This window comes from Streptomyces niveus (genome assembly GCF_001723055.1).
GTDB classification, from domain to species: Bacteria; Actinomycetota; Actinomycetes; order Streptomycetales; family Streptomycetaceae; genus Streptomyces; species Streptomyces niveus.
Genome location: NZ_MDCR01000042.1, coordinates 56,081 through 97,550, shown reverse-complemented (window position 1 = coordinate 97,550; position 41,470 = coordinate 56,081). Strand labels below are relative to the sequence as shown.

At 69.0% G+C, this 41,470-nt stretch carries 36 protein-coding genes (1 of these 36 only partly in view); 28 read left to right on the top strand and 8 right to left on the bottom strand.

Features of this window, described 5'->3' with window-relative positions; genetic code table 11:
- Positions 1 to 201 precede the first annotated feature (201 nt).
- Positions 202 to 948 (top strand): SDR family oxidoreductase, encoded by a 747-nt coding sequence (locus BHU15_RS07040; RefSeq protein ID WP_069626373.1) that lies wholly within the window; start codon positions 202 to 204, stop codon positions 946 to 948.
- A 955-nt stretch (positions 949 to 1,903) separates the two neighbouring features.
- Positions 1,904 to 2,797 (top strand): S1 family peptidase, encoded by an 894-nt coding sequence (locus BHU15_RS07035; protein WP_069626372.1) that lies wholly within the window; start codon positions 1,904 to 1,906, stop codon positions 2,795 to 2,797.
- Between the two features lie 125 nt (positions 2,798 to 2,922).
- Here BHU15_RS07035 and BHU15_RS40010 read toward each other — a convergent pair whose 3' ends face one another.
- The gene (locus BHU15_RS40010) at positions 2,923 to 4,497 is read right to left on the bottom strand and encodes a hypothetical protein (protein ID WP_069626371.1); all 1,575 of its coding nucleotides are present in this window, start codon (positions 4,495 to 4,497) and stop codon (positions 2,923 to 2,925) included.
- Positions 4,494 to 5,186, bottom strand: a complete 693-nt coding sequence (locus BHU15_RS07025; RefSeq protein WP_255293045.1) for an ABC transporter ATP-binding protein — start codon at positions 5,184 to 5,186, stop codon at positions 4,494 to 4,496. Before BHU15_RS07025 ends, BHU15_RS40010 begins: the two co-directional genes overlap by 4 nt.
- A gap of 58 nt (positions 5,187 to 5,244) precedes the next feature.
- On the opposite strand from BHU15_RS07025, the gene BHU15_RS07020 reads away from it, so the two are divergent.
- Both BHU15_RS07020 and BHU15_RS07015 read left to right on the top strand, forming a co-directional pair.
- On the top strand, positions 5,245 to 5,640 hold the full coding sequence (locus BHU15_RS07020; RefSeq protein ID WP_069626369.1) for a GNAT family N-acetyltransferase: 396 nt from the start codon (positions 5,245 to 5,247) through the stop codon (positions 5,638 to 5,640).
- A 134-nt stretch (positions 5,641 to 5,774) separates the two neighbouring features.
- A complete protein-coding gene (locus tag BHU15_RS07015; RefSeq protein ID WP_079127963.1) occupies positions 5,775 to 9,284 on the top strand; it encodes an NB-ARC domain-containing protein in 3,510 nt (1,169 codons plus the stop codon).
- Between the two features lie 27 nt (positions 9,285 to 9,311).
- Here the strand turns inward: BHU15_RS07015 and BHU15_RS07010 are convergent, their stop codons facing one another.
- Positions 9,312 to 9,854 (bottom strand): DUF1707 SHOCT-like domain-containing protein, encoded by a 543-nt coding sequence (locus BHU15_RS07010; RefSeq protein WP_069626368.1) that lies wholly within the window; start codon positions 9,852 to 9,854, stop codon positions 9,312 to 9,314.
- Positions 9,855 to 10,124: 270 nt separating this feature from the next.
- Between BHU15_RS07010 and kdpF the strand changes: the two genes are divergently transcribed.
- The 5 genes from kdpF (at position 10,125) to BHU15_RS06990 (ending at position 16,728) form a co-directional block, all read left to right on the top strand.
- Positions 10,125 to 10,214 carry a K(+)-transporting ATPase subunit F gene (gene kdpF, locus BHU15_RS38095; protein WP_023537980.1) on the top strand — a complete coding sequence of 30 codons (90 nt, stop codon included), beginning with the start codon at positions 10,125 to 10,127 and terminating at the stop codon, positions 10,212 to 10,214.
- 7 nt (positions 10,215 to 10,221) lie between these two features.
- The gene (gene kdpA, locus BHU15_RS07005; protein ID WP_069626367.1) at positions 10,222 to 11,886 is read left to right on the top strand and encodes a potassium-transporting ATPase subunit KdpA; all 1,665 of its coding nucleotides are present in this window, start codon (positions 10,222 to 10,224) and stop codon (positions 11,884 to 11,886) included.
- Positions 11,883 to 14,027: a potassium-transporting ATPase subunit KdpB gene (kdpB, locus tag BHU15_RS07000; protein ID WP_069626366.1), complete on the top strand. Its 2,145-nt coding sequence runs from the start codon at positions 11,883 to 11,885 to the stop codon at positions 14,025 to 14,027. Before kdpA ends, kdpB begins: the two co-directional genes overlap by 4 nt.
- Positions 14,028 to 14,032: 5 nt before the next feature.
- Positions 14,033 to 14,698, top strand: coding sequence for a potassium-transporting ATPase subunit C (locus BHU15_RS06995; protein WP_069626365.1), 666 nt, complete (start codon positions 14,033 to 14,035; stop codon positions 14,696 to 14,698).
- Between the two features lie 209 nt (positions 14,699 to 14,907).
- Positions 14,908 to 16,728, top strand: a complete 1,821-nt coding sequence (locus BHU15_RS06990) for a right-handed parallel beta-helix repeat-containing protein (protein ID WP_069626364.1) — start codon at positions 14,908 to 14,910, stop codon at positions 16,726 to 16,728.
- A gap of 53 nt (positions 16,729 to 16,781) precedes the next feature.
- Here BHU15_RS06990 and BHU15_RS06985 read toward each other — a convergent pair whose 3' ends face one another.
- Positions 16,782 to 18,086: a sensor histidine kinase gene (locus BHU15_RS06985; protein WP_255293044.1), complete on the bottom strand. Its 1,305-nt coding sequence runs from the start codon at positions 18,084 to 18,086 to the stop codon at positions 16,782 to 16,784.
- On the bottom strand, positions 18,077 to 18,739 hold the full coding sequence (locus BHU15_RS06980) for a response regulator transcription factor (protein WP_069626383.1): 663 nt from the start codon (positions 18,737 to 18,739) through the stop codon (positions 18,077 to 18,079). The genes BHU15_RS06985 and BHU15_RS06980 overlap by 10 nt, the downstream gene beginning before the upstream one ends.
- 129 nt (positions 18,740 to 18,868) lie before the next feature.
- Between BHU15_RS06980 and BHU15_RS06975 the strand changes: the two genes are divergently transcribed.
- The 9 genes from BHU15_RS06975 to BHU15_RS06935 all read left to right on the top strand — a co-directional run bounded on the left by BHU15_RS06975 (position 18,869) and on the right by BHU15_RS06935 (position 28,183).
- Complete coding sequence (locus tag BHU15_RS06975) at positions 18,869 to 20,119, top strand: ABC transporter permease (protein ID WP_069626363.1); 1,251 nt, start codon at positions 18,869 to 18,871, stop codon at positions 20,117 to 20,119.
- Positions 20,120 to 20,134: 15 nt separating this feature from the next.
- On the top strand, positions 20,135 to 21,523 hold the full coding sequence (locus tag BHU15_RS06970; RefSeq protein WP_069626362.1) for an ABC transporter permease: 1,389 nt from the start codon (positions 20,135 to 20,137) through the stop codon (positions 21,521 to 21,523).
- Positions 21,520 to 22,215: an ABC transporter ATP-binding protein gene (locus tag BHU15_RS06965; RefSeq protein WP_069626361.1), complete on the top strand. Its 696-nt coding sequence runs from the start codon at positions 21,520 to 21,522 to the stop codon at positions 22,213 to 22,215. Before BHU15_RS06970 ends, BHU15_RS06965 begins: the two co-directional genes overlap by 4 nt.
- Positions 22,216 to 22,309: 94 nt before the next feature.
- Entirely contained in the window at positions 22,310 to 22,606 is a 297-nt protein-coding gene (locus BHU15_RS06960; protein ID WP_069626360.1) for a caspase family protein, read from the top strand.
- The gene (locus BHU15_RS06955) at positions 22,593 to 23,165 is read left to right on the top strand and encodes a hypothetical protein (protein WP_069626359.1); all 573 of its coding nucleotides are present in this window, start codon (positions 22,593 to 22,595) and stop codon (positions 23,163 to 23,165) included. Before BHU15_RS06960 ends, BHU15_RS06955 begins: the two co-directional genes overlap by 14 nt.
- A gap of 505 nt (positions 23,166 to 23,670) precedes the next feature.
- Positions 23,671 to 24,459, top strand: coding sequence for an NUDIX hydrolase (locus BHU15_RS38090; protein WP_107422799.1), 789 nt, complete (start codon positions 23,671 to 23,673; stop codon positions 24,457 to 24,459).
- Complete coding sequence (locus BHU15_RS06945) at positions 24,416 to 25,579, top strand: 5'-methylthioadenosine/S-adenosylhomocysteine nucleosidase family protein (protein ID WP_069626358.1); 1,164 nt, start codon at positions 24,416 to 24,418, stop codon at positions 25,577 to 25,579. The genes BHU15_RS38090 and BHU15_RS06945 overlap by 44 nt, the downstream gene beginning before the upstream one ends.
- The gene (locus BHU15_RS06940) at positions 25,576 to 27,555 is read left to right on the top strand and encodes a hypothetical protein (RefSeq protein WP_171908327.1); all 1,980 of its coding nucleotides are present in this window, start codon (positions 25,576 to 25,578) and stop codon (positions 27,553 to 27,555) included. The genes BHU15_RS06945 and BHU15_RS06940 overlap by 4 nt, the downstream gene beginning before the upstream one ends.
- A gap of 88 nt (positions 27,556 to 27,643) precedes the next feature.
- Positions 27,644 to 28,183 (top strand): hypothetical protein, encoded by a 540-nt coding sequence (locus BHU15_RS06935; RefSeq protein WP_069626357.1) that lies wholly within the window; start codon positions 27,644 to 27,646, stop codon positions 28,181 to 28,183.
- Between the two features lie 135 nt (positions 28,184 to 28,318).
- On the opposite strand, the gene BHU15_RS06930 is transcribed toward BHU15_RS06935, so the two are convergent.
- Positions 28,319 to 28,909 (bottom strand): hypothetical protein, encoded by a 591-nt coding sequence (locus BHU15_RS06930; RefSeq protein WP_079127962.1) that lies wholly within the window; start codon positions 28,907 to 28,909, stop codon positions 28,319 to 28,321.
- A 272-nt stretch (positions 28,910 to 29,181) separates the two neighbouring features.
- On the opposite strand from BHU15_RS06930, the gene hemL reads away from it, so the two are divergent.
- From hemL to ccsB, 7 genes are all read left to right on the top strand, one after another.
- Positions 29,182 to 30,504 carry a glutamate-1-semialdehyde 2,1-aminomutase gene (gene hemL / locus BHU15_RS06925; RefSeq protein WP_171908326.1) on the top strand — a complete coding sequence of 441 codons (1,323 nt, stop codon included), beginning with the start codon at positions 29,182 to 29,184 and terminating at the stop codon, positions 30,502 to 30,504.
- The gene (locus tag BHU15_RS06920) at positions 30,501 to 31,178 is read left to right on the top strand and encodes a histidine phosphatase family protein (protein WP_069626356.1); all 678 of its coding nucleotides are present in this window, start codon (positions 30,501 to 30,503) and stop codon (positions 31,176 to 31,178) included. Before hemL ends, BHU15_RS06920 begins: the two co-directional genes overlap by 4 nt.
- Positions 31,179 to 31,337: 159 nt before the next feature.
- A complete protein-coding gene (locus BHU15_RS06915; protein ID WP_069626355.1) occupies positions 31,338 to 32,585 on the top strand; it encodes a polysaccharide deacetylase family protein in 1,248 nt (415 codons plus the stop codon).
- A 78-nt stretch (positions 32,586 to 32,663) separates the two neighbouring features.
- A complete protein-coding gene (locus BHU15_RS06910; protein ID WP_031230091.1) occupies positions 32,664 to 33,293 on the top strand; it encodes a TlpA family protein disulfide reductase in 630 nt (209 codons plus the stop codon).
- Between the two features lie 43 nt (positions 33,294 to 33,336).
- Entirely contained in the window at positions 33,337 to 34,074 is a 738-nt protein-coding gene (locus BHU15_RS06905) for a cytochrome c biogenesis CcdA family protein (RefSeq protein ID WP_031230089.1), read from the top strand.
- A 4-nt stretch (positions 34,075 to 34,078) separates the two neighbouring features.
- Entirely contained in the window at positions 34,079 to 35,875 is a 1,797-nt protein-coding gene (resB, locus tag BHU15_RS06900) for a cytochrome c biogenesis protein ResB (RefSeq protein ID WP_079127960.1), read from the top strand.
- On the top strand, positions 35,872 to 36,969 hold the full coding sequence (gene ccsB, locus BHU15_RS06895; protein WP_069626354.1) for a c-type cytochrome biogenesis protein CcsB: 1,098 nt from the start codon (positions 35,872 to 35,874) through the stop codon (positions 36,967 to 36,969). Before resB ends, ccsB begins: the two co-directional genes overlap by 4 nt.
- A gap of 73 nt (positions 36,970 to 37,042) precedes the next feature.
- Here ccsB and BHU15_RS06890 read toward each other — a convergent pair whose 3' ends face one another.
- Positions 37,043 to 37,510 (bottom strand): PLD nuclease N-terminal domain-containing protein, encoded by a 468-nt coding sequence (locus tag BHU15_RS06890; RefSeq protein WP_069626353.1) that lies wholly within the window; start codon positions 37,508 to 37,510, stop codon positions 37,043 to 37,045.
- A gap of 87 nt (positions 37,511 to 37,597) precedes the next feature.
- Here BHU15_RS06890 and BHU15_RS06885 point away from each other — a divergent pair, with 87 nt between their 5' ends.
- Both BHU15_RS06885 and mqnP read left to right on the top strand, forming a co-directional pair.
- A complete protein-coding gene (locus BHU15_RS06885) occupies positions 37,598 to 39,055 on the top strand; it encodes a menaquinone biosynthesis decarboxylase (RefSeq protein WP_069626352.1) in 1,458 nt (485 codons plus the stop codon).
- 26 nt (positions 39,056 to 39,081) lie between these two features.
- Complete coding sequence (gene mqnP, locus BHU15_RS06880; RefSeq protein ID WP_069626378.1) at positions 39,082 to 40,008, top strand: menaquinone biosynthesis prenyltransferase MqnP; 927 nt, start codon at positions 39,082 to 39,084, stop codon at positions 40,006 to 40,008.
- A gap of 27 nt (positions 40,009 to 40,035) precedes the next feature.
- Here mqnP and BHU15_RS06875 read toward each other — a convergent pair whose 3' ends face one another.
- Positions 40,036 to 40,641 carry a rhomboid family intramembrane serine protease gene (locus tag BHU15_RS06875; protein ID WP_069626351.1) on the bottom strand — a complete coding sequence of 202 codons (606 nt, stop codon included), beginning with the start codon at positions 40,639 to 40,641 and terminating at the stop codon, positions 40,036 to 40,038.
- Positions 40,642 to 40,734: 93 nt separating this feature from the next.
- Here BHU15_RS06875 and BHU15_RS06870 point away from each other — a divergent pair, with 93 nt between their 5' ends.
- On the top strand, positions 40,735 to 41,470 hold the 5' portion of the coding sequence (locus BHU15_RS06870) for a UbiX family flavin prenyltransferase (RefSeq protein ID WP_069626350.1). Its footprint extends 23 nt past the window's final position; 736 of the gene's 759 nt are visible here — the first part of the coding sequence; the start codon lies at positions 40,735 to 40,737; its stop codon lies beyond the right edge, outside the window.

Below are 41,470 nucleotides of genomic sequence, written 5' to 3'. Positions count from 1 at the left end.
AGCCGCCGGGCCCGGCGGCTCAGCGGCGGGGCGGGGAACGGGGTTCCCGGTGGTGAGGGACAGCCGTGCGCGGTACTTTCGACAGGTAGAACACTCTGCGGCCACGCGCGGTGGCGATCGCCGAGCCGGCGCACCGGCGGGACGGCGCGGCCCTCCCGCTCCGCCACCTCGCTGCCCCCGACCGGATCATGGGAGGCGCTGATGACGGGCGGAAAGCCGGACCCACACCAGGACTTGGCCGACCAGACCGTCGTGGTGATAGGCGCGAGTTCCGGGATCGGGCTCGAAACCGCCCGTCAAGTGCGGGCGGCCGGGGGCCAGGTCGTCATGGTCGGGCGGGATCCACAGCGACTGGAGCGAGCGGCGGCGGAGATACAGCCGCTGAGCACCGCGTCGCTCGACGCGACCGACACCGACCGACTCCAGCGGTTCTTCGCCGACCTGCCCGCCCCGGTCGACCACGTCATATCGACGGCCGGCGGCCCGTCGTACGCGCCTCTGGCCGACATGGACCTGGAACAGACCGGCCGGCACTTCGGCGACCGCCTCGCCATGACGCTCGGCACGGCCAAGTACAGCCGGGGCAAGGTCCGGGACGCGGGAACACTGCTGTTCATCGGCGGCACCGGCGCCCGGCGACCGGGCAAGGGCGGGACCGTCGCATCGGCCCTGACGGCGGCGCTCCCGGCCCTCACCGCGAGTCTGGCGCTCGAACTGGCGCCGGTCCGGGTGAACCTCATCGCCGCCGGGTTCGTCGACACCCCGCTGTCGGCCGCGCTTCTGGGCGATCAGCTCGAAGCGCGGCGTGCGGAACTCCGCGCCTCGCTCCCCATCGGTCGGGTCGTCGGCCCGCAGGACGTCGCCGCTCTCGCTCTGCACATCATGCGCAACGAAGCGCTGACGGGCGCGACGTACGACATCGACGGTGGCCAGCAGCTGGTGGCCTGACCTCACTCGACGGTGAAACGTGCCGCCTTCGGGTCGAGCGTCGTGGAGCCGTCGTCGGCGCGGACGAGACCGGCGAGCGCTCCCCCGCGTACGCGAGAGCGAACGCCCCCGCGCCCCCGGTGCGTCGATGTCGGCGTGGCAAGGCGGCACCGAGCATGAGTACCGGCGCTCAAGTCGGCTGAGCAGAGGCGGCTGTTGGGAGCCGACGCCTATGGCCGGTCCCGGGCCTCACATATGTTCACTTTGCTACGGCAACCATCGTGGACGTTAGGGCACACCCGCTTCGTGCGCACCCGGCCCGCGCGTGCGTGGAGCAGCCGGTGGCGCACGGAACGGACCGGCGGCCCTACGGCTGCACATCCGGATGACCCTCCGCAAGAGCGCGCCTCCGGACGTATTCAGGTCTGAAAGCGGAAGGATCGCGGCGGCGGAGTTCAAGATTCGGCCATGCGGAACGCTCAGGAAAGTCCCTCGAAAGCCGAGTGAATGCCGCAGTAGAGGCCAGTTGCACCGTCCGACCCAGATGCCTCATCGGGCGCCATACACATCAGCCGTAACGAGGTGCCAAACGGTCGGCAAACCGCGTGTGTTCGTCATGTAACCCGTTGCAATCAAATGCAAAGAGACTGCAAACAGGCTCAAACCCACTGCCCGTCACGGGCGTTTCCGGCACGGACCCACCGCACCCCGTAGTGCGCCCACGCTTTGCAGTAAAGCCGGAAAGACACCGGCGCGCGCCCCGGCGCGCGGTCGGGCGCGGGCCGTCCGACCCGCCGGGGCGGCTCTCCGCCCGGGGACCGGAACTCGTCCTTGCGTCCGGAGCCGTAGCCGTCAACCATTCGATCGCGCAGATTGACAGGTCCACGCCCAGCAACCACTGGTCGGGGACCCGTACGCACCGACTGCCCGCCCTACCGGACGGGCTGTCCATCCCCCACTACCACCGGAGGATCTCGTGATCTTCAAGCGCCTCTCCCCGCTCAACGGCACGCCCAGACGGGCGCGGCTCGTCGCCGTGGCGTCCGGTCTGGTGACCGCCGTCGCGCTCGCGGCCCCCTCGGCCATCGCCGCCCCGGCCCCCGAGGTCAAGGCGAACGCCACGCAGCTCGCCGACGCCAGCGCCGCCGTGCTCGAAGCGGACGTGGCCGGCACCGCCTGGTACACCGACGCCAGCACGGGCAAGATCGTCGTGACCATCGACAGCACCGTGTCGAAGGCCGAACTGGCCGAGGTCAAGAGCGCGTTGGCGGACTCCAAGGCCGAGCTGACGGTCAACCGCACCAACGGGAAGTTCAGCCCGCTGATCGCCGGCGGCGAGGCCATCACCACCGGCGGCAGCCGCTGTTCGCTCGGCTTCAACGTGTCCGTCGGCGGCGTGGCCCACGCGCTGACCGCCGGTCACTGCACCAACATCAGCAGCAGCTGGTCCATAGGCACCCGGACCGGGACGAGCTTCCCGACCAACGACTACGGCATCATCCGCCACTCGAACCCGAGTGCGGCCGACGGTCGTGTCTACCTGTACAACGGTACGTACCGGGACATCACGTCCGCGGGCAACGCGTTCGTGGGCCAGTCCGTGCAGCGCAGCGGCAGCACCACCGGGCTGCGCGGCGGTTCGGTCACCGGCCTCAACGCCACGGTCAACTACGGTGCCAGCGGCATCGTGTACGGCATGATCCAGACCAACGTCTGCGCCGAGCCGGGCGACAGCGGTGGCTCGCTCTTCTCCGGCAACACCGCGCTGGGCCTCACCTCCGGCGGCAGCGGCAACTGCTCCTCCGGTGGCACCACGTTCTACCAGCCCGTCACGGAGGCCCTGAGCGTCTACGGCGCCACGGTTCTCTAGTACGCGCCACGCACCCCTCTCCCCGGCCCTTCGGGACACCCGTGGAGTGACGCACCACCGGCGGACCGCGCTTCGGCGCGGTCCGCCGTCGTCGTCGTCGCGCGTACGCGCGTGGCGCCCCGGTGCTACGCGCGGCGAAGGCGGGTGAGCAGTCCCCTGTGCGCCCACCCCGTCCGGCGCAGGCCCGTCCAGACGCAGCAGGCCGCGACGCCGACCGCGAGTGCGGTCGCGACGAGCGGCGAGGAGACGGCGTTCATCACGGCGACACCGATCACCACGGCGACGAGCCCGTCGAACTGCCAGGCCACGACACGCAGTCCGGAGAGATCGCCGAGCGGCGTGATGATCGGGAGGAGCAGTTCGAGCGGCAGATGCAGCTTCATCTCGCGCAGGAATCTGGCACCGAGTACGAGCACCACCGAGCCCGCCACAAGGAGAACCGCGTGCACCGGGGGCGCGCCGTGCTCCGGCCACCGGGTCACGGTCGCGAGGCCACCGCCCAGGCACACTCCCACCGTCACGGCGACGACCGGCCAGGCCAGCGCGCGGGCGAGTGTCCCGCCCCACCACTCGCCGAACAGCGGCGCCATGGTCAGCTCGTCGCGCAGCCCGCGCCAGGTCTCGCCCACCCAACCGGAGCCCAGATACACGCAGATCGCCCCGGCCGTCCACCACACGGACGCCACGCCGCCGCTCTCCCGTCCGGCCACCCCGTGGGCCAGCGCGGCACCGCCGACCAGCAGCAGCGCCACGGCGGCGCTCGCGCGACCGGGCGTCCGGAGCGCGCGGACGGCCCCCTGGGCGAGATATCCGCGCAGGCGCCCGTCCGGGCGGATCAGCGCGGAGGTCAGACCGCGCGGCTCCGGCCGGTACAGGTCGAGCGCGTGGTGGAGCGTGCCCGTCCACGCGTACGCCTGGGCCTGGGAGGCGCGGGCCGACTCGCGGGCGAGCCTGGCGAGGTCGACGTCACGGATCGAGCGGAAGGCCGCCCGTCCGACGACCGCAGCGGTGGTGGCCAGTACGGCGCCCACGAGCCACAGTCCGAGCCCGGCCGCCGCACCGTCCGGGGCCGAGCGGCTCACGGCGGTCACGGCGAGTGCCACGGCGCCCGCCGCCGAGGCGAGCACGAGATTGTCGCGTACCGCGCGGACCTGACCCCACAGCCAGGCGACCGGGGCGAGGGCGCTGATCCCGGCCATGACCGCCAAGCCCCGCAGCGCGGTGCCGAGTTGACCGAACAGGTCGGTCGCGAGGTACGCCGCCGCGCACGCCGCCAGCAGCGTGACCGTGCCCGCGTACACCAGTCGGCGCCGGGCGATGCCGCCGAGGTAGCGCGCCGGGGAGAGGTCCGTGGACATGAACACGTGCAGCAGGAAGGGCTGGATCACCAGCGGTCCCCAGAAACGGCCCGCGAGTTGGGCACCCCAGCACGCCGCCACCGCGAGCGCGCAGACCGCCGGCGTCGCCCCGGTGAGGGACCCCACGGATATGAGCGCCGGGGACGTGCTCCGGGCGTGGACCATCGGGACCAGGTAGAAGACGCCGAACAACGCGACGAGATAGAGGGGGTACGCGTGGCCACGTACCGTGGCGCGGTCGCCGCGGCGGGCGTAGCGCTGCCGTACGGCGTGGACGCGCGTCCGGGCGTCGGTGTCGCTCCCGCTGTCGCGGTCGGGGAAGGCGGTGGTGTGCGTGGTCATCCCAGCTCCACGCGGCCGTCGCGCAGGTTGACCAGCGCGGCCTCGTGGGTGGCGACCAGGAACGCCGTGCCCTCCTCCTTCGCCCGCTCGGTGAGCAGCGCGGCCACCAGCCCGACCCGGTCGGAGTCCAGATGCCGCTCGGGCTCGTCGAGCAGTACGACATCGGCGGGGCGCACCAACGTCAGGGCGAGGCTGAAGAGTTGGAGCTGACCGGACGAGACCTGGTGGGGAAACCGTTCACCCAGCGAGGACAGTCCCAACCGCTCGATGAGCTGTCCGGCCCGTTCGGCGGTCTCCGGGGCGTTGCCGTACCAGGACGCGGCGACCAGGGTCACCTGCTCGCGCAGCGTCATGTCCCGGGCGAACGGGATGGTGTCGACCAGCGAGGCCACGGACCTCCGGTGCGAGGGCTTCGCCAGGTCGGCGGCTTCGCCCCGTACCGAGCACGTACCGGCCGTCAGCCTGCGGCTGCCCAGGAAGGCGCGCAGGAGTGTCGTCTTGCCCGAACCGTTGCCGCCGGTGACACACCAGAACTCGCCCGGCCGCACAGCGAACGTCGTGGGTGCGAGCAGCGTGGTGTCGCCGAGCGTGACGGTGGCCCCGTCCGCCGCGATCACCGGAACTCCGGTCACTTCTCCTCCCGGACCACCGGCGTCGCCGGGGACCGCCTGCGCGTGCGGTAATCCCATGTCGGCAACGGTACCCGCGGTCGGTTCGAGGGCCGCGAGGGGTGGTTAGGCTCGCGGCATGACGATCACGTACGAATGGCGGGGGGACTTCGAGAACGCGGCCGTCAACGCGCTGCACGCCGAGGGTTTCGGCCATCGGACACCCGACATCGACTGGCTGGCGCGGGTGCGCCGGCACAGTCTCGGCTGGGTCTGCGCGTGGCGTGGGAGCCGGCTCGTCGGATTCGTGAACGTGGCGTGGGACGGGGGCGTTCACGCGTTCGTCCTGGACACCGTGGTCAGCGGTGATCTGCGGCGGGCGGGGATCGGCGCCCAACTCGTCGCCACGGCCGCCGGAGAGGCCCGCGCGGCGGGGTGCGAGTGGTTGCACGTCGACTTCGACGACGACCTGCGGGCGTTCTACTTCGACGCCTGCGGGTTCAGACCGACGAGCGCCGGTCTCATCGCGCTCTGACCACTCCGAGCGCTCTTACCCCGTCGCGCCCCGAGCGGGCAACTCGCCGCCGGGCGCCCGTTGTCGCCGATAGTGTCGGGGCCGGTCGGACCACGGGGTACACGGGAGTACGGGTGCGAGGACGCGTCACATGCATGGTGCTGCTGGCCGGTGCCGGTGTCGCACTGGCCGTGCTGGGAGCGCTGGCGGCCAACGCCGCGACGTCGGACGCCCGTTGGCCCGGCGTCCTGGATCTGTTGCGGCGCAACTCCTGGGAATCGGTGGGCGGTACGGCCCTGCTGGCGGTCCTGGTCGCCGCCGCCGTGGCCGTACGGCAGGAGAAACCCGCCGCCGGGGCAGGTGACCCGCCGCCGCCCGAGCCGCAACCGGTCGCCGACTGGGTGGTCGACCGGGGACAGGGGGACGACGTCGTCGCGGCGGTGTGCGGCAGCGGCGGGGCCGTCGGGATCACCACCTCGCTGTCCGGCGCGGGCGGCTTCGGGAAGACGACGCTGGCCGGGGTCGTGTGCGCCAACCCCCGGGTACGGCGGCGGTTCCGGGGCCGGGTGTACACCGTCACCATCGGCCGGGACGTACGCGGCCGGGCCGCGATCGCGGCGAAGGTGGCCGAGGCCACCCGCTTCATCACCGGGAACACCGAGGAGTTCGACGACCCCGCTCTCGCCGGCGCCCATCTGGGCCGGCTGCTGAACCAGCGCCCGCGCACGCTGCTGGTCCTGGACGACGTGTGGGAGAGCGAGCAGCTCGCCCCGTTCCTGCGCGGCGGGAAGCGCTGCGTACGGCTGGTCACGACCCGTATCCCCTCGCTGCTGCCGCCCGGCGCCCGGTCGATCCCGGTCGACGAGATGTCGCCCGACCAGGCGCGGGCCGTCCTGACCTGGGAACTGCCGCCCCTGCCGGACGACATCACGGAGGCTCTGCTGCGGGCGACCGGCCGGTGGGCCCTGCTGCTGCGCCTGGCGAACCGGCTCATCGCGGAGCAGGTGTCCACCGGCGCCGACGTCACCACCGCCGCCACCGACATGCTGCGGGAGCTGTCCGCGCGCGGGCCCGCGGTCGTGGACCGTACGCCGGGCGCCCTCGACCTGGACGATCCCGAACGCCGTAACCGGGCGGTGCGGGCGACGGTCGAGGCGGCCACCACGCTGCTGCCTCCGGGAGGCGCCGAACGCTTCGCGGAGCTGGCGGTGTTCGCGGAGGACGAGGCGGTGCCGCTGTCCCTCGTCGCGCGGTTGTGGCGCGTGACCGGCGGTCTCACCGAGGCGCGGTCCCGCGCCCTGTGCGCGGACCTGGAACGGCTGTCGCTGCTGTCGCTGTCCGCCGAGAGCGAGGGCCGGATCACCCTGCACGACGTGATCCGCGACTACCTGGCCGGTGAGCTGGGCGAGGCGGCGCTGGACACCGTCCATGCCCGGCTGGTCGACGCCGTCGCCGACGACCTGCCCGCCGCAGGGCCGCTGGCCACCGGCGCACCGGATCCGGGCAGGGCGTGGTGGGAACTGCGGGAGGGCTATCTGCTGGATCATCTGATCGAGCATCTGCTGGCGGCAGGGCGGGCCGAGTTCGCCGAAGCCGTGGCGAGTGATCTGCGCTGGGTGGAGACGCGGCTGGCGCAGCGCGGTCCCACCGCCCCCTGGAGCGATCTCACCCGGATCGGCAGCCCCACCGCCGCCGCACGCGCCCACACCATCGCGCAGGCCGCGCATCTGCTCACCCCCACCGAGCCCGCGCGGGCGCTGACGTCGGTCCTGCACAGCCGCCTCGAAGGTCTCCCGCTCTGGGCCGGCCAGGTGGCCGCGCGGCAGCAACCGCCGCCCCCGGAGCCGGTGTTGGTCAACGCGTGGCCGCCGCCGGACCTCCCGGTGCCCGCGCTCCTGCGTACGCTCACCGGATTCACCGGCCCGGTGGGCCAGTTGGAGATCGCGCCGAACGGCACCTGGCTCGCCACCACCGAGGGGACCGCCGAGGTACGGATCTGGGACCCCGCCACCGGCATCTGCACCACCACGCTCACAAGGCCGAGGGGCCGGCGGAATCCGGTGGAGTCGATGGCCATCGCCCCTGACAGCACATGGATCGCCACCGCCAACGGCACGGACAAGGTACGTGTCTGGGACCCCGTCGGCGGGACCGCCACCGGCAAGATCGTCACCCCCAACGTCGATGACATGGCGCAGTCGGTGAGGTCGCTGGCGATCTCGCCTGACGGCACCGAGGTCGCCCTCGCCAGCGACAGGCAGACGAGCGTCTGGAACCCCGCGGGCGGACCCGCCATCAGCTCGTTCACGAACGGCGACACCCGCGGTGTGTGGCGGGTCACGAGGGCGAACGACGGGACGTGGCTCACCTTCATGAGCTACGGCAGGAAGGTGCGCATCACCTGCCAGGACGAAGCCGTGTGCACCGCGGCTCTCGACGATCCGCCGGGGCGGGTGGAGTTGGTGACGGTCGCACCGAACGGCGCCTGGATCGCCATCGCGTGCGACGACGGCACCGTACGCCTCTGGAACCGCCGCACGAAGAACTTCACCGCCACCCTCACCGGGCACACCGACACGATCCGGTCGGTGACCATCTCGGAGAACAGCACCTGGATCGCCACCGCCGGCGACGACGGAACAGCGCGGATCTGGAACCCCGACAGCGGCACGTGCACCGCCGTGCTCACCGGCCACACCGGTCCGGTGCGGTCGGTGGCGTTCTCCCGGAGCGCGACCTGGGTCGCCACCGCCGGCGACGACCAGACCGTACGCGTCTGGAACCGGACCACCGGCTGCTGCGACGCCGTACTCACCGGCCACGCCGGGCGGGTGGAGTCGGTGACGTTCGCGGCGGACGGCACGTGGCTGGCCAGCACCAGCGACGACAGGACGGTACGGATCTGGAACCGTACCGGCGGCGGACCCGAGGTCGCCCCGAACTCCCCCGTCCGGCATATGGAGTTGGTGACGGTCTCCGCCGACGGCGGCTGGATCGCCACCCGGGGCGAGGAGCGCGCCCTGCGGATCCACGACCGGGCCAGCGGTGCGAGCACGACGATCCCGGCGGCCGAGACCGACGGGGAGGAACCGGTGGCGATCGCGCCGGACGGCACCTGGCTGGCCACCGCCGGCGCCGAGGGGACGGTACGGATCTGGGACCGGGCGAGCGGTACGAGCACCGGCACCTTCACCGGGCACACCGGCGGGGCGCGGTCGGTGACGGTGTCACCGGACGGCACCTGGCTCGCGACGACCGACGCGCAGGGCACGCTGCGTACCTGGGACCGGGCGAGCGGCGCGTGCACGCTCACCGTGGCCGCGTGCGACGCGGGACCGGTGGCTGTCGCGTCCGACGGCAGCTGGCTCGCCACCACCGGTCAGGACATGACGGTACGCGTCTGGGACCGGGCCGGCGGGGCGTGTACGTCGGTCCTCACCGCCCACGCCGACGGAGCGACGTCGGTCTCCGTCGCCCCCGACGGCGCCCGGCTCGCCACCACCGACGCGCAGGGGACGCTGCGGATCTGGGACCGTGCCACGGAGCGGGTGGCCACCCTGATGCGCGTCGACGGACCCTTGCACTCGTGTCTGTGGGGGCCCGACGGCCGCGTCGTCGCGGCGGCCGGGGAACGGGGGCTGTACCTGTTCGCACTGCGTGTGTGAACAGGACGCCCGGAGACCGGTGGCGCCTCAGCGGCCCGCGTGGCGGATCTTCAGCCGGCCGAAGCCCATGGTCCCGGAGATCCGGATCGTCGGGCCGCCGGGGCGGGAGCGCCGCGGGGGCTTGTAATGCGTGTCCTTCCACCCCGTCTGGAGACCGTCGAAGTCGACGACCGCGTCGCGCGGCACGGTGATCTTGGCCCGGCCGGTGCCGAGTTGCAGCTCGATGTCGACCACCGAGTCCTCGATGACCGCCCGGGACAGGTCCAGACTCACCTTGCCGAACGCGGACTCGACCTTCAGATTCCGGGGCACCCGCCATGCGCCGTGCCGCTTGATCCGGCCGCCCTGCGCGGCGATCGTGGACGTGGTGGGCTCCTTCTCCGCAGGGAGCGAGGCCAGTAGCGGGGCGAGTTCGCCGTGTGTCCTGGCGACGAGCGCGGTGTGCAGGCGTGCGTCCATCTCCTCGTGGGAGAGGTGCCCTTCGGCGTACGCCTCCTGGAGGCGCCGCACGACCGTGTCGCGGTCGTCTTCGCTGATCTGTCGCTGCGGGTTCTCGGGCAGAGGGGTCACGGCCTCACTCTAAGGGCGACGGCGCCGTCCCCGACGGGCCCTGACAACCCCGCCGGTGACGGCGGCTGTATGGAAAGCGTCAAGGCGGCACCCGCGCGCGTAAGGGAAGCGTCAGCGAGACGCACATTCGCCCGAACACAGGTTTTCCTCTAGGGGTCGTTGTTTTTCGGATCTCTTTCAGGAGTGCGCGGTGGCCGATGTGGTCTTCGTCGTGGTCACGATCGCGTTGTTCGCGTTGGTGGCTTTTGTTGCCAGGGGGGTGGCGAAGCTGTGACCGTGGAGAATGTTGTCGGTCTTGTTGTCGCTGTCGCTCTGCTGGGCTATCTGGTCCTCGCCCTTGTGTTCCCGGAGAGGTTCTGAAGCCCTGATGAGCCCCGTCCTTGCCGGTGTGCTGCAGTTCCTCGCGCTGATGGTGGCGCTGGCTCTGGCATACCGCCCTCTCGGCGATTACATGGCCGGTGTGTATTCCTCTCCGAAGCATTTGCGTGTGGAGAAGTGGATCTACCGTGCTGTGGGTGCCAATCCCGCCACCGAGATGCGCTGGCCCGCCTATCTGCGCGGTGTTCTGGGCTTCTCGCTGGTGAGTGTTCTCTTCCTTTACCTGCTGCAACGGGTCCAGGGCAGCCTGCCGGGCTCGCTGGGTTTCGCGTCGATCGATCCGGACCAGGCGTTCAACACCGCGGCGTCGTTCGTGTCGAACACCAACTGGCAGTCGTACTACGGCGAGCAGGCCATGGGCCATGTCGTGCAGACCGGTGGTCTGGCGGTGCAGAACTTCCTGTCGGCCGCGGTGGGCATGGCGGTCGCGGTGGCCCTCGTGCGGGGCTTCGCCCGTACGCGTACCGGTGAACTGGGCAACTTCTGGGCCGACCTGGTGCGCGGCACGGTGCGGATTCTGCTGCCGATCGCCCTGGTCGGGGCGGTGCTGCTGGTGGCGTGCGGAGCGATTCAGAACTTCGCCGGGATCCATGAGGTGGGCCGGTTCATGGGCGGCTCGCAGCAGTGGAACGGCGGGGCGGTGGCGTCGCAGGAGGCCATCAAGGAGCTGGGGACCAACGGCGGCGGTTACTTCAACGCCAACTCCGCGCACCCCTTCGAGAACCCCAACGGGCTGTCGAACCTGCTGGAGATCTTCCTGATCCTGCTGATTCCGCTGTCGTTGACGCGGACGTTCGGGCGGATGGTGGGAAGTGTGCGGCAGGGGTACGCGATCCTGGCGACGATGACCGTGATCTGGGTGGTGTTCACCGGCCTGATGATGTGGACCGAATTCCACCACGGGGCGCCGGCGTACGACATCGCCGGCGGTGCGCTGGAGGGCAAGGAGACCCGTTTCGGGATCGGCGCCTCCTCCATTTTCTCGGTGGCGACGACGTTGACGTCGACGGGTGCGGTGAACTCGTTCCTGTCGTCGTACACGGGTTTCGGCGGCGGAATCGCAATGCTGGGTATGCAGTTGGGCGAGATCGCGCCCGGCGGGGTCGGGTCGGGGCTGTACGGGATTCTCGTCATGGCGGTGATCGCGGTGTTCCTGGCGGGGCTGATGGTCGGCCGGACCCCCGAATATCTGGGGAAGAAGATCGGCACCCGGCAGATCAAGTTCGCCGCGTGCTACATCCTCATCACCCCCGCTCTGGTGTTGTGCTTCACCGCCGTCGCAATGGCTTTGCCCACTCCCGTCAATTCGCTGACGAACAGTGGGGCGCATGGTTTCTCGGAGATTCTGTACGCGTATACGTCGGGTGCGAACAACAACGGTTCGGCGTTCGCCGGGCTGAACGCGGACACGCAGTGGTTCAACACCTCGATCGGTGTCGCGATGCTGCTGGGGCGTTTCCTGCCGATGGTGTTCGTGCTGGCACTGGCCGGGTCGCTCGCCGAGCAGAAGCCGGTACCGGCGACCGCGGGCACGTTGCGTACGGACAAGCCGCTGTTCAGCGGGCTCCTCGTCGGCACGATCATGATCGTCGCCGGTCTGACCTACTTCCCCGCACTCGCGCTGGGACCGCTCGCCGAAGGACTCGCGTCATGACCAGACCCACCAACCTCGACAAGGCCGCCAAGTCCAGCGGCTCGAAGTCCCCCGAGACCCCGACCCTGGCCCCGCACAGCGATGTGCCCACCCGCCACCAGCCCGACGGGCGTGTCGGGGGCGGTCTGTTCGACCCGAAGCAGCTGGTCAAGTCACTTCCCGATGCGATCAGGAAGCTTGATCCGCGGGTGATGGTGAAGTCGCCGGTGATGTTCGTGGTCGAGATCGGGTCGGTGTTCACCACGGTGCTGGCGATCACGAAGCCGGGTGAGTGGTTCGGGTGGGCGATCGCCGGATGGCTGTGGCTGACGACCATCTTCGCGAACCTCGCGGAAGCGGTGGCCGAGGGTCGCGGCAAGGCCCAGGCCGACACCCTGCGCAAGGCGAAGACCGACTCGGTCGCACGGCGCCTGACCGGGTCCGCGGAGGAGCGGGTGGCGGGAACGGCGCTGCGTATCGGTGACCTTGTGGTGTGCGAGGCGGGGGATGTCATCCCGGGTGACGGTGATGTGGTTGAGGGTGTCGCCTCGGTGGACGAGTCGGCGATCACCGGTGAATCGGCCCCGGTGATCCGGGAGTCGGGCGGGGATCGCAGCGCGGTGACCGGCGGGACGAAGGTGCTGTCGGACCGGATCGTCGTCAAGATCACGACGAAGCCGGGTGAGACGTTCATCGACCGCATGATCGCGCTGGTCGAGGGCGCGGCGCGGCAGAAGACCCCCAACGAGATCGCGCTGAACATTCTTCTCGCGTCGCTCACGATCGTGTTCCTGCTGGCCGTCGTCACTCTCCAGCCGTTCGCGATCTACGCCGGCGCCCAGCAGTCCATGATCGTCCTGACCGCGCTCCTGGTGTGTCTGATCCCCACCACCATCGGCGCGCTCCTGTCCGCGATCGGCATCGCGGGCATGGACCGCCTCGTCCAGCGCAACGTTCTCGCGATGTCGGGGCGTGCGGTGGAGGCGGCGGGAGACGTGTCGACGCTGCTGCTGGACAAGACCGGCACCATCACCCTCGGCAACCGGCAGGCGGCCGAGTTCGTACCGGTGAAGGGGGTCATGGAGGCCGAACTGGCGGATGCCGCGCAGCTTTCGTCGCTCGCCGACGAGACACCAGAGGGCCGGTCCATCGTCGTACTCGCCAAGGAGAAGTACGGCCTGCGGGAGCGCCACCAGGGCGAGCTGGCGCACGCCGAGTGGATCGTCTTCACGGCGCAGACCCGGATGTCGGGTGTGGATGTGGACGCGCGCAAGATCCGTAAGGGCGCGACCGGTTCGGTCAGCAACTGGGTCACCGAACGCGGTGGTCAGGTGGCCGCCGACGCCGACACGACCGCCAGTGAGATCTCTCAGGCAGGCGGCACTCCCCTGCTGGTCGCTGTGGAGGATGAGCGCGGGGCGCGGGTTCTGGGTGTGATCCATCTGAAGGATGTGGTGAAGGAGGGGATGCGGGAGCGGTTCGGGGAACTGCGCCGGATGGGCATCAAGACGGTGATGATCACGGGTGACAACCCGCTGACGGCGCGTGCCATCGCGCAGGAGGCCGGGGTCGACGACTTCCTCGCCGAGGCCACCCCCGAGGACAAGATGGCGTTGATCCGGCGGGAGCAGGCGGGCGGGAAACTCGTCGCGATGACCGGCGACGGCACCAACGACGCCCCCGCGCTGGCCCAGGCCGATGTGGGTGTGGCGATGAACACCGGCACCTCGGCCGCGAAAGAGGCCGGGAACATGGTCGACCTGGACTCCAACCCGACGAAACTCATCGAGATCGTCGAGATCGGGAAGCAACTCCTCATCACCCGCGGTGCGCTGACGACGTTCTCCATCGCCAACGACGTCGCGAAGTACTTCGCGATCATCCCCGCCATGTTCGCCGTCGTCTATCCGGGCCTGGACACGCTCAACATCATGCGCCTGTCCTCACCCGAGTCCGCGATCCTGTCCGCCGTCGTCTTCAACGCCCTGATCATCATCGCCCTCGTGCCCCTCGCCCTGCGCGGAGTGCGCTACCGGCCCATGAGCGCCGACCGGATGCTCCGCCGCAACCTCGGCGTCTACGGCCTCGGCGGCCTCATCGCCCCCTTCGCCGGCATCAAAGCCATCGACCTCCTCATCTCCCTCATCCCCGGGATCGGCTGAACCCCATGAACACCACCCTCCGCGGCACCACCCGCCTCCTCGGCGCCGCACTGCGCACCCTCCTCGTCCTGACCCTCGTCTGCGGCGTGCTCTATCCCCTCACCGTCATGGGCATCGGACAGGCCCTCTTCCCTCACCAGGCCAACGGCTCCGAGATCACCTCCCACGGCAAGAGCGTGGGCTCCTCCCTCATCGGCCAGCGCTACGACCTCCCCCTGAAGAAGGGGCAGGAGACCCCCGAGCCCGACCTCAAGTGGTTCCAGCCCCGCCCCTCCAACGGACTCGGCACCAACACCGTCAACACCCAGTACAAACTCCTCCTCTCCGGCGCCACCAACAGGGCAGGCGACAACGAGGAACTGATCCAATGGGTCAAGGACGCCAAGGCCGCCGTCATCAAGGACAACTCCGTCGACGGCTACCACGTCAAACCCTCCGACGTACCCCCCGACGCCGTCACCTCCTCCGGCTCCGGCCTCGACCCCGCCATCTCCCCCCAGTACGCCCACATCCAGACCCACCGCATCGCCAAACTCAACAACCTCCCCGTCGCGAAGGTCCAGAACCTCGTCGACCAGCACACCGACAACCGCATCCTCGGCTTCATCGGCGAACCACGCGTCAACGTCCTCGAACTCAACATCGCCCTCAAGGCACTCGAAGGAGCTTGAGGGTATGTAGCGGGTCCGCGCGGTGAAGCCGGGCGTCCGGAATGGTCTCCATGCCGCGAATTGGGTAATGGAAAAACCTCACCGAATCGGACTCGTGGAAATTAATTTAATTGACAGAGAATTTCCCGGAGTTGGCACGCCTATTGCGCAATCGCGGGTCGCCGTCGGACCATGGCGGTACTTGCCATGAATTCGCCAAGGGGTGACCTGTGTTCCGAAGAGGCTTCTCCGTCCTCTGTGGCAGCGCGCTGCTCGCCGTCTGCGCGCTGTCCGTCCCTCCCCAAGAAGAGATTCGCGCCGAGGCCGTCGCCGCACGCGCGGACGCGAACGCCGTCGCAGCCGCCGCCGGTGCCACCACACCCTTCGTCACGCTCGAAGCCGAGGCCGGGCAGCGCGGCGGCGGTGCCACCGTACGATCCATCAGCCCCGGCGCGACCGCGCCGACCAAGGCCACCCTGGAGACCGAGGCGTCGGGCTACGCGCTGGTCGAGCTGAAGAGCAACGGCGACTCGGTGACGCTCCCGAACAGCACCGGCAAGAACGCCAACACGCTGGTCGTCCGCGCCTCGATTCCCGACGCGCCGGGCGGTGGCGGCATCACCGCCACGCTCAATCTGTACGTGAACAACGTCTTCCGCCAGGCCATCACGCTCGACTCCCGCCAGGCCTGGAACTACCGCGGCGCGACCACCAACCCCGACGATCCCAACGCCGGCGGACAGGCCTACCGCTTCTACAACGAATTCCCCGTCTGGGTCACCGGCGCCCCCATCGCCGCCGGCAGCACCATCAAACTCCAGAAGGACGCCGGCAACACGGCGGCCGTTTACGACATCGATTCCGTGGATCTGGAGAATGTCGCTCCCGCGCTGACTCAGCCCGCGAACTCGATCTCCGTCGTGAGCAACGGCGCTGACCCGAAGTTTGTGAAGGATTCGACGGTCGCCATCCAGAACACGGTGAATACCGCCCGGGCCGAGAAGAAGTCGGTGTGGATCCCGCCGGGCAAGTATCTGACCAACAGCCTGGTGTCCAAGCCGCTGGACTTCACCGGTGTGAAGGTGCAGGGCGCCGGTATGTGGCATTCCACCATCTATCGCAAGGTTCCGCTGCCGGCCAACTCCTGGCGTTCGCAGATCCTGGTGGGCTCGGGCACCACGCTGACGGATCTCCAGATCGACGCGAACGCGATCTGGCGGGGCATCGGTGGCACCGGCGGTTCGGACTACGGAATCAACGCCAGCGGCGCCGGAGGCTGGCTGGTCGACCGGCTCTGGACGCGGCACATCGACGCCAACTGGCTGTCGGGGAGCAACGGCGTACTCCAGAACAGCCGGACCGCGGACAGCTACGGCGACGGCTACAACATCAACAACGGCAACACCCCGCATCCGGACAAGCTCGGCCTCAACATCACCGTCCGGAACAACTTCGCCCGCAACACCGGTGACGATTCCTACGCCACGTACGCGGACGCCGGTGCCAACGGGAACAACGGCCAGGTCAGCGGCGCGAAGATTCTGAACAACACCGCGATCGCGCCCTGGTGGGCCAACGGCATCCGAATCGCCGGCGGGCGCAACGTCGAGGTGAAGAACAACCTGGTGAACAGCGTGTCCTCGAACAGCGCCCTGGAGATCAGCGTGTTCGGTGACTCGGGCCACCCCCTGGAGTCGGCCACGGTCAGCGGGAACGTCCTGCTCGGCGGCGGCGGTTGGAACGGCACCCGGCACGGGGTCCACATCGGCTCCCCGGCCGCCACCTCACAGTTCCCCGACGCGTACACGAACGTCACCATGAGCGACAACGTCATGCGCGGAGCCCTCCGCGCGGGGCTCCAGATCGACAAGTCGCGCGTCAAGGTGACCCTGACGAACAACACGATCGACCGGCCGGCGAAGCAGGGGATCTGGATCCCGGCGGGAGTCACCGGCACGGGGGCCTTCACCGGGAACACGGTGCAGAATCTGCTCCCGGGGCAGGTCGCGATCCAGAACGACTCGTCGGCCACCTTCAAGATCACCGGCTGAGCACCTGAGCCGAGTACCCGAGGCGCGGCGCCTGTACCGGTCCGAGGTCCGGTTCAGGCGTCGCCGAAGGTGACGGAGACGGTGAGCCCTCCGTCGTCACCCGGCCGGGCGGCGATGCGCCCGCCGTGCGCCGTGGTGATGGACCTGGCGATGGAGAGGCCGAGTCCGTGGCCGGTGGCGCCGGTACGGTCCTCGCCGAGGCGGCGGAAGGGTTCGAAGAGATCGGCGACCTGGTCCGGCCGCACGGGCTTGCCGGTGTTCGTGACCGTCAGCGTACGGTCGGCGAGGCTCAGCGACACGGCTCCGCCGGGCCGGTTGTACTGGACGGCGTTGTGCAGCAGGTTCGTCAACAGGTGCCGTAGCAGCACCGGGTCGCCCTCCACCGGCAGCGGCCGGTCGGCGCTCAGCGTGATGGACACGCCCCGCTCCCTCGCCAACGGCTGTGTTCCGCCGACCAACTGCCCCGCCACCTCTGTCAGTTCGACCCGTTCGGTCGTCACCATGCCGCTGTCGCTGCGGGCGAGCAGGAGCAGGGAGGTGACCAGCTTCTCCGCGTCGCGATTGACCGTGAGGAGGTCGTCGCGTACGTCGGCCAGACCGGCGGGGAGCGGGTCGGCCAGTCCGACTTCGAGGCTCGCGCGCTGAGCGGCCAGCGGGGTGCGCAGTTCGTGCGAGGCGTTGGCGACGAAGCGGCGCTGGCTCTCGAAGGACTTCTCCAGGCGGTCGAGCATGGTGTCGAAGGTGTCGGCGAGCCGGTGGAGTTCGTCGTCGGGGCCGGTGAGGGCGAGCCGTTCGTGCAGATTCTGCTCGCTGATCCGGCGGGCGGCGTCCGTCACGGCGACGACCGGACGCAGGGCGCGGCTGGCGAGCCACCAGCCCATGACGGCGGCGAGCAGGGCGATCAGGAGCAGACCGATCCCGGACCAGAGAAGCATCTGGTCCAGCGCCGCTTCCTGGACGGCGCTGACGGTCCGGTCGACCAGGCGGACGGCGATGCTGTCGCCGGCGGCGTACGGCGAGGGGAACGCCGAGCCCGTCGGGCCGCCGGCCGGGCCTCCGGTCGGGCCGCCCGTCGGGTCGGTGGGGGAGGCCGGGCTGGACGTACCGTACGGGCCCACGCCGGTCCACCCGCCGGTCCCGGCCCCGGTCCCGGCCCCGGCCCCGCGAGTGATCTCGCTGTCCCGCACCTGCTGCGTGGTGCCGTAGCGGGCCAGCACCACCACGAAAGCCAGCAGCGCCACCCCGGACAGCAGGAAGAGACCGGCGAAGGCGCCCGCCAGCCTGACGCGGAAAGGCAGTCCACGCAGGGCCGTTACCGGGTGCGCGAGGGCGGGCACGAGAGCCCGGGTCAGCGCCACAGGCGGTACCCCTCACCGGTGTCCGCGACGACGGCGTCCGGGGCGCCGAGTTTGCCGCGCAGCCGGCTGATGGTGGCGCGTACCGCGCTGGTGCGCGGGTCCAGGTGCTCGTCCCAGACGGAACGCACCAGCTCCCCGTGGGGGACCGCGTCGCCGCCCGCCTCGATCAGCCTCTGGAGTACGGCGAACTCCTTGGGCGTCAGGTCGACCTCTCTGCCGTCGACCCGCACCTCGCGCCGGTCCCGGTCCAGACAGATGCCCCCGTGCCGGATGACGAGCGGCGGCGGCTTGGGCGCGCGGCGGCTCAACGCCCGTACACGCGCCACGAGTTCGGCGAAGTCGAAGGGCTTGGCGAGATAGTCGTCGGCGCCCAGGTGCTCCAGCCCGTAGACCCTGTCCTCGATCCCGCCGGCCGCCGTCAGCATCAGGATGCGCGGCGGGTCGACCAGTTCGCGGAGCCTGCGGCAGACCTCGTCGCCGCTCAGCACCGGCAGGTCGCGGTCGAGGATCAGGACGTCGTAGTCGGTGAGCAGGCACATCCGCTCGGCCTCGTCGCCGGACGCGGCGAGGTCGACCGCCATCGACTGCCTGCGCAGCCCGGTCGCGACGGTCCGCGCCAGTATGCGGTGGTCCTCGGCTACCAGAACTCTCATGAACCGCAGCAAAGCACGCGCCGGTTCGCAGCGGCATAAACATCCCACGGGCCGTCCCCGCGGCCTCTTCTTATGCCGCGGTAACGGGGCTTATCCCGCTGCGCGGCCCGCCTTGCTGTTCTTCTCGCCATGAACTTCGTCAAGCGTGCGGCCCTCAGCCTGGTGGCCAGAAGAGCCAAGACCGCCCTCCTGCTGGGGATCTTCCTGGTCATCTGCACGCTGCTGCTCGGCGGGTTCCTGCTCCAGGGCGCGACGAGCAGACAGGAGGCGGAGGCGCAGCGCCGTATCGGGGTCGACGTCACCGTACGCGGCGACAGACTGACCCTGGCCACGGCCGCCGCGCTGGGCTCGTCCCCGCTGGTGGAGCGGTACAACCCGCTGCTGCGCGGGGCGGCGAAGCCGTCGGGCCTCACGCCGCTGACCTCCGACGTACCGAAGCCGGACGACGCGACGGAGGGTGACGCGACGGAGGACGAAGGCCAGGACGGGCTGATGCTGAACGGCATCCGGGATTCGGAGATGCTGCTCGACTTCGCCTCGGGCCGCAGCCGGATCGTCGCCGGACGCGCACTCACCGAGAAGGACGCCGGGCGCAGGGTCGTACTCCTTGAGCAACGCCTCGCCGACAAGAACGAGTTGAAGGCCGGCGACACCGTCGGGCTGCGCTCGTCGGACGGCCGGCGCACGGAGACGTTCGAGATCATCGGCCTCTACGAGGACCCGCGCCCGGACCCGTCCCAGTGGGTGGCCCCCAGCGAGCTGGTCGCCAACCAGGTGTACGCCCCCGCCCCGGCCGTGTCCGCGCTGGGTTTCGGTACGAAGCCCACTACGGCCGTCTTCAAGATCGGCTCCCCGGAGCGGGCCGAGCGCCTGCACGCCGAGGCCGCCCGGGTGCTGGGCGGCGACGGCTTCCGGTTCGACGTCAACGACAAGGCGTTCCGGGACCAGGTGCTGCCGCTGCGGCGGGTCGGCGCGTTCGCGGGCTCCCTGCTCTGGCTGATCGCGCTGTCCGGCGCGGTGATCCTCGGGCTGATCGTGCTGCTGACGATCAAGGAGCGGCGCGACGAGCTGGGGATGCTGCTGGCGCTCGGCGAGAAGAAGTGGAAGCTCGTCGCCCAGCACACCGTCGAGGTGACCGCCCTCCTGCTGCCCGCGCTCGCGCTCGCGGCCCTGGGCGCCCAGTCCTTCGCCGCGGAGGCGGGCGAGACGCTGCTGGCCCGCGAGGAGCACACCGCGTCCCTGCCGGAGATGCGGATGGAGGCGGCCGATCTCGGCAGGGTCGCCGGGATCGGACTCGGCATCTCGCTGGTGGCCACGGTCGTCCCCGGCGTCGGGATCCTGCGCCTGCACCCCCGCTCCATCCTCACCCACACCGAGTAGAAGAGACCCACCGCCATGAACTTCACCAAACGCGCGGCCCTGAGCCTCTGGTCCCGCAAGGGCAGGACCCTGATCATGCTCGGCACCTTCCTCGTCATCTCCGCCATGGTGCTCGGCGGTGTCCTCATCAAGTCCGCCACCGCCCAGGCCACGGACGCCGCCCAACGCGAGCTCGGCGCCGAAGTCACCCTCGCGATGGACCTCGACGCCGACCAGGGCGCGTCGCCCTCCCTCCAGGCCCCGATGATCAGCTCGGACGCCGTGGACAGGATCGGCGCGTCCGAGCTGGTGGAGAAGTACAACTACAAGTCCTTCGACGGCACCAGACTGCTCGGCGGCCCCGAGATCGTCAGCGACCAGCCGCTGTTCCCCGACGCGCCGCCCAACTACACCCTGGCCCTCGGCGTCCTCGACTCCACCCTCATGCCCGAATTCGACGACGGCTCCTGGAAGTTGCTGTCCGGCGAGCCGATCACCGCCGCCGACAAGGGCCGCGACAGCCTCCTCGTCGAGGAACGCCTGGCGAAGAAGAACAACTTCAAGGTCGGCGACAGGATCACGCTCGCCGAGAACGATCCGAAGGGTACGAGGAAGGCCGAGTTCACCCTCAAGGGCATCTACCGCGACCCCTCCGACGAACCGGATCCCGAATACATGCAGTTCCCCGGCGACCGGATGATCGTCCCGGCCGACGCGCTGGGCAGGCTCAACTCCGGTGGCCAGGAGGGCCCTACGCAGTTGCAGGGCGCCACCTTCCAGCTCAAGGACCCCGCCACGCTCGACGCGTTCCAGGCCCACGCCCGTAAAGCGGCCGGCGACGCGCTGACGGGATTCAAACTCGGCATGAACGACAAGGCCGTCAAGCAGATGACCGGCCCCCTGGAGAGCATCACCTCGTCCGCGACCGCGGCGATGTGGCTGGTCGGCGGCGCCGGGGCCCTCGTCTTGGGCCTGCTCGCGACCCTCGCGGTCAAGCAACGCCGTACGGAGTTCGGTGTCCTCCTGGCACTGGGCGAGAAGAAGTGGAAGCTCGTCGCCCAACAGGCCGTGGAGACGGTCGTGATCGCCGCCCTCGCCATCGGCCTCAGCTCCCTCTTCGCCCAGAGCCTCACCCAGCTGGCGGGCGACACGCTGCTCCGCGACGAGGCCGCCGCCGCCCAGCGGAAGATCAACGCCTGGCAGCCACCGCCCCCCGGCTCCACGGGAGTTCAGGAGGGCATCGACCCGGACGACGAGCCGGTCGAGGGCGCCGACCCGATCGACAAGATCACCGTACGGCTGGACCCGGCGGACCTCGCGACCGTCGCCGGCATCGGCCTGGGCATCGGCCTGCTGGCCACGGCGATTCCGGCCGCCTCCGCCCTGCGCCTCAACCCCCGCACCATCCTCACGAAGGGCAAGTGACCGCCGTGACCGAGACCCCCGTACTCCAACTGTCCGCGCTCAGCCACACCTACCAGGGCCGGCGCCGCCGCACGACTGTGCTCCGCCAGATCGACCTGTCCTTCGAACGGGGCACGTTCTACACGATCCTGGGCCCCTCAGGCAGCGGCAAGACCACCCTCCTCAGCCTGGCGAGCGGCCTGGACACCCCCACCGGGGGCACGATCCGCTTCGACGGCCAGGACCTCACCCGACTCGGCCTGGGCCGCTACCGCAACAAGCACGCGGCCACGGTCTTCCAGCAGTACAACCTGCTCACGTACATGTCGGCGCTGCGCAACGTCACCACGGCCATGGAAATCACCGGCACCAAACCCCCCACCGGCCGCCGCAGGACCCGCGCCCTGGAACTCCTCGCCCAGGTCGGCCTCGACACGGACATGGCCCACCGCAACGTACTCAGACTCTCCGGCGGCCAGCAGCAACGCGTCGCCATCGCCCGCGCACTGGCCTGCGACGTCGACATCCTCTTCGCCGACGAGCCGACGGGAAACCTCGACGAGGACACGGCGGACGGCATCATCGACATCTTCCGCCGCCTGGCCCACGACCAGAACAAGTGCGTCATCGTGGTGACCCACAGCCAAACCCTGGCGGCCGGCTCGGACCGCACCCTGACGCTGCGCAAGGGCAAGGTCAGCTCCAAGAGCTGACCGGCTTACGGCACCGGGTTGTTGACCCGCGCGGGCGCCGTCTTCTCGCTACAGTCGTCGCAGATTCGGTGACACCGAGCAGTGGGGCGGTTGAGTGAGTCGGCGGTACTTCATAGCGCTCGGGAGCGGTCGGTACCGCCACCTGCCCGAGGAAGAACAACTGCCCTGCGTCTCCTCGGACGTCCGCGCGACCGCCGCCCTCTTCGCCTCCTTCGGGTACGAGTTGGTGCTGCCGGGGCTCGGCGAGTACGACGGGGCCGAGCAGATCCGCCAGAAGCTCTCGCACTGGTCCGAGGACACCGCTCTGACCAGTGATGACGTGGTGGTCGTCTACTTCGCCGGACACGGCTCCGTGGCCGAACGCGACCGGCCCGCTGGTGGCGCGCGATAACGTCTCCACGCCCTCGGGCGACCTCTTCCGCCCGGAGGGTCATCGCGGGCTCGGCGAACCGGAGTTGGACGCCTCAGACGTACAGGACGGTCTGGAGCGTGAACTGCTGCTCCAGTGGTGGGAATCCGCGGCCAACGCCAAGACGCGCGTCCCGGGCCCGGCCGCCCAGGCCCGACTGCGTATGCCTCTTCTGGTGCAGCTAGCCCTGAACACGCTCAGCCACTCGTCGTTCTTCGCCGGGCTCAGCGAACGCATGATGATCTCCAGCGTCCGGCAGGTACGCCGCTACTTCACCGAGCCTTCCGTCCGGACGGCCGTCCAGGAGCGGATCGCCCGGTGTGTCACTCCCCGGACCCAGGTGACCGTGGCCCACTCGCTCGGGACGGTCGCCGCGTACGAGACGCTGCACGCCCTCCCCGACTGCCCGGATCTGACACTGGTGACACTGGGCTCCCCGTTGGCCGTCCGCAACCTCGTCTTCGACCGCATGTTGCCCAGGCCCACCGACGGTTCTCGCCCGCCGCCCGACCCCGGTCGAGCGCTGGACCAACGTCGCTGATGTGGGTGATGTGGTCGCTCTGGCCAAGGAGTTGGCACCGTTGTTCGGAGACGGCGTCCGAGATGTTCGGGTCCACAACGGTGCTCGTGCGCACGACGTACGCCCGTACCTCACGGCTCGTGAGACCGGCCGGGCCGTCGCCGATGCACTGCGCCAAGATGCTGTCGAGGGCGACTGACGTTCAGGGGAGCATGCCTCGGCGCACCATGCCGCTACGACTCACGGCCACACCCGGCAATGCGCCTGATGCCCCCGCGCCTCGTGCAACCTACGGCTGAAGCCCGCCCACCCGTGCGGTGATTGGGACCGGCAGGGGCACTGACCTGAGTGAACTCGTCTCCGTAGTTCTCACGGATCAGCGCCGTTTCCCAGGCTCACGTGCCATGGATGTGCGGCCGACTACCGCTTCCACGCGACCGCTCGGAGCGCCTTCGAGATGCAGCATCAGCGGCCACCACTCTGCCATTCTTGTCGAAGTGACAGAATCTGAAGTACCTTAAACAGCATGCAAGTTGATGTGTGGTCACCCCCTCCCGTGCTTCTGACGGTCGATCTTGTGATCCTGACGCTGCGTGAGGGGCGAATGTGTGTCCTGCTCGTGGAGCGGGGCGAAGATCCTTTCCAGGGGATGTCGGCTCTGCCCGGCGGATTCCTCAATCACGCTGGTGAGGAGATCCTGGACGCCGCCCATCGTGAGTTGAGTGAGGAAACCGCGCTGGCTGCCGGACGGGTGCATCTTGAGCAGTTGGCCGTTTATGGGGACGCCGGCCGTGATCCACGGGGACGAGTCGTTTCTGTGGCCCACTTGGCGATCGCGCCGGGACTCCCCGAACCGGTTGCGGGAACGGATGCCACGGATGCCGCGTGGGTTCCCGCGGAAGCCGCCCTGTCCGGTGAGGTGGAACTGGCCTTCGATCACCGCCGGATCGTGACGGACGGAATCGAGCGCGCTCGTACCAAACTCGAATTCACTTCTCTGGCCACGGCGTTCTGTGGAGACGTCTTCACCATTACCGAATTGCAGCAGGTTTACGAGGCGGTTTGGGGCACCGAACTCGACACCCGTAATTTCTACCGGAAAGTCCAGGCCGTAAAGGGATTCATCATCCCCGCCGGCTCGGGGCGTAGAACCACGGGAGGGCGGCCCGCGCGGCTGTACCGGGCAGGGCCGAAGACGGTGTTGTACCCACCACTGATCCGACCGGTGGCCCCCCCCCACGGAACAGGACACAAGAGAAGAAGGGGAATAGATGTCGAAAGACCTGGTGGTGATTCTCACCGCCCTCAATCTTGAGTACCAGGCCGTACGTCGGAAACTGGCCGCTCCACGGGTGCATCGTCATGAGCGTGGGACGCGGTTCGAGGTAGGAACCGTGCAGGGCACCGCATGTCGTGTCGCACTCGGTCTGACGAACAAGGGGAACCATTCCGCCGCAGTGATCGCTGAGCGCGCGATACAGGAGTTCTCGCCGGTGGCCGTGTTGTTCGTCGGTGTCGCCGGTGCCTTGTGGGAGAGCGCCAGGCTGGGCGACGTGGTGATGGCGACCCATGTGTACGCCTACCACGGCGGGACCAGTGAGGACGACGGGCTCAAGGCCCGTCCCCGGGTGTGGGAGGCGGCGCACGGTATCAGCCAGCTCGGCTCGCATCTGGCTCGCATGAACGACTGGGCCGACGACATGCCCGGTCATGGGCGCGCGCCGCAGGTGCGCTTCGGCGCGATCGCCGCCGGCGAGGTCGTACAGAACTCGAAGATCTCGGCCGAGGCGCAGTGGATCCGGCAGCACTACAACGACGCACTCGCGATCGAGATGGAGGCCGCCGGCGTGGCACAGGCCGGTCACCTCAACGGGGCGCCGGTGGCCATCGTCCGGGGAATCAGCGACCGGGCGGACGGTACGAAGAGCAGCGCGAAGGACCGTAACTGGCAACCAAGGGCCGCGGCGAACGCGGCGGCATTCGCCACACGGCTGGCCGTGGAACTGGTCGGAGAACAGGAGCAGATCGCAATGTCCCGGGCAGGCAGGGCCCATGCGGCCGACACACCTGAAGAGCACGTCAGCAACACCGCCCATAACAGCACCGTTGGCATCATGGCCGGCTCGGTCAAGGGGAGCAGTGTCTACATGAACGTGGACCCGAAGGTGACCAGTCCGGCGGACCTGGTCGCCGAATTGGACGGTTTCCGTGAGCACCTGAAGCGTCACCACGCCAAGGGCGTTCTCGACGACGACACCTACCGAGAGGCACTGGCCGAGCTGGGCTTTGCCCACCGGGCGGCAAGGGAGAACACTCCGGAATCGTCCAAGACGGCGACCATGGCACTCAAGAGGTTACGCGGTCTGGTCGCAGAGTTTCCCGAGCTGGTGGCCACGCTGGCACCACTGGTTGTTGCGGCGGGTGACTTGTCATGAACGACGGCAGCGGTTTCACGCACAATTCGGCCGCGTACTCCACCGTCGGAATCCAGGCCGAGACCGTACACAACTCCACCGTCAACATTCATGCGGATGCATCACCTCAGGAAAAGTACAAGGTCGGTGTGCGGTACCTGGAGGATGGTGTCCCCAGCCGTGCTCGCGACATGATCAGTGATGCGATCGCCCACGGACACGACGGCGCAGAGGTCCGATTCCACTGGGTGCTCTCCATGCTCAGTGCACGCGCCTACCACGACCTCAGCACCGAAGAACTCCAGCGGCTGCACCATGCCTCCGGGCTCACAGGGACCTACGCCGAGGGAGAGTGGAAAGACGCTCTGCGTGTCGCTTTCGAACTGCTGGCGATGCTCAGCACCACGGACGGCGAAACGGGACGTGTACTGGAGCGGTTGCTTGCCCTGTCACCTAGCAAGCGTGACGCGATCCTCCACCACCTCGACCTCGTACTCACCGGAGGGCTGAAGGACAGCCTGTGGGCCGAGAACCGCGAGCGGGCCGAGGCAGTTCGCTTCGGCAACGACCGGGTCCAACGGGTCTGGGCCTATTTCGAACCCGACCCCATCGGGCCCCGGGCCCTGGCACCCCGTCCGAGCACCGCTGCTGCCGCCCGGGCATTCCTCCCGCTCCGAGTCGGCCTGTTCGTCGTCGTCACCGCATTCCTCTGGACCTTGGCGCTGGTCGCGGATCCGGCTGCGGCAGTCATCGAGTTACTGGTGGCGCTCGGTGCCGGCCTGACGGCGGCTTACTTCGGCCGCGGATGGTGGTACCAGGAACATTGGCTGAAGGCCAAGAATCGTGAGTCCCACATCCCGCACACGCGCGATCCCGCCTCTACCGGGGACGGGTTCACCAACCGAGTCCGTCATTCATTCGACCACTACTTCGGTACCCGTGTACCCCACGGATTCGCGCCGCACGAATGGTTCGGTTATACCGTCCAGATCCGCAACGCCCTCGTCGCCGAGATCGCACTTCTCTACCGAGAGAGCCGAATCAGTGTGGACCGGGTCAACTGGCTGATCCGCTATCTCGCTGAGGATGCCCGAGACCGCCAAAACAAAGGCACGCTGTTCGATCACCGAGACCAGAACCAGACGTCGGCGGTGGCGAAGGCGCTGTGCGTGGCCGCTCTCATCACTCTCGCTATCACGACCCTGACCCTGCAGGGAACAGTGGCTTCAGGTGTCGGCCCGTGGCAGATGGTGGTGGCCATGCTGGCCGTAGCCGGTGCGGCCTGGTCCGGACACGCGGCTGCGTCCTCGTGGCTGGAGGCCTGGGGTGAAGAGCGTCGACTGGCCGAGGAAACCCAGGAATATCAAGAGCAGCTGACCGCGCGGCAGGTCGCGTACCAGAACTGGAAGTCGTTCCTGGACAGCACGCGACCCAGTGAGCTGGAAATGGAGACCTGGCTCACCTGCGACAAGACGCTGTTCGTCGACGAAGCACTCCGCCACTACCAGCTCACTTGGCGCGACCTGATCACCCATACCATCCTGATGACGCCCGCACGCCCCTACAAGCGAGGGCGTGTGAAGGGCGGTCCTTGGCGGTACTCGCGCTACAGCTTCCGTCTCTTCCTGGTCACACAGGATGGCGTTCGTGAGATCAGCTCGGAGTTCGATTTCACCGATGCAAAACGTGGGGACGAGCAGCGAAGCAACTACCGGTTCGACGCGTTGTCCTCTGTACAGGTCACGGAACGCGCCCATGTCGGCTATGACTTGGAGCTCATCCTCACCAACGGGCCGGCCAGGAACATTCGTGTCAAAGACGCCGACACCCATCAACTGGCGCCGGATGAGAACGCCCAGGAGATTGCCGAAATCAACCTGAATTCGGCTGGTTTCATCCACACCTTCCGACTCCTGGAAGGCATCGCGGCGGACGGAAAGGGATGGATCGAACGAAACGATCCGAACAATCTGCCGTCCTTCCGGGCTGACGACTGAGTCTTCCGCGCCTTCAGGGCAGGCAAGGCCCGGAGTGCCGGAGCCCTGCCTGCCCACTCATCAGCCCCGCTGGGACCCGAGCTTAGGAATGGCCGTGGCCGCCACAGAAGACGTCACCGAGAGCAGACTGCTGCTGGCCGAGTACGACCGAATCAAGGAGGAGCAGAGAACCCGCATAGGATTCCGTGACAACTTGATCTACTTCACGCTCGCCGCGTCCACCGCGGTCCTGGCGATCACCGTCCAGAGTAGGCAGGCTCAACTACTGCTCGCCGTCCCCGCGATCTGCTTGGTCCTGGGCTGGACCTACCTGGTCAACGACCAGAAGATCACGGCGGTCGGCCGCTACATCCGCGACCGGCTGGGACCACGGCTGACCGAGCTGAGCGGCGCCCACGGCGTCGTGTTCGGTTGGGAGATCTACCACCGCGGCGATCCGGGCCGTACCACACGCAAGCGACTACAGACCGCTGTGGATCTGTTCACGTACTTGGCCTTGCCGATGGTGTGTATGACCGCATTCTGGTGCTCTTCCGCCGTCCAGCCTCTACTCGCGATCTTCTCCCTCGCGCAGACATTTGCCCTGGCCGTACTGGGCTGGCAGTTCGTGCGTTATGCGGAGCGGTAGTGCTGCTCCGCCGCTGGTGAGCGAGCGTCGAGGTTTCGGGCGTCGCTTGGGCCCCTGGCCGCCTGACACCCCGCCTTCGGCACGAAGAAGGCGGGGTCCGGCAATGCTGCTCGTAGAGCACCGAACCTCAGCGGCTCACGGCCACACCAAGCAGTACGGCTGATGCCCCGCCTCGTGCAGCCGGTGGCTGAAGTCCTGCCACTCGTGGAGTAGTTGGTACACGTTGAACGCGTCCCGCGGGCCGCCCCGGTCCGGGACCGTCGACCAGATGAAGGCCGCCGCTCCCACCGATTCCTCGCCGATGCCGCGCAGCGGGTCCACCACCGTCATCGGGAGTTTGACCACCGCGTAGTCCGGGTGCAGCACGACCAGTTCGAGTGGCGGGACCTTGTTGAGGGGCATGCCCTGGATGCCCGTGAGGACCATCGCGGCTATCGTCTCGGGCTTGATCTTGGTGAACATGCCGCCCATGCCCAGCTCGTCGCCGCCCAGTTCCTCCGGGCGCATCGAGATGGGGACGCGGGCCGCCGTCGCGCCGTCCGGGGCACCGAAGTACTTGTACGTCACCCCCACGCGACCGCTCCCGCCGCCCGGAGGCCGGCTGTCGTTTCGGCTGGGGGGAGGCTGTGCGCGGGCCTCTCGCTCGCGGCGCCGGTGTTTCCCCCGCCGGGCAGGGTCGGGCCCGAGGTCATCGGTCCCCTCGCCCAGTCCGCCACCGCGATGCATATCTCCACCCGACCACTCGCAGCCCCGGCCGCGCAACCCGATCATCGTGACAGTGACCTCCCCCACGAACGACCGGTGAAACACCTGTCGGCGGATACTTCGAAGGCTCTGACACCATGGATTGCGTGAGCTTCCCCTATGACGCCCCAGTTTCGCAGACGCGGGGGCGTTGACGCCCTTATGTAATACGAGGAGACCGCGCGCCCCGCTCATCGGTGGCCGAGATCCTTCGTCCCCGGCCACCCGACCCCGAATCGCAGATCAGGACCAAAGTGTCGTATTCATACGAAGCCCCCGTTTCGCAGGCGCTTTTCGACCGTGCGTCGGTCGTGACGCCCGGCGGCGTGAATTCTCCCGTCCGTGCCTTCCGCGCCGTGGGCGGTACGCCCCGGTTCATGGTGTCCGGTGACGGTCCGTACCTCACCGACGCCGACGGGCGCGAGTACGTCGACCTCGTGTGTTCCTGGGGGCCCATGATCCTCGGGCACTCGCGGCCCGAGGTCATCGAGGCCGTCCAGGCCGCCGTCGCCCGCGGGACGTCCTTCGGGACGCCCGGTGAGGGCGAGGTCGCGCTGGCCGAGGAGATCGTCGGCCGCGTCGCGCCCGTCGAGCAGGTGCGGCTCGTGTCGTCAGGCACCGAGGCCACCATGTCCGCGATCCGGCTGGCCCGCGGGTTCACCGGGCGCGCGAAGATCGTGAAGTTCGCCGGGTGCTACCACGGGCACGTCGACGCGCTGCTGGCCGCCGCCGGGTCCGGTGTCGCCACGTTCGGGCTGCCCGACACGCCCGGGGTGACCGGCGCGCAGGCCGGGGACACCGTCGTACTGCCGTACAACGACCTTCAGGCCGTACGGGACGCCTTCGCCGCGCACTCCGGCGAGATCGCCTGCGTGATCACCGAGGCGTCGCCCGGCAACATGGGCGTCGTGCCGCCGCGTGAGGGGTTCAACGCCGGGCTCAAGGAGCTGTGCGCGGCGAACGGCGCGCTGTACATCTCCGACGAGGTGATGACCGGATTCCGTACGTCGAAGGCCGGCTGGTACGGCATCGACGGCGTCGCGCCCGACCTGATGACCTTCGGCAAGGTCATGGGCGGCGGCTTCCCCGCCGCGGCCTTCGGCGGTCGCGCCGACGTCATGGCGCACCTCGCGCCCGCCGGACCCGTCTACCAGGCCGGCACGCTCTCCGGTAACCCCGTCGCCACCGCCGCCGGGCTCGCGCAGCTGCGGCTGCTCGACGACGCGGCGTACGCGAAGGTCGACGCCGTGTCGGCCGAGATCCGCGGGCTGGTCGGCGACGCCCTCGGTAAGGAGGGTGTCGCGCACCGGGTGCAGACGGCCGGCAACATGTTCTCCGTCTTCTTCACCTCCGACGAGGTGCGCGACTACGAGGACGCCAAGCGGCAGGAAGCGTTCCGCTTCACCGCGTTCTTCCACTCCATGCTCGCCGACGGCGTCTATCTGCCGCCGTCCGCCTTCGAGTCCTGGTTCGTCTCCACCGCCCACGACGACCGCGCGATCGAGCGCGTCGCCGCCGCCCTCCCGGCCGCCGCCCGCGCGGCGGCGGAAGCGACCGGGGAGGGTGTGCGCGCATGAGTGCCGAGACCACCGTCGTCCACGTCGTACGGCACGGGGAAGTGCACAACCCCGACGGAGTCCTCTACGGGCGCCGCGACGGCTACCACCTCTCCGAACTCGGCCGGAAGATGGCCGACCGCGTCGCCGAGCACCTGGCCGACCACGACATCACCCACGTCGTCGCCTCCCCGCTGGAGCGCGCGCAGGAGACCGCGATCCCCGTCGCGAAGTCCCACGCTCTGACCCTGCACACCGACGACCGTCTCATCGAGGCGGCGAACGTCTTCGAGGGCAAGACCTTCGGCGTCGGCGACGGCGCGCTGCGCTCGCCCGCCAACTGGCGCTATCTCACCAACCCGTTCCGGCCCTCCTGGGGCGAGGCGTACGTCGACCAGGTCGCCCGCATGGAGGCGGCCCTGGCCGACGCGCGCGACGCGGCCCGCGGGCACGAGGCGGTGTGCGTCAGCCACCAGCTGCCGATCTGGATCGTGCGCAGCCACTTCGAGCGCCGCAGGCTCTGGCACGACCCGCGGCGCAGGCAGTGCACGCTCGCGTCTTTGACGACGTTCACATACGAGGGCGAGAAACTGGTTTCCGTCGCCTATACGGAACCGGCCCGTGATCTCGTACCCGCGCATCTGCTCGCCGGTGCCAAACCGGTGAAGGGCGCTTCGAAAGCCTTCGGAGCGTAGTCGGCCAATCGCCCACTGTTCGGCGGGAAATGTCACATCCGCCGTTGCGGGGCAATGCTTTACCCATTCCCTGGAACCTGTGAGTTCCCTGTGCCATCTAACGTGTTGTCGTCCGCATGACCGGCGGACGTTACACATGCGAGCGGGGATGGGACCGATATGCGCGACATGAGCCGAAGGAGCTTGCTCGGAGCCGGAATTGGGGCAGCGGCCGCAATGGGAATCGCGGGCTGCGGTACTCACACGGGTGCCTCCGGCAATACGGGTGGTGACACCGGTGCGGGTGAGGGCGGCGGCAAGCCGAGTGGTAAGCCGAGTGAGAAGAATGTGCGGCTGATCGGTGACGGTTCGACGGCCGACACCGGAAAGCAGCCGCACCAGCCGCCCAAGCCCGTACCGCTGGAGCCCGGCGAGACCCCGCCGCAGTTCGTGATCTTCTCGTGGGACGGCGCGGGCGAGGTGGGCAACGGCCTCTTCCCGCGCTTCCTCGACCTCGCCAAGGACCACGGCGCGGCGATGACGTTCTTCCTCTCCGGCATCTATGTGCTGCCGGAGTCGAAGAAGACGCTCTACCGCCCGCCGGGCAACGCCGTCGGCGCCTCCGACATCGGCTATCTCACCGACGCGCACATCAAGGACACGCTGAAGTACATACGCCAGGCCTGGCTCGAAGGCCACGAGATAGGCACCCACTTCAACGGGCACTTCTGCGCCGGGTCCGGTTCCGTCGGCAACTGGTCGACGAAGCAGTGGCGCGACGAGACCGAGCAGGCGATCCGCTTCGTCACCGAGTGGAAGACGAACAGCGGCTGGAAGGACCTCGATCCACTGCCGTTCGACTACCGCAAGGAGCTGGTCGGCGGCCGTACGCCGTGCCTGCTCGGCCAGGACAAGCTGCTGCCCATGGCGCGCAAGATGGGCTGGCGCTACGACGCCAGCTCGCCCGGCGGCCGGCAGATGTGGCCGGACAAGCGGCAGGACGTATGGGATCTGCCGTTGCAGGCCGTGCCGTTCCCCGGCCATTCCTTTGAAGTGCTTTCGATGGACTACAACATGCTCGCCAATCAGTCGAAGAATTCGACGAAGGGCGTGCCATCGAATTACCCGGGCTGGCGCAAGCAGGCCACCGAGGCGTATCTCTCCGGATTCCGGCGGGCGTACGAGTCGAATCGCGCCCCCTTCTTCATAGGGAATCATTTCGAGGAGTGGAACGGCGGCATATATATGGATGCGGTCGAAGAGGCGCTCAAGGGGATGGCGGACAAGAAGGACGTACGGCTCGTCTCCTTCCGGCAGTTCACGGACTGGCTCGACGTCCAGGATCCGGCGGTGCTCGCCAAACTCCGTACGCTGGAGGTCGGTCAGTCCCCGGCCGGCGGCTGGAACACCTTCTTCAAGGCCGCCTGAGCAGCGGCTCCACGGGAGGGCAGACAGGAGCGAGGGGGGCGAAGAAGATCCCTGAATGGCCCATGCGAAACTTTTCACATGAACCTTGGCCGAGCCCTCCCAAGCCGCTCGAACCGACGCCCACGCGCCGTCCTTCCGGCCGTCGCCGCGTCGGCGGCCATGCTCACCCTCGCGGCCTGCGGGGGTGGCGCCACGTCCGGCGGCGGCGGTGACACCAACTTCGTGACGAACACCGGCGGGGTGCAGACCGTCGCCAAGGGCGAGCGCAAGGCGGTCAACAAGATCGCCGGTGAGACGCTCGACGGCAAGCAGCTCGACGTGGCCGACCTCAAGGGCAAGATCGTCGTGCTGAACGTCTGGGGCTCGTGGTGCGGGCCCTGCCGCGCCGAGGCGCCGTACTTCGCGAAGGTCGCCAAGGAGACCGAGGCCAAGGGGCAGGACGTCGCCTTCGTCGGGCTGAACGCCCGCGACGCCAACAAGGGCGCGGCCATAGCCTTCGAGAAGGACTACGGCGTCACGTACCCGAGCATCTACGACCCGACGAGCAAGCTCATCGTCAACGGTTTCCCGAAGGGCAGCCTCAACCCGCAGGCCATCCCCTCCACGATCGTGCTCGACCGGGACGGGAAGATCGCGGCCCGCTCGCTCAAGGCGCTCGACGACAAGAAGCTGCGCGAGATGATCGACCCGCTGATCGCGGAGAAGTGATCCCGTGGAGGTTCTCGCCGCCGCGACCGCCGCCGTACCCGGCATGAACGAGACCGTCTTCGACGGGGCGCTGATGATCGCGCTGCCGATCGCCCTGCTGGGTGGTCTGGTCTCGTTCTTCTCGCCGTGCGTGCTGCCGCTCGTGCCCGGCTACCTCTCGTACGTCACCGGCATCAGCGGCACCGACCTGGGCGATGCCCGGCGCGGGCGGATGGTCACCGGCGCGGTGCTGTTCATCACAGGCTTCACCGCGGTCTTCGTCTCCGGCGGCGCGCTCTTCGGCTACTTCGGCAACACCCTCCAGGACAACCGGGTGGTCATCTCCCGGATCCTCGGGGTGCTCATGATCGCGATGGGCGTGTTCTTCATGGGCCTGCTGCCCTGGCTCACGCAGCGCGAGTTCCGTATCCACAAGAAGCCGGTGTCGGGCCTCGCCGGGGCCCCGCTGCTGGGCGCGATGTTCGGCGTCGGCTGGACACCGTGCATCGGCCCGACGCTCACCTCGGTGAACGTGCTGGCCCTCGACCAGGCGACCGCGGGGCGGGGGGCCATACTGACCGTCGCGTACTGCGTCGGACTCGGGGTGCCCTTCGTGCTCGCCGCCGTCGCGTTCCGCAAGGCACTGGGACTGTTCGGCTGGGTCAAGCGCCACTACGTGTGGGTGATGCGGACCGGCGGCGTGATGATGATCGCGACCGGGGTGCTGCTGGTGACCGGTGTGTGGGACAGCATCATGCAAGACATGCAGACGTGGACCAACGGCTTCACGGTGGGGATCTAGTTCCATGAGCAAGACAGACATCACGACAGCGGCCGCCGGCACGGACCCGGAGACGGACCCGCAGACGGACCCGGAGAACACGTCCGAGGCGCGGGAGGCCCAAGAACTCGGCGCCGCCGGGTCGCAGCTGTCCACCGCCCCCCGCGAGGAGTCGGTGATCGGCGGGCCCACCCTCGGCCCGCTCGGCTGGATCCGCTGGTTCTGGCGTCAGCTCACCTCGATGCGCGTCGCGCTGATCCTGCTGTTCCTGCTGTCGCTCGCCGCCATCCCCGGCTCGCTCATCCCGCAGAACAGCGTGGACGAGCTGAAGGTCCAGACGTTCCAGGAGAAGCACGAGACGGTCACGCCGATCTACGACAAGCTCCAGCTGTTCGACGTCTACAGCTCGGTGTGGTTCTCGGCGATCTATCTGCTGCTCTTCATCTCCCTCATCGGCTGCATCGTCCCGCGCACCTGGCAGTTCGTCGGGCAGCTGCGAGGCCGTCCGCCGGGCGCCCCCAAGCGGCTCGACAGGCTTCCCGCGTACACGACCTGGCGTACGACGGCCGAGCCGGAAGAGGTCCGCGAGGCCGCGCTCTCCCTGCTCAAGCGGCGGCGCTTCCGCGCGCACACCGTCGGCGACGCGGTCGCCGCCGAGAAGGGCTACCTCCGCGAGGCCGGCAATCTGCTCTTCCACATCGCGCTGATCGTGATGCTGGTGGCCTTCGCCACCGGGCAGTTGTTCAAGTCCGAGGGCGGGAAGCTGATCCTGGAGGGCGACGGCTTCTCCAACACCCTCACGCAGTACGACGACTTCAAGTCCGGCTCGATGTACGACACCGACGACCTGGAGCCGTTCAGCTTCACCCTCGACAAGTTCATCGGCACCTTCGAGCGCAACGGACCGCAGGTCGGCACCGCCCGCGAGTTCGAGGCCCACGTCTCGTACACGACGGACGGGGGCGCCACCGAGCGCAAGTCGGTCATCGAGGTCAACGAACCCCTTGAGGTCAACGGTTCGAAGGTCTATCTGATCGGTCACGGGTACGCCCCCGTCCTCACCGTCCGCGACGGCAAGGGCAAGGTCGTCTTCAAGGGCGCGACCCCGCTCCTGCCGATCGACAACAACATCACGTCGACCGGCGCGATCAAGGTGATGGACGGCTACCGCGACAAGAACGGCAAGAAGCAGCAGCTCGGCTTCAACGCCTTCTTCGTGCCGACGTTCGCGGGCAAGGGCAACGGCAACATGTTCTCCCAGTTCCCCGAGCTGGACTATCCCGTGCTGGCGCTCACCGCCTACCAGGGCAGCCTCGGCGTCGACTCCGGTCTGCCGCAGAACGTGTACCAGCTGGACACCAGCAAGATGAAGCAGTTCAAGGACGCCGACGGCAACAAGCTCGCGCAGCGGCTGCTGCCCGGCGAGACGATGAAGCTGCCGGGCGGCGCCGGTTCGGTGACCTTCGAGAAGGACATCAAGGAGTGGGCGACCTTCCAGGTCTCGCAGCAGCCCGGCAACGGGCTCGCCCTCACCGGTGCGATCGGCGCCGTCCTCGGCCTCGTGGGCTCGCTCTTCATCCAGCGGCGCCGGATCTGGGTCCGTACGGTACGGGGCGCCGACGGCGTCACCGTCCTGGAGATGGCCGGACTCGGGCGCAGCGAGTCGGCGAAGCTCCCCGAGGAGCTGGGCGATCTGGCACTGACGCTCAACGCCGAGGCGCCGACAGCACCCGCGGCCACACCCGTACCCGCGCCCGAAGAAGCGCAAGAGACAACCCCCGCCACACCTACCGGAGAGCCTGTCGAAGGGGCTGAGAAGTGATCCTCGCCGCCACCACCAACGAGAACTTGGCGAACACCGCCAATGTGCTGGTCTATTCGTCCATGGCCATCTACACCCTGGCCTTCTTCGCCCATATCGTCGAATGGGTCCTGGGCAGCCGCAGCAAGGTCGGCCGTACCGCCGCCGCGCTGACCGGCGCCGGTACGGCGGCCAAGGCCAAGGCCACGGTCGAGGTGCGCACGGCGGAGAAGGAGAACGGCGGCGGCACCGCCGTCCTGGAGCGGCCCAAGGTCATCACGCGCTCGGCGGCCGGGCGCCGCGACGTGCCCGACGGCCCCGGCGCCGCCGGCGGCACGTTCAAGGGCGACCTGTACGGACGTATCGCCGTCTCCATGACCGCGCTCGGCTTCCTGCTGGAGGCGGCGGGTGTCATCAGCCGCGCGATGGCGGTGCAGCGCGCGCCGTGGGGCAACATGTACGAGTTCTCCACCACCTTCTCCACGGTGGCGGTCGGCACGTATCTCGCCTTCCTCCTCACGAAGAAGAACGTCCGCTGGATCGGACTGCCGCTCGTCACCACGGTCCTGCTCAACCTGGGCATCGCGACGACCGTGCTCTACACCGACAGCGACCAACTGGTCCCGGCCCTGCACTCGTACTGGCTCTGGATCCACGTCTCCACCGCGATCTTCTGCGGCGCGGTCTTCTACCTCGGCGCCGTGGGCACGCTCTTCTACCTGCTGCGTGACGTGTACGAGTCCAAGGTCGCCCGGGGCGCCACCGTCGGCCGCGCGTGGGCCTCCATCATGGAGCGGCTGCCCGCCGCCGCCACGCTCGACAAGTTCTCGTACCGCGTGAACGCCGCCGTCTTCCCGCTCTGGACCTTCACGATCATCGCGGGCGCGATCTGGGCCGGCGACGCCTGGGGCCGCTACTGGGGCTGGGACCCCAAGGAGGTCTGGTCCTTCATCACCTGGGTCGCCTACGCCTGTTACCTGCACGCGCGCGCCACGGCGGGCTGGAAGGGCCGCAAGGCGGCGACGCTGGCGCTGGTCGCCTTCGGCTGCTGGCTGTTCAACTACTACGGCGTCAACATCTTCGTCACCGGAAAGCACTCGTACGCGGGCGTGTGACGCGGCAGAACGAGAAGCGGCGCGCCCCCGGCCTGATCCTGGCCGGGGGCGCGCCGCTGTGTCGTGGTGCCGGTCAGACCGCCGGCGGGGCGTCGTCGGCGCTGCCGCCCTTCTCGCGGCGCTCGATCTCGGCCTCCCGGCGGCGCAGCTCGGCCTCGCGCCGCTCCAGTTCGGCCAGGGCGTCCGTACCCGCGCCCTTACCCGTGTCCGCGGCCGGCGGCTCCGCCTTCTTCGCGTCGTCCGCCGAACCGTCCGCCGAACCGTCCTTCTTGCCGTCCTTCTCAAGGGACTTGAGGAAGTCGGGGTTGTCGTCCGGCGCGACCCAGCCGCCCCGGCGGCCACCCGCCGAACCGATGCCGGCCGTGGGCTTCCTGCCCACGATCAGCCACGCGATCGAGCCCACCAGCGGGAAGAGCAGCACCAGGATGGCCCAGACGGGCTTGGGGATATGGCGCACGTCCTTCTCGTCGGTGGTGATGCAGTCGATGAAGGCATAGATGCTGAGAGCCAGCGGCACCAGAATCATCAGCACCCGAAGCATGGGCGGTCCCCCTGTGCGTGGAGATCGAGTACGGGGCGGTGGCCCCGGTTACAGGTCCAGGGTAGCGAGTAGCAGATACTGGTCGGCATGGCTTACGACGATCTTCGCTCTCTGCTCCGGGCGCTGGAACGCGACGGCGACCTCAAACGCGTCAAGGCCGAGGTCGATCCCTACCTGGAAGTCGGCGAGATCGTCGACCGGGTGAACAAGGCCGGCGGGCCCGCGCTCCTTTTCGAGAACGTCAAGGGCTCCGACATGCCCCTGGCGATGAACGTGTACGGGACGGACCGCAGGCTCCTCAAGGCGCTGGGGCTCAAGGCGTACACGGACATCAGCGACAAGATCGGCGGGCTGCTCAAGCCCGAACTGCCACAGGGATTCGTGGGAGTACGCGAGGCCTTCGGGAAGCTCGGCACGATGACGCACGTGCCGCCGAAGAAGGTGAAGCCCGGCCTCGCGCCCGTGCAGGAGGTCGTCCTCACCGGCGACGACGTCGATCTGGACCGGCTGCCCGCGCTGTTCACCTGGCCCGAGGACGGCGGCTCCTTCTTCAACCTCGGTCTGACACACACCAAGCACCCGGAGACCGGTGTCCGTAACCTCGGGCTCTACCGGCTCCAGCGCCACGACAAGCGCACCATCGGCATGCACTGGCAGATCCACAAGGACAGCGCCAACCACTACCAGGTCGCCGCCAGGCGCGGTGAACGGCTGCCCGTCGCGATCGCCTTCGGCTGTCCGCCCGCCGTGACGTACGCCTCCACCGCCCCGCTGCCCGGTGACATCGACGAGTACCTGTTCGCCGGTTTCGTCCAGGGCAAGCGGGTCGAGATGGTCGACTGCCGTACGGTGCCGCTCCAGGTGCCGGCCAACGCCGAGGTCGTCATCGAGGGCTGGCTGGAGCCGGGGGAGATGCTGCCGGAGGGGCCGTTCGGCGACCACACCGGTTTCTACACGCCGCAGGAGCCGTTCCCCGCGCTGACCATCGACTGCGTGACGATGCGCGAGCGGCCGCTGCTCCAGTCGATCGTGGTCGGCCGGCCGCCGACGGAGGACGGGCCGCTCGGGCGTGCGACGGAACGGTTCTTCCTGCCGCTGCTCAAGATCATCGTGCCCGACATCGTGGACTACCACCTGCCGGAGTCGGGCGGCTTCCACAACTGCGCGATCGTCTCGATCGACAAGAAGTACCCGAAGCACGCGCAGAAGGTGATGCACGCCATCTGGGGCGCCCACATGATGTCGCTCACCAAACTGATCGTCGTCGTGGACGCCGACTGCGACGTCCACAATCTGCACGAGGTGTCCTGGCGGGCGCTGGGCAACACCGACTACGCGCGGGACCTGACGGTCGTGGAGGGCCCGGTCGACCATCTCGACCACTCCTCGTACCAGCAGTTCTGGGGCGGCAAAGCCGGTATCGACGCGACGCGCAAACTCCCCGCGGAGGGGTACACGCGGGACGGTGGCTGGCCGGAGATGGTCGAGTCCGACCCGGAGACCGCAGACCGGGTGACGAAGCGCTGGAGGGAGTACGGCCTGTGACCAGTGCAGCCGAGGGAGCCGACGGACTGGTCGGGCAGGGACGACAGGGACGGTCGCCGGGGCCGGGCCCCGCGTCGTCGGGCAGCAGGACGCGGGCGTTTCTGCGGCTGGTGATGATCGAGCACTCGGTCTTCGCGCTGCCGTTCGCGTACATCGCCGCGCTGACCGCCATGTTCCAGCTCGACAAGACCATCCACTGGGGCCGGCTGCTGCTCGTCACGGTCGCCATGGTGGGCCTGCGGACCTTCGCGATGGCCTGCAACCGGATCATCGACCGCGAGATCGACGCCCGTAACCCCCGCACCGCGAACCGCGAGTTGGTGACCGGCGCGGTGTCGGTGCGCTCCGCGTGGACGGGCGCGCTGGTGGCCCTCGTGGTGTTCCTGGGCGCCGCGGCCCTGCTCAATCCGCTCTGTCTGGTGCTGGCTCCCGTCGCCGTGGTCCCGATGGTCGTCTATCCGTACGGGAAGCGCTTCACGAACTTCCCGCACGCCATCCTCGGCCTCGCCCAGGCGATGGGCCCGGTCGGTGCCTGGATCGCCGTCACCGGCGCGTGGTCGTGGGACGCGGTCATCCTCGGTCTGGCCGTGGGCGTCTGGATCGGCGGCTTCGACCTGATCTTCGGCAGCCAGGACGTCGAGGCGGACCGCGCGCACGGCGTGAAGTCCGTCCCGGCGCGCTTCGGCATCCCGGCCGCGCTGTACGGCGCGCGCGTCGCGCACGCCGTCACCACGGCCCTGCTGGTCTGGTACGCGCTGGCCACCGACGCCGGTCTGTTCTTCTGGGTCGGGCTGCTGATCGTCGCCGCCGCGTTCCTCTACGAGCACCAGGTCGTGAAGCCGAACGACCTGTCCCGGCTGAACCGGGCCTTCTTCACCGTGAACGGCTTCATCGGGATCGCGCTCTTCATCTGCGCGCTGCTCGACCTGCTCGTACGGGGACTGACGCCCTGACGTGACAGTGGAGTGGGTGGGCGCGGTTCAGTACCCGACCGCGCCCGCCGCGATCTCGCGCTTCGGGCGGCGGAACATGAACGCCGCCACCACGCCGCCTATCAGTCCGAAGAGATGGCCCTGCCAGCTCACCGTCGGATTCGTCGGCAGGACGCCCCACAGCGCCGATCCGTACATCACCAGGACCAGCACGCCCACCACGATGTCGACCATGCTGCGATTGACGAAGCCGCGCACCAGCAGATAGCCGAGCAGCCCGAAGACCACACCGGACGCCCCCGCCGTGACCGAGTTGTCCGCCGCCGTGAGCCAGACGCCCAGGCCGCCGACCACCATGATCGTCAGGACCACGCGCAGGAAGCGGCCTATGCCGCTGAGCGCCGCGAGGAAGCCGAGCACGAGCAACGGCACCGAGTTGGCCATGAGATGGTCGAAACCGTGGTGGAGGAAGGCCATCGGGATGACGTCGCGCAGCTCGCCCAGATCACGCGGACTCAGCCCGTACGTGTCCAGCGCGCCCGTCGTGGAGTCCACGGCCTCCAGCGCCCAGAGCAGCGCCAGCCAGCCCAGCATCAGCGCCGCCGCGGCCTTGATACGGCCCACAGCGTTCCTGTCGATGGAAGAATCCGGCATGTCGCCCCCCAAGGGTCGTCGCGCTCCCACCCCTGGAACGCGCGAGGCACCGTCCCCGGTTCCTGCTTCCGGACGCCGGATAGGGTCGGACGCGTGAAACCCGGATCGGACCCAGCGGACCAGCGCCATGTCGAGCGGCCCACGGCGGGGCCCCGGCGCCCGTGGGTCGTCGGAGTCTCCGGCGCGTCGGGGACCCCGTACGCGGCGGCCGTGCTGCGCGGACTGCTGGCCGCCGGCGAGAGCGTGGACCTGATCGTCAGCCGCGCCTCACGCCTCACGCTGCTCGATGAGACGGGGATCTCCTACCGGGACGCGCACTGGCGGGAGGATCTGCGGACGTGGCTGGCGCGGGGCGCCGACGGCAAGCCGGAGACCTTCGCCCCCGACGTGTCGGACGTACGGCACTGGGCCGCCGGTGATCTGGCGGCCGGGCCGTCCTCGGGGTCGTACGCGGTGAAGGGGATGCTGATCGTCCCCGCCTCGACGGCCTGTGTGGCGGGTGTGGCGCTCGGGCTGTCGAAGGACCTGCTGCAACGCGCGGCGAGCGTCACGCTCAAGGAGCGCCGCACGCTGGTGGTCGCCGTCCGGGAGACCCCGTTGGGCGGCGGGACCCTCAAGCATCTGGTGACCCTGGACGAGGCGGGCGCCGTGGTGCTGCCCGCGTCCCCGGGCTTCTACGCGGGGGCGACGCACATCCAGGATCTGGTGGACTTCGTCGCCGGGCGGGCACTGGACGCGGCGGGGGTGCCGCACCGGCTGTACCGCCGCTGGGAGGGGCAGCTGGGGGGCTCCCGTACGGGACCGGAAGCAACGCCGGACGCACTACCGG

Excerpts from the sequence above, each read along its gene's own strand:
- BHU15_RS07040 (WP_069626373.1), top strand. The coding sequence starts at position 202 with ATGACGGGCGGAAAGCCGGACCCACACCAGGACTTGGCCGACCAGACC.
- BHU15_RS40010 (WP_069626371.1), bottom strand. The coding sequence starts at position 4,497 with ATGACCACGCACACCACCGCCTTCCCCGACCGCGACAGCGGGAGCGAC.
- BHU15_RS07025 (WP_255293045.1), bottom strand. The coding sequence starts at position 5,186 with ATGGGATTACCGCACGCGCAGGCGGTCCCCGGCGACGCCGGTGGTCCG.
- BHU15_RS07020 (WP_069626369.1), top strand. The coding sequence starts at position 5,245 with ATGACGATCACGTACGAATGGCGGGGGGACTTCGAGAACGCGGCCGTC.
- BHU15_RS07015 (WP_079127963.1), top strand. The coding sequence starts at position 5,775 with ATGGTGCTGCTGGCCGGTGCCGGTGTCGCACTGGCCGTGCTGGGAGCG.
- kdpA (WP_069626367.1), top strand. The coding sequence starts at position 10,222 with ATGAGCCCCGTCCTTGCCGGTGTGCTGCAGTTCCTCGCGCTGATGGTG.
- kdpB (WP_069626366.1), top strand. The coding sequence starts at position 11,883 with ATGACCAGACCCACCAACCTCGACAAGGCCGCCAAGTCCAGCGGCTCG.
- BHU15_RS06995 (WP_069626365.1), top strand. The coding sequence starts at position 14,033 with ATGAACACCACCCTCCGCGGCACCACCCGCCTCCTCGGCGCCGCACTG.
- BHU15_RS06980 (WP_069626383.1), bottom strand. The coding sequence starts at position 18,739 with ATGAGAGTTCTGGTAGCCGAGGACCACCGCATACTGGCGCGGACCGTC.
- BHU15_RS06975 (WP_069626363.1), top strand. The coding sequence starts at position 18,869 with ATGAACTTCGTCAAGCGTGCGGCCCTCAGCCTGGTGGCCAGAAGAGCC.
- BHU15_RS06970 (WP_069626362.1), top strand. The coding sequence starts at position 20,135 with ATGAACTTCACCAAACGCGCGGCCCTGAGCCTCTGGTCCCGCAAGGGC.
- BHU15_RS38090 (WP_107422799.1), top strand. The coding sequence starts at position 23,671 with ATGCAAGTTGATGTGTGGTCACCCCCTCCCGTGCTTCTGACGGTCGAT.
- BHU15_RS06945 (WP_069626358.1), top strand. The coding sequence starts at position 24,416 with ATGTCGAAAGACCTGGTGGTGATTCTCACCGCCCTCAATCTTGAGTAC.
- BHU15_RS06940 (WP_171908327.1), top strand. The coding sequence starts at position 25,576 with ATGAACGACGGCAGCGGTTTCACGCACAATTCGGCCGCGTACTCCACC.
- BHU15_RS06935 (WP_069626357.1), top strand. The coding sequence starts at position 27,644 with ATGGCCGTGGCCGCCACAGAAGACGTCACCGAGAGCAGACTGCTGCTG.
- BHU15_RS06930 (WP_079127962.1), bottom strand. The coding sequence starts at position 28,909 with ATGCATCGCGGTGGCGGACTGGGCGAGGGGACCGATGACCTCGGGCCC.
- BHU15_RS06920 (WP_069626356.1), top strand. The coding sequence starts at position 30,501 with ATGAGTGCCGAGACCACCGTCGTCCACGTCGTACGGCACGGGGAAGTG.
- BHU15_RS06915 (WP_069626355.1), top strand. The coding sequence starts at position 31,338 with ATGCGCGACATGAGCCGAAGGAGCTTGCTCGGAGCCGGAATTGGGGCA.
- BHU15_RS06910 (WP_031230091.1), top strand. The coding sequence starts at position 32,664 with ATGAACCTTGGCCGAGCCCTCCCAAGCCGCTCGAACCGACGCCCACGC.
- BHU15_RS06905 (WP_031230089.1), top strand. The coding sequence starts at position 33,337 with ATGAACGAGACCGTCTTCGACGGGGCGCTGATGATCGCGCTGCCGATC.
- resB (WP_079127960.1), top strand. The coding sequence starts at position 34,079 with ATGAGCAAGACAGACATCACGACAGCGGCCGCCGGCACGGACCCGGAG.
- BHU15_RS06890 (WP_069626353.1), bottom strand. The coding sequence starts at position 37,510 with ATGCTTCGGGTGCTGATGATTCTGGTGCCGCTGGCTCTCAGCATCTAT.
- BHU15_RS06885 (WP_069626352.1), top strand. The coding sequence starts at position 37,598 with ATGGCTTACGACGATCTTCGCTCTCTGCTCCGGGCGCTGGAACGCGAC.
- BHU15_RS06875 (WP_069626351.1), bottom strand. The coding sequence starts at position 40,641 with ATGCCGGATTCTTCCATCGACAGGAACGCTGTGGGCCGTATCAAGGCC.